Origin of the sequence: Cytobacillus eiseniae (assembly GCF_017874625.1) — a bacterium.
Classification (GTDB): Bacteria; Bacillota; Bacilli; order Bacillales; family Cytobacillaceae; genus Cytobacillus; species Cytobacillus eiseniae.
This window is the reverse complement of sequence record NZ_JAGIKZ010000022.1, coordinates 1-57,671: the sequence shown is the minus strand read 5'-3', so window position 1 is coordinate 57,671 and position 57,671 is coordinate 1. Positions and strand designations below refer to the sequence as shown.

Genomic DNA, 57,671 nt, shown 5'->3' with positions numbered 1-57,671 from the left:
GTCCTCAATCAGCCGCATAGAAGCCTGAACGAATAAAAATCCAAATCAAAGTATCATCAATCAGCCGGATACAATCCCGAACAAATAGAAATCCAAGTCAAAGTGTCTCCCATCAGCCGCAAAGAAACCCCGGTACTACAGCTTTTAAGTCCTCCTTCTAATAACAATAATACGCGCCAACAAAATCAGGTTCCTTTCGTTTCTCGAATTGATTTGTAAGCGCTTATAAGTACAGGTACAAAAATTAGTTATTTTTCACTATTAACAGTCTATATGTTTTGATATTTATCACTTTAATAACCAAAAGGTAATTTAAAAATAAATAATTTTTAGAAAAATGTTAATTTTATGTGGATTTTTGAATTTTTATGATTTATAATCATTTTTAAATAATTTTAATCATTTTGTAATCTAAAAGTGAATTTTTGATTAACAAATGAAAATAAGGGGGGTAAAAAGATGGTTGCGATGATTATTCAAAGGTTTATTCAATTAATATTCCTATTATTTGGGATTTCCTTTCTAGTATTTTCATCTATGTATATTGCACCAGGAGATCCTGCTTCAATGATTGGAGGTCCGACAGCTACAGAATCGGATATCGAAGCAATTAGAGAAAATTTAGGATTAAATGATTCATTCATCACGCAGTATGTAAGGTATATGGGCAGTGTTGTTCAAGGGGATTTAGGATATTCCTATCAAACTCGTCAACCAGTCTCTGAAGCAATTGCAATTCGCTTCCCCAATACGCTGAAACTAGCAGTAGCAAGTATGATTATTGCAGTAATAATCGGAATCATTGCTGGGCTGATTTCAGCACTAAAACACAATAGCTGGCTGGATATGACCTCAACTACGTTTGCTTTAACAGGCATATCCATTCCTAACTTTTGGCTAGGTGCACTATTAATCTTAGTTTTTGCAGTGAATCTCCAATGGCTGCCAGTGAGTGGTTTGTCCTCTCCATGGTATACCGTAGAGGGCATGAAGGAATTAATTTTGCCAGCCATTACTTTAGGGACAGGGGCAGCAGCCATGATTGCAAGAATGACAAGATCCTCGATGCTTGAAGTAGTAAGGGCTGATTATGTTCGAACGGCAAGAGCAAAAGGAGTAAAGGAACGGAATGTAATTTGGATCCACACATTAAAGAATGCGATGATTCCGGTGTTAACGGTTATTGGATTAAATTTCGGTGCACTATTAGGCGGAACAATTATTACGGAAAAGGTGTTTGCAATAAATGGAGTGGGACGCTTAATGATTGATGCGATTGCTGCTCGAGATTTCCCGATGGTTCAAGGCTCTGTATTACTGGTTGCCACTTTATTCGTATTAGTCAACCTGATCGTGGACATTGTTTATACATATGTCGATCCAAGGATTAAATATCAATAATGAAAGGAGGCGAGGGACAATGGCGGAAATAGTACCTGCCCTAGGAACAGAAATAAAAAAGGTAAAGAAAAAGGAAAGCCCTTTTATCATAACGCTAAAAAGATTATTAAAAAATAAATTAGCAGTAATTGGATTGATTATAATCGTTGTCCAAATAGGAATGGCAATATGCGCCCCTTTAATTACCTCATATGACCCTGCTAAACAAAACTTAGTAGCAAGTGAACTGCCGGTATTTAGTGAGGAGCATTGGCTTGGAACAGATAACTATGGAAGAGATGTATGGAGTCGGATTGTGTATGGTGCACGTATTTCTCTTGTCGTAGGTCTAGTAGCAGTTAGTTTAGGCCTCATAGGTGGAGTCACGTTAGGCTTACTTGGAGGCTATTATAAAAAGCTCGATGGCATAATTATGCGTATTGTTGATTTATTATTCTCCTTTCCTGGCATTCTCCTAGCGATGTTAATCATTGCTATTTTAGGTACAAGTCTAGTAAATGTTGCGATTGCCATAAGCATATGGTCGATTCCGTCCTGTGCAAGGATTGTCAGAGGGTCGGTTCTTTCGATAAAAGAGAAAGAATACATCATGGCAATGAAATCACTTGGTGCTTCTGATTTAAGGATTATGGTCAAGCATATTTTGCCCAACTGTTTTGCACCAATCATTGTATTTGCAACGATGCGAATGGCAACAGCAATCCTTTCAACTGCTGCGTTAAGCTATTTAGGATTGGGCGCACAGCCGCCGACTCCTGAATGGGGAGCAATGATTTCACAAGGGCAAGCGTTCATGTGGAGTTCTCCTCATTTAACAATTGTTCCTGGTATTGCAATTATGCTTACAGTATTTGCCTTTAATGTAGTTGGAGATGGACTAAGAGATGCAATCGATCCAAATATGGATATTCAATAAAATGAAATAGGGGGAAATTAAAATGAAAAGAAATTGGGTAGTACTTATTACATTGCTTGCTGCAATCTTTCTTGCCGCATGTTCAAGCGGAGGAACATCCTCTGAACCAAACAATGAAAATAGCAATAAAGGAGCCTCAGGTGGAGAGGATGTATTAACATATGCTTCACTTTCTGATGCTGTAGGATTATCTCCTATTCTTACAAATGATGGGGCTTCAGCAAATATTACAGATCATGTGTATGAGAAGCTTTTTGAAAGAAATGGAGAAACGATGGAAATTGAACCACAATTGGCAGAATCATATGAGAATCCAGATGAAAATACATGGACGATTAAATTGAAGCAAGGGATTAAATTTCATGATGGCACACCATTCAATGCAGAAGCAGTAAAATATACGTTTGATAAACTGCGTGATCCAGCAACAGCTGCACCGCGTGCATCATTAATGGAGCCAGTTGATTCCATTACAGTGATTGATGAGTACACAGTTGAAATTAAAACAAAATATCCATATGGACCATTTCTAGCATCCCTATCACACTCAAATGCTGCAATTGTTAGTCCTGAAGCAGACCAAACACAAGACTTAATGAATAAACCAGTTGGTACAGGACCTTTTAAATTTGTGAGCTGGGTGCCTGGTGATCAAATTGTTTTAGAAGCAAACCCTGATTACCGAGACGGAGAGCCGGCATTAAAGAAAGTTATTTTCAAAGTTGTACCAGAAGTATCAACAGCGATTTCAATGCTACAGGCTGGGGAAGTTCAATTCATTGATAAGCTTCCAACTGAGCAGCTTAGCCGAATCGAAAGCATGAAAAATGTTGCTATTGAAAAAGTAGATGGAACGCCACAATACTTTTTATCTGTTAATCATTCAAAAGAAATCAGCAAAGATCCTGAATTTAGAAAAGCAATTGCTAGTGCAATTGATAGAGATGCCTTTATTTCCAAAATGAATGGATTGGCTGTTAGAAGCGACAGTGTAATCGGTCCGAAAGTATTTGGATACAAAGAATCTGCAGATAAAGCGGGCACGCCATATGATTTAGAGGCTGCAAAGGCATTGGTTGAGAAAAATGGCTATGGTCAGCAAACGCTGAAATTACTTGCTGCGAATAGAGGAACATTCATTCTAATGGCTGAAGTTGTTCAAGCACAATTAACAGAAGCAGGCTTTAATGTAGAAATTGAAACAATGGAATGGGCAGCCTATTTAGATACGACACTTGCGGGTGACTATGACCTTACTTTCTTGAGCTGGTCCAATCTAACAGGTGATGGATCAGAGCTGCTTTATCCTAACTTCCATAGTGATAATGTTGGATCATCGAATCGTTCACAATACAATAATCCTGAGTTTGATAAATTAGTAGAGGCTTCAAGAACAACGACGAATCAAGAAGAACGCTTAGAAATCTTGAATCAGGCCAATGAATTAATGCTGGAAGATGATGCAGTAGTGATCATGTACCATGATGTTGTAACAGCGGCCCTTGATGCTTCATTTACTGGCCTTAAATTAGAGCCAACAGGGAAATGGAATGTTTCAGAGGTAACAAGAAAGTAGGTGGAAATGATGGGAGAGACATTACTAGAGGTCAAAAATATTGTGACTGAATTTCGGACGGCAGACGGGCAGCTGCCTGCTGTCCGTGATGTCTCCTTTTCACTGAAAAAAGGAGAAACATTATGTATCGTTGGAGAATCGGGCTGTGGAAAAAGCATTACTTCTCTCTCGGTCATTGGCCTATTGCCTAGTAACGGGAAAATAACGAGTGGAGAAATTCTATATGAAGGAGCTCCCATTCATAATCTGCCAGCTGAAAAGATGCGGCAAATTCGTGGAAATAAAATTTCAATGATTTTTCAGGAGCCAATGACAGCCTTAAATCCAGTGTTAACGGTTGGCTTCCAACTTAGAGAGCCATTAATGCTGCATCATAAATTATCAAAGAGTGAAGCAAATAAACAAGGAATTGAACTTTTAAAGCAAGTAGGAATCCCCTATCCAGAAAAAAGGATGAATCAATATCCACATGAGCTAAGTGGCGGGATGAGGCAACGGGTGATGATTGCGATTGCTCTATCATGTAACCCTGGTTTGCTGATTGCAGATGAGCCTACGACGGCACTTGATGTAACCATTCAAGCGCAAATACTAGATTTAATGAATGATTTAAAGAGTAAGTTTAATATGGGTGTGATGATGATTACCCATGATATGGGTGTTGTTGCTGAAGTTGCTGATCGAGTAATGGTTATGTATGCAGGGAAAAAGGTCGAAGAAGGCAATGTGAATGAAATCTTCGATAATCCGAAGCATCCTTATACGAAAGGCTTGCTAAATTCGGTTCCGAATGTGGATGATCCTGACTTTGAATTAGAAGCAATCCCAGGCTCTTTGCCAAGCTTGCATGAACAGATTGATGGATGCAGATTTCATGCAAGATGTAAATTTGCAACAGATATTTGCAGAAGCAAGGAGCCGCCTTTATCAAAAATATCTGATACACATCATGTGAGTTGTTGGTTAGAAGAAGAGGAGGGGAAATTAGGATGATTGTCTCAAGTGAAAAAACTATTTCAAATGAGCTGAATAAACCAAAAGTCCTTCTCGAATTAAAAGGGATCAAAAAGTATTTTCCGATAAAAGGTGGCGTTTTAAAACGGAAACAAGGAGATGTAAAAGCAGTTGAGAATGTATCCTTGCAATTATATGAAGGAGAGAGTCTAGGTGTTGTCGGGGAATCAGGCTGTGGGAAATCAACATTGGGGAAAGCGATCTTAGGATTAGAAGAGTTAACAGAAGGACAGATTTATTTCCAAGATACAGAGATTCAGCATTTAAAAAGAAAAGAAAAAATAAAGTTTATTAAACAGATGCAAATGATTTTTCAAGACCCATATGCTTCATTGAATCCGAGGCAGCGTATTGGCCATGCACTTGAAGAGGTTTTTACGATGCATACGAATATGTCAGCGGGCGAGAAAAGGCAGGCTGTTATTGATTTATTAGAGGAAGTGGGCTTAAAAGAGGAGCATTTTGATCGATTTCCTCATGAATTTAGTGGGGGCCAGCGTCAACGTATCGGGATCGCACGTGCAATCGCCTTAAATCCTTCATTTATTATCTGTGATGAAGCTGTATCTGCACTAGATGTCTCTGTTCAGGCCCAAGTGTTGAAGCTTCTTAAAAAGTTACAGCAGAAATATCAATTATCCTATTTATTCATTTCTCATGATTTAGGTGTGGTGCGTTATTTTTGTGATCGTGTATTGGTCATGTATTTGGGCAATACAGTAGAGCTTGGAACGGTGAAAGAGCTATTTGATCGCCCATTGCATCCTTATACACAAGCCCTGTTATCAGCTATTCCTCGGCCGTCTGTTCATACAAAACATAAGCGAATTCGTCTACAGGGGGATCTGCCAAACCCTGCGAATCCACCGTCTGGTTGTCCATTTCATACGAGATGCCCAATTGCAGCGGATGTATGTAAGGGAGAAAAACCAGAATGGGTTGAGTATGAGCCGAATCATTTTGCCGCATGTCACTTTGCAGGGCAGCCTATTGCATAATATTGCACGAATCCTTCTACTGTGTAGGAGGTATCTTCATTTAACTAGAGACGACATAACTTTTCAGGAGGAGTAAAGATGGATTACTTGTTTCATCCCTTTCATTCAAAACGTCATACTGTATTTGCTAGGAAAGGCATGGTGGCAACCTCGCAGCCTTTAGCTGCCCAAGCGGGATTAGAGATTCTGCAAAAGGGTGGAAATGCGATTGATGCAGCGATTGCCACAGCGGCAGCTTTAACAGTTGTTGAACCAACTTCTAATGGAATTGGTGGGGATGCTTTTGCCATTGTATGGGTGAAAGATCAGTTACACGGATTAAACGCATCAGGGCCAGCCCCACAATCGATTTCTGTTGAAGCCGTTAAGAAATTAGGTCATTCAAAAATGCCTGTACATGGAGTGGTGCCTGTTACTGTACCCGGTGTGCCAGCAGGTTGGGCCGCACTATCAGAGAAATTTGGGCGTCTCTCTTTAGCAGAAACCTTAAAACCAGCGATTCGCTATGCGGAAGAAGGCTACCCGCTTACGCCAATCTTGGGGAAATATTGGAAATTTGCATATGAGAAATTTAAAACAAATTTTACGACAGAGGAATTTAATGCTTGGTTTGAAACGTTTGCACCTAATGGAAGGGCACCAGAAATTGGGGAAATGTGGAAATCGCCTGGTCATGCTTCTACCTTAAAGTCGATTGGGGAAACGAACGCGGAGTCCTTTTATAAGGGAGAATTAGCAGACAAGATCGATGATTTTATGAAAACACATCATGGCTTTCTATCAAAATCTGACTTAGAAAAATATGAGCCAAAATGGGTTCAGCCAATCTCTACTAATTATCGAGGGTATGATGTATGGGAAGTTCCACCAAATGGCCAAGGAATGATTGCATTAATGGCATTGAATATTTTTGAAAAAATGTCATCACCCTCTTGGCAAAATGTAGAAACACTTCATCAGCAAATAGAATCAATGAAACTGGCTTTTACAGATGGGCAGGCGTTTATTACTGAACCGGATGAAATGCCGATTTCTGCTGAGGAATTATTAGCAGATCCTTATGCATTAGAACGAAGCAAAGTGATCTCAGATGTGGCGTCAGATCCTTTGCCTTATGAGCTGCCAAAAGGAGGCACCGTCTATTTAGCAGCTGCAGATGATGAAGGAAATATGGTTTCTTATATCCAAAGCAATTATATGGGTTTTGGATCTGGGATTGTTATTCCTGGTACAGGAATTAGCTTACAAAATAGAGGGCATGATTTCTCATTGGATGAAACGCACCCGAATGTATTAAGGCCAGGGAAGAGAACGTATCATACGATTATTCCTGGGTTTATGACAAAGGATGGAAAGGCAGTAGGCCCATTTGGTGTGATGGGTGGCTATATGCAGCCTCAAGGGCATTTCCAAGTGGCAGTCAATACGATTGATTATTTATTAAATCCTCAAGCAGCACTTGATATGCCTAGATGGCAATGGATGAAAGGGAAATCAGTTCATGTGGAACCAGAGTTTCCTAATTATTTAGTTCAAGCACTTTCGCGGAAAGGTCATGACGTACATGTAACATCTGATGGGGGAAGCTTTGGACGTGGCCAAATCATTTGGAGGGACAATGAAAGTGGAGTATTAATGGGTGGAACAGAATCTCGTACGGATGGGGCAATAGCGGCTTGGTAAATGCATCATTAGCTAGAGAACAACCGATTCCATCTCCTACCCCCTCCCCAAGTCCACGTCCTGATCGGCGAACATATTTGAACATTATGCTCGCTTTCTTTCGGGTAGGAATACTAGGTTTCGGTGGAGGACCATCCTCCATTCCACTTGTTCATCAGGAGACAGTCAAGAAATACATGTGGATGAGTGAAGAAGAGTTCGGTGATACATTAGCTTTGGCGAATACAATGCCAGGACCGATCGCAACGAAAATGGCTGGATATATTGGCTATAGAGTGGGAGGATTGCTTGGTTGCCTCCTCGCTTTATTTTCAACGATCGCGCCAACCGCCTTACTAATGATCCTTTTGCTGCAATTATTACAAGTTTACAAGGATGTTCCTTGGGTTCAGCATATGTCTGCATCCGTTGTGCCTGTTGTAGCTGTGATGCTTGCAGTGTTAACTTGGGAATTTATTAAAAAAACAGGTGAAACACTTGGCTGGGTTAAAGGTTTATTGCTTATTTTAGGTTCTCTTGTTTTCATTGAAGTCTTAAAGATTCATCCAGCATTTCTCATTCTATTTTTAATTATTCTTGTTTTTGTTCCGTTCCGTAAAAAGGGGGAAGGCGTATGATCTATTGGCAAATCTTCTTAGCCTTTTTTATTCCAGGCATCCTTGGCTACGGAGGCGGACCAGCTTCTATTCCCTTGATTGAAAATGAAGTGGTGGATCGTTATGATTGGATGACTACTCAAGAATTCAGTGAAGTTCTAGCAGCAGGCAACTCACTGCCTGGTCCAATTGCAACGAAATTGGCCGCCTATATAGGGTACGCAGAGGGTGGCGTGCTTGGAAGTCTTATCGGCTTATTTGCAACAGTCGCCCCATCAATTATTCTGATGCTCGTATTAATGGCTGTCTTGCTAAAATATAAAGATAAACCACAGGTGAAAAATATTTCCATCGTTGTACGACCAGTTATCGCCGTATTGCTAGGAGTCATGACTTTTCAGTTTACTCAAGATTCAATGATGAATCTGAATGTAATCTATTCGATTTTGCTGATTATAGGAAGCTTTCTTTTATTGGAAAAATTCAAAGTGCATCCAGCTTTAGTCATTGTATGTGCATTAGCTATCGGTGCAGTCACAGGCATATATGGCATTGGGGTGCATTAATCAGTGAGGGAGATCCAATTGATTTTGTTCGCGAAGGTGGAGCAAAATTAATGGATCTCCCTTTTTTATTTTGACTTTTTTTAAAGGCTCTTTTCTAAAAGATTGTTGTTTTTAAAACAATTGTTAGAATGAATGGTTTACCAAATAGGTCGGTTGATTGGAGCGGAAGGTGCGAGATCCTCGAAAATGCTGTCGCATTTTCTTCGTGCGGTGTGGATTTTAAGGAGCCAACTCAATATCCTGCTTAGATGCGTAGGACAGCTGAGACTTATGCAGGAGCGATTGCTCGAAGGAGGCTCAAGCGGACTACCCCGCGGAAAGGGAGCACACGTGCGTGGAAATCAACCTTTATCAAAATGATGTGTGAAATAGCAATGTTAGCATAAACAGCCTTTATTATTAAGTTCAGTAGACAAAATTCCCCAGGAAATAAGGTGTTTCACGTGAAACAGACAGCATTTGTCGAAAGATGAAGGAACGGAAATAAGAGGGGATGATCGATAAATAAAAAGTGTTCATGTATAATAAATGTTGATTAATTAAAGGAATGGGTAAAATGACTAAAAAAAGAATTGATTGTTTCAAATGTAAGTTCTTCTACGTCACTTGGGATCAGCAATTTCCAAAAGGCTGCAAAGCATTTCAGTTTAAAACAGCCAATTTGCCATCATTAGATGTAAGAAGAGCATCTGGTCAGCCTTGCCTGCGCTTTCAAAAGAAAGTGGATCGATAATTTTCCATTCGGAGGGGAGTAAGTTGAACATTTCCATCCAGCATTTACTTAGTAAAATAGAGAAGGAATTACATGAGGCTAGGTCGAGTGAAAGCATTGCAAGGATGAGGGAAAGAGTCCATGCAATGAAATCCATTTGTGAGCTGATTCTTGAAGAGCCAATAAAGGAAAGCTCCATTTCAAAGATTCCTCAGACGATTGAACCGATTCAGCCGACTATGATACAGCAGTCAAAAAGAATAGAAATGGAAGACGATGCAAACGGGGACTCCTTGTTTGACTTTTAAAAGATGGAGAGGAGCGGAAAGATGAAGCTATTTATTATAATCGGTGCTGTTAATGCCTTTTTAGCGGTGGCGCTTGGGGCGTTTGGAGCACATGGCTTGGAAAAAATGGTCGAGCCTAAGTATTTAGAAACATGGAAAACAGGTGTAACCTATCAAATGTTTCATGCGACTGGAATACTAGTGATTGGTGTTTTACTTGGCAAATTGCCTGCGACTGCTTTATTATCTTGGTCAGGTTGGGCAATGTTAATTGGTATTATTCTCTTTTCAGGCAGCCTGTATATTTTAACCTTAACAGGAGTGAGTGTTCTTGGTGCGATCACTCCACTTGGAGGCGTTAGTTTTTTAATTGGCTGGGTACTGTTAATCATTGCTGCAGTCAAGTATTTATAAGAGCAGAAAGGGCTTTGACTTATTTTAGTCAAAGCCCTTTCTGGCTGTATTAGCGAGGACTATAGGTTGAGAGTCCAGGTGAGCCGCCAAATGATGGATAATCATACTCAATTTCTTCATCAAATGTGACATAATCTAAATAAACCATCGGGATTAAGTATCGCTTTCCTGTTTGAGGATCACTAATGATTAGATGATCTCTTCCAGCAGCTTCAACAATGCCTTCAAATATTTGGGCATTCCATTTGCTATTATTCTCAAAAGTTGTGTATACCGTTGCTAGCTTTCCTCTGTTTAGCCGAAGAATGTTTTCGATATAAGACTGTTCAATTGGAAGCATCCCATGGGATTGAGTGGGGGTGACACCTCCTACTGACTGAGCGGTAACACCTGGCACTTGCTGATAGGCTGTTGGTGGGGCGCCATATACCCTTTGAGTCCCACTTGTTTGTGCTTGAAGTGGATACCCATAATAAGGGTATGCAGTGTATTGGTTGTAATTTTGACTCACACGTTTCCCTCCTAGAAAAATCAAAGTAATCAACACTTTTGTTCATAAGTGAATAGTAGATGAATGGACAAAGAGAAATAATCAATCCTCACTAATTCATTTGTATGTATAGGCCTGTTTTTTTATGCTTTTTTTATGAAAAAAAGCATATGCGAACACCCTATGATAGGTTTTGTAGGCAAGCGATATTATTAAAATTAAGGCTGTTTTCGCAAACATTGTTGCTTATTAAGATAAAGTTGGTAAAGGTTGATTTCTGCTCCAGGTTGCTCCCTTTCCGTGGGGTTGTCCGCTTGAGCCTCCTCGTCGCTCACGCTCCTGCGGGGTCTCAGCTGTCCAACGCATCCCACAGGACATTGAGTAGGCTTCTTAGAATTCACACCGCACGAAGGAAATGCGACAGCATTTTCGAGGATCTCGCACCTTCCGCTCCAATCAACCGACTTAATTGGTAAAACATTTGATTTAAAAACAACAATCTTTTAGAAAATAGCCAGTTAAAAACAAAAAACCACCTAGCAATCATCATTGCTAGGTGGCTAAATGTGAATCAATTAATTAACATGTAAAAGGTCGGCAACTTTGTCTTCTGCAAGGATGTTTCCAACGAAGAATGAACCAAATTCACCATAACGAGCACTCACTTCATCGAAGCGCATTTCATATACAAGCTTCTTGAATTGAAGGGCATCATCAGAGAATAATGTAACGCCCCATTCATAATCATCAAAGCCTACAGATCCAGTAATAATTTGTTTTACTTTGCCTGCGTATTGACGGCCGATCATTCCGTGGCTACGCATCATATTGCGGCGATCTTCCATTGGTAGCATGTACCAGTTGTCATCGCCCTGACGGCGCTTGTCCATTGGATAGAAACAAACATGCTTTGCTTTAGGAAGAATCGGATACAGACGAGCCAAAATCTCAGGGCTTTGATATGGATCTTGATCAGATGGCAAGTAATTGCTTAATTCAACAATTGACACATAAGAAGAGGTAGGTACTGTATATTCAGCTAATTTTGTCTTATTAAATTCATTTTCGATTTCATTTACTTCTTCTAAAGTCGGTCGTAGAATCATCATCATGAAATCAGCCTTTTGACCAACAATCGTGTAAAGTGCATGGCTTCCTTTTTTCTCGCTTTGAGTTGTATTCCACTTATCTAAAAGGGATAAAAACTCATGGGTAGCTGCTTGACGCTCATCACTCGATAACATTTTCCAAGATGTCCAATCGATGGCACGGAAGTCATGTAAACAATACCAGCCCTCAAGCGTTTTTGCTGCTTCACTCATTGCTATCACTCCTAATATGTATATGTGCGATGAATCACACCATAACTATATCATAGTTTCTCCAAATTATATGAGAATAAAACTCAGTAAAATTAAAGTATCTCGATTTATATGACAGATTTGTGGATATTTTGTAACAATGTGCAAATAGTAAAATAGGTTAGGTATGCTTTAGTTGATGAATAATTGAGAAATTGGTGAAAATAAAGATATCGGAATGATAGTGAAACAAACTTGATAATTTTGCTTGATTGCGTATCCTAAAGAAGGAAAAGAAAAGAGGAAGGCTACTATTGGCGGACGTATGGACGGGCGTGGCTCCGGGATGAAAACGAGTGAGCAGGCAAATCAAAGCTGATCTGTCTGCAATCCAATGGACGCTAGAAGCTGGACAATCCTCTGGCCCCGAAAAATGCTTTCTTATCTTATAAAGAAAGACTACTTATCTACCTACATATAAAAAATGAGGAGGACTATTAATGAGTGATTTATTTACGGTTTTAAAAGAAAATGTGACTGGAAAGAAACTGAAGATTGTTTTTCCTGAAGGAATGGATGAACGAATTTTGGCTGCAGCAGGAAGATTAGCTGCTGAACAATTACTTACCCCCATCTTAATTGGGAATGCTAAAGAAATTGAAGCAAAAGCGAATGAACTGAATATTGCATTGGAATCTGCGGAGATTTATGACCCAAATCAATTTGAGCAGATGGATGAATGTGTGACGGCATTTGTTGAAAGAAGAAAGGGCAAAGTGTCAGAAGAAGATGCGAGAAACATATTAAAGGATGAAAACTATTTTGGAACGATGCTTGTTTATATGAATAAAGCAGATGGACTTGTGAGTGGTGCGGCTCACTCTACGGCTGACACTGTCCGCCCGGCATTGCAAATCATTAAAACAAAGGAAGGGGTCAGCAAAACATCGGGTGTCTTTATTATGGTTCGCGAGGATGAAAAGTACATTTTTGCAGACTGCGCCATCAATATTTCACCTACTAGCCAGGACTTAGCTGAAATTGCGATTGAAAGTGCGAAAACAGCGGAAATGTTTGATGTCAAGCCGCGCGTAGCGATGCTCAGCTTTTCGACAAAAGGTTCGGCAGTATCTCCAGAAACAGAAAAGGTAGCAGAGGCAGTAAAGGAAGCGAAATTACGTGCACCTGAGTTGACCTTAGATGGAGAATTCCAATTTGATGCAGCCTTCGTCCCTTCTGTAGCAAAAAAGAAAGCTCCAGACTCAGAAATTCAGGGAGATGCGAATGTATTTATTTTCCCAAGTCTTGAAGCAGGAAATATCGGTTATAAAATCGCCCAGCGCCTTGGTAACTTTGAAGCGATTGGCCCGATTTTGCAAGGATTAAACCGACCGGTAAATGATTTATCACGTGGCTGCAATGAAGAGGATGTATATAAGCTCGCTTTAATTACAGCTGCACAGGCACTTAATCAATAGAGTAGATGGAGAGAGCTAGTCATCGGATCTAGCTCTTTTTTTCTATATTTCTTGTTGGTATAATTGGTTTTGGCGGATAAACGGTTAGTTTTGGCGAATATAAAGCAATGGACGGCCAATATAATTAACTTTTGGCGAATAAAAGGCAAAAGACGGCCAATAAAATCAAATGTTAGCGAATAAATACAAAAATGTTTCAATAAACATAGAGGAGTTCAATAAATGAAAGATTTATTACAGCAAGAACAATGGCGGGTAATTGATGAATCAGTGTTAGCCATCCATTTGCCTGCATTGCATTCCTTTGGGATGGATGATACGTTATGTGCTTCTGTAGGAGGCGGCATTGCTCCACCGACAGCAAGAGCATGGGTTCATGAAAAGACGATCGTTCTAGGGATTCAAGATACGAAATTGCCTTATTTGACGGAAGGAATTAATTTTCTAAAGAGTCAAGGCTATCATGTGATTGTGAGAAATTCAGGCGGATTGGCTGTTGTGCTTGATGAGGGTGTTCTCAATGTTTCACTTATTTTCCCTGAAAAGGAAAAGGGCATTGATATTAATCGTGGCTATGATGCGATGTGGATGCTAATAAAAGAAATGTTTTCAGATTTTAATATAGAAATAGAAGCAAAGGAAATTGTTGGCTCTTATTGCCCTGGAAGCTATGATTTAAGTATTGATGATAAAAAATTTGCAGGCATTTCGCAAAGACGGCTTCGGAATGGGGTGGCTGTGCAAATCTATTTATGTGTGAATGGCAGTGGGAGTAATCGAGCGGAGTTGATTGGACAATTCTACAATCGATCAAGGAATGGGGAAGAAACAAAATTCCAATATCCAGAAATAGATCCTGCTGTGATGGCCTCCTTATCCGATTTATTGCAGCAAAACTTGACAGTTCAAGATGTCATGTTTCGTTTTTTAACTGCTTTGAAAAATCGATGCAGACACCTTTATGCTGGTGTACTTCAAGAGGAAGAACAGCCATTATTTGATGCGTATTATGATCGTGTTGTTTTACGAAATGAGAAGGTGCTTGGGGATGCAAATGAATAAAAAGCCGTAACATAGCAGCTACGGCTTTTCTTAATCGAGGATGATTGCCTTTTCTCCTATTTCACTGCAGCCATCAAATTACTCGGCTACTTTTTCTAAATTGCCATTTCGATCCATTTTGAATTTAGTTGCAGGTCGTTCTTCCTCATCAAAGAGTACAAGTTTACGTGCTCGATTCATAATTTTCATTAATGTCTCGTAATCTTCCTGAATGGTAATGGTATTTTGTTCCAATTGTCCAATTTTACCCTCTAATTCCTCGTTACGGCTCTTAATCTGTGCGTTTTCACGTTTTAATCTTTCATTCTCATTTCTTAATATATCTAATTGAATACTCGAATGTTTTAAAGATTGTAAGTATGCCATGACACGATCGAGATTCATTTCTGAACTGATTGGCATGCTTGTTGTTTCTGTGTATGCTGGAGCTGGAATCGATTTGGTTTCCGTTATTTCTGCCGATAATTCCTCAGAGAATTCTTGAGAAAATTCCTCTTGTACAGAAACGGGCTCCTGTACTAAAATATCTGTAACTTCAAGCTCACTGATCTCTGGAACTGGTGGGGAATATAGCAGCTTTTTCTTGCCAGCCTGCTCCTTACCGAGTATGCGCTGTCTTTGTTTGCGCTGTTTCTTTGCTAGCTGAAGTGCCTTTTCATACTGATGCCTTACAACGGCATTCCAGCGAAACCCACAAGCAGCAGAAGTACGATCTAGCTTGTCTCCTACCTCTTCAAACGCATTTAATTGTGTGCTTCCTTCTCTAACATGTCTTAATACGGTTTCTGCTAGTAATAAATCATTTTCATCTGTCCATGCATCTTGTCGAACTTTCATATACTCAACTCCCTATTTTTTGTACTATTTTTAACACCTTACTGTAAGGATGGACAATTATAGGAAAATTTATACGAGTTGGATTAAAAGGATAGTAGATTTTAATATAAAGTGAGAATTTCCATTATTTACGGTTGCCTTCTTCTCGATAGAAAGGGAGGATGGACTTTTTCTTCCCTATCGATCTCAAGCTTTTTGTACAACTACTCGTATATTTGGGATAAATGTAAGAAATTTTCATAGGAATCATTGGGTTGAACGGCTTGCATTAGAAGGATATTAGCTGTAAAATACAGCAAGAGCCGACTGTATAGAAATAAATATCAGCGGTCAGACTTTAAGTAGATAGAGATTACCGAGTGAAAGGGTTGTAATTATATATGGCAAACGAATTTCGAGTTTGCGACGATTGTCTGGGTGTTAATTTAAAGACGTTAATCCCACGCTTAAAAGAAATAGATCCAGAGGCAACAATTGAAATTGGCTGTCACTCTTATTGTGGGCCAGGGAGAAAGAAAACATTCACATTTGTAAATAATCGTCCGCTAGCTGCTTTAACAGAAGATGAGCTAATAGAGAAAATTAATAAAAAGCTAAAAAAGTAAAATCACCTTTGAATCGTAGCCTTAGGTGATTTTTTATTGTTTTACGTCGATCGTATCATGTACGGCAGCAATATTGCCTTTCCTTTATCGGGAGGGAGACAACTAATATGTACGGTGATGATCTGAGAATCTCTAAGCTATTGTTCTTGTTCTTCAATGAAGGGCTGATTGTCGAATTTAGGTGAAACTAGGAAAATTTCCGTAGTGAATTGCTAATGGAATCAAGATATAATAAAGAGAAGTTGGAAAATCGGAGGGAAAAGATGACATATCCGATGGAGAAATTACGTGAAGAAAAGGTATTTAAAGACCCTGTGCATCGTTATGTCCATGTGAGGGATCGGGTCATTTGGGACTTAATTGGCACGAAAGAATTTCAACGACTTCGTAGAATAAAGCAGCTTGGAACGACCTATTTAACCTTTCATGGAGCCGAGCATAGCCGCTTTAACCATTCTTTAGGTGTGTATGAAATTGTGCGGCGAATTGCTGATGATGTATTTAAAGGAAGTCCTGAATGGAATGAAGAAGACCGTCTGCTCTCCTTATGTGCTGCACTCCTCCATGATTTAGGGCATGGCCCCTTTTCACATTCCTTTGAAAAAGTCTTTGATTTAGATCATGAATATTTTACAAGAGCGATTATTCTGGGAGAAACAGAGGTTAATAAAGTACTGTCAAAGGTAAGCAAGGATTTTCCGAAAAAAGTAGCGGAGGTCATTGCCAAAACTTCTAAAAATAAACTGGTTGTCAGTTTAATATCAAGTCAGATTGATGCTGATCGAATGGATTACCTTCAACGGGATGCGTATTTCACAGGGGTTAGCTATGGCCATTTTGATATGGAGCGAATTCTGCGTGTGATGCAGCCGACAGAAGATCAGGTTGTTTTTAAGCAAAGTGGGATGCATGCTGTTGAGGATTACATAATGAGCCGTTATCAAATGTATTGGCAAGTGTATTTTCATCCAGTGACTCGCAGTGCAGAAGTAATTCTAACAAAAATCCTCCATCGAGCAAAACAACTACATGAAACGAGCTATTCTTTTAAATCACAGCCTGTTCATTTTTATTCCATGTTCAATGGTGAAATGAAATTACAAGATTATATCAAGCTTGATGAAGCAGTTATTTTATATTATTTTCAAATGTGGCAAGAGGAGGAAGATTCCATTCTTCGTGACCTATGCTGCCGCTTTATGAATCGGAATCTCTATAAATATTCAGAGTTTGATCCAGCGAAGGAGTATAAGAAGCTAGCAGAGCTATCTATTTTATTTGAGAGAGCTGGCATTGATCCTGACTATTATCTAGTTGTCGATTCCTCATCAGATTTGCCCTATGATTTCTATCGTCCTGGGGAAGAGGAAGAAAGACTCCCTATCCAATTATTAATGAAAAAGGGCGATATCCGGGAACTCTCACGTGAATCAGAAATTGTTGACGCGATTTCTGGAAAAAGAAGAACCGATCATAAATTGTATTATCCAGCTGATTTCCTTTATGATGATTCGTCAGAGCCAGCAATTAAAAAAGAAATACGCAGGCTGCTAGATTTAGAATAAATAAATGTAGATATAGATACGGGATTAAACGGAGTAGGAGATGAAGAGCTTGTTAAAAGATCATGCCAAAATCATACATGCGATTGCTGCTTCTGAAGAAATTATCGGACGGAAAAAGCTGCAGAAGATGGTTTATATCGCGAAAAAAATGACCTTTCCCTTTCAAGAACGCTTCCAATTTCACTTTTATGGCCCCTATTCAGAGGAGCTGACATTAAGGGTTGAAGAGCTTTGTAATATGGGGTTTTTAGATGAATGGAAGGAAAAAAAGGGCGGGTATTATCAATATCGCTATACACTAACAGATAATGGCAAGGAGTTTTTAAGCCTAAATCCAGTATCCATGCCTAATATTCAAGAAATTATGTCGGATATGAACAATCAGAATGCGAGATTTCTTGAGCTTGTTTCTACGATTCTTTATTTTGATAATCTTCCGAAAGAAGAAGTGATCGAAAAAGTATTTACACTTAAAAGCAAGCAGCGTTACACAGAGGAAGAAATCGACCAAGCGTATCAATATATTGCCAATTTAAAAGAAAAAGCTGTTAAAACTGACTGTTGATTTTACAATGTTTGAAAAATAAGCGGAGAAATTCCGGCTAAATTGGAAAATACCTCTATTTCCTTAAAAATTAGCGGAGTTTTTCCGCTTATCTAATCCAAATGGATGGATTTTGTCTTAATTTAAAGCAGTTAACCGGAATTTCTCCGCTTATATTCTCTTTTTAAGCTTCCTTTTTTACATTAACCGGAATTATTCCGCTTATATTTTGCTTCTTCGTCTTTTTGGGCAGAAATCCTCCGTGTAGGAATTTTCATACATACACGAAAATTAGCAGAGCTAAAAGAAAAAGCCGAGCATTAATTGCTCGGCTGCTTTTCTTATAAGGATTATTGGTCACTCAGTCGTTTTCCACCAACTGCATAATGATTTTTTGTCATTTCTTCAATGAAGACAACGATGTTTTCCTTTGGTGCACCCGTTGTTTCATTGACTGCAGCTGTTACCTTCTCTACAAGTAATTGCTTTTGCTCTTCTGTACGTCCTTCAAGCATTTTTACAGTTACATATGGCATTAGAATTCGCCTCTCTCTTCCGTTTCATTTTGCTTGATTCCATTTCATTTGTAGTTTTTCATATTTTAATAAAAGATGCAAGTACACGTCATTTGCATCCTTTTTCACTTTATTCACAAAGTCGTGTATACTTTTGTATAATTCGAAAATAAATGTATAGAAGGATTCTTATGTAAGGTTTTAGGATCCGGACGGAAAAGGGGTTGGATGCTTGGAACAATTTTTGGCCTTTTCACTTAAGGAAATTCCATATGTGGCAATTACGCTGATGATTGCTTTTACCATTCATGAATTTGCCCATGCGTATGTAGCATATAAATTTGGTGATTCAACCGCACAAAAGCAAGGAAGATTGACGCTCAATCCAATTCATCATTTAGACCCTATCGGTACGATTCTCATTTTTATTGCTGGCTTTGGCTGGGCGCGGCCGGTACCAGTTAATCGCTATTTCTTTAAGAATCCAAGGCTAGCGGGGATTCTTGTTTCGATCGCAGGACCGATCAGCAATCTTTTGTTGGCGATACTAGGATTTATCATTTGGTATGCGATGCTCGGAATGGGCGTAGCTGAAGGACTGCCAATGTTTGTACCGGAATTTTTTAATATTTTTATTCCACTTAATCTTATGTTGTTTGTTTTCAATTTGCTTCCGTTTCCCCCATTGGATGGATTTCGGATTATTGAAGACCTCGTTCCAGCTCATGTGCGCCCTAAGCTCACTCAATTTGAAGCATATGGATCAGTGATTTTTTTAATCCTTGTGATTACACCACTTGATCAATATACAATCCAGCCCATCTTTCGTACGATTTTGCCTGTATTAACGGATGGACTTGGAGATTTCTTTTATCGATTGTTTATCTAAAATTAACTGGTTATAAGCTAGTAGATATTATTCATTTTGAACTCAGATTAGGAGGATTCCCATGGAAGAAAAAAAGAAGAAGGATATCGGCTTTAATATTATTAAGAATGATCCAACAGATGGGCATGGAGGATTTGGCTCTGGCTCATTAACGTTAGATCACGTATCTCCAGTCATTATTGATGTCGATGCTGGTGAGGCAACGATTGAAGTAGGAGCTATGCATGCACGCAGTCCAGTGGAAAAAGGGATCAAATTTTTAAAGAGCAAAGAAGAGGTGCCTAATGGGAAGCCTTATTGGCTCATTTGGGTGACAGTTGATCGAAAAGTAGAAGGTCCATACTATGCGGGTGTGACTGCTTGTGAAATGACGGTAGATAGAGAAATTCGCAGAGGGTATAAATTATTGCCAGAGCATGTGAACCGGTTGGATAAATCGATTAAGAAGCATATTATTGTCGATCATATGGATGATAAATCAAAAAAAATCCTCGCTGATTTCCTTAAGAATCATAATCTTGACATGTGGGAACATTCGGATAAGCAATTAAAAACAGATTTGCAAGCCGATTAATCATATTCGTATGATTTTTGTCGAAATTGTGACAGTTTACCGACTAAAATTTTTAACTACTTGCCCAAACTCTATAAAATAAAGTAAACTATTTAACAGTGTGAATACACTGTGTAAAACTAGGACACGAAAAACCTCGGGGAGGAGTTCCCGAGGTTTTTCACTTTCTAGGCAGTTTTTTTTCTAAGAACTTCGTGTCATTCTTCTTATTTGGAAATCCATTAAGACCAGTCGAATAACTTTTTGTACCATGGCTTTTTTGGAGCCCTTTCCGTTTTATCAGGGACCTTTTCATCATGTAATAAATGCTCTGTACAGTATTCTGTTGGTTCCGTTCCTGCTACAAAGTAGGTAAACCGTTTGACTGGACAGTTCTCAGTAGCGAGCTTTCCGTTTTCGGGATTGACATAAACACCAATCGTCCCTTTAGGTGCAAGAAAGCTCTTAGCTGGTGTCCCTTTTAATGTGTCCTCCATAAAGCGAACCCAAATATTTTTTGCATAGGCTTTATCTGCAGACAATGTAATCGTTTTTCCTTTATCGTATCCAGTCCAAACAGCGGAGACGAGTTGGGGAGAATAGCCAACCATCCAGCTATCCGTGTCTGTTGTGCCTGATTTTCCTGCGTAGGTACGTGTCATCTGATTGGCCACTGTACTTCCTGTCACACTCGTATAGCCATTTAACTTCGGATCAAACATTCCCGTCATCATTTGTGTCATTACATAGGCAAGCTCTGGCTTTAAGATAGGAATGGTCTCGTTTTTTTGTTCGTAAATAACATCCCCTTGATAATTCTCTACACGTGTAACCATGGTCGGGGTCACCTTTTTTCCGCCATTGGCAAGAATGCTATAGGCATTTGCCATTTCGATGACTCTCACACCAGAAGTGCCTAGAGCTAAGGAAGGGACATTCGTCATTTTTGAAGTGATGCCAAATTTCTTGGCTGTATTTACTAGTGTATCTTCCCCTAAAAATAAATGTGTTTTTACTGCAAAGATGTTATCTGATAAGGCAAGTGCCTGTGCCATCGTGATCTCTCCGTTGGCATATTGACTATTAAAGTTTTTCGGTGTATAGTCTGGGCGGTTTTCTTCAAAATGAAACGTTGTTTGCTCACTGCGCATCACAGTTGAAGGGGTAAAGCCCTTTTCTAATGCTGCATAATAGAGGAGGGGCTTCATCGTTGACCCTGGCTGACGTACCGCTTGAACCGCTCGATTGAATGGACTTTCTTCATAATTCTTCCCACCAACCATTGCCATTACATGTCCGTTTTTCGGATTCATTGCGACAAGCCCAACTTGAATATCTGATTCCTCAGAAATATATCGTTCAACCGTTTTTTCAGCAACTTCCTGCTGTTTTAAATCAATCGTCGTATAGACTCTCAATCCACCTAGTTCAATGACTCGGTCATCGATATTTAATTCGGTTTTCAATATATGGCGAACGGCATCCTGAAAATAAGGAGCAGACTTTGTACGAGTATGGAGATGCTTCCCATTGTATGTGAGCTCTTCATTATAGGCATCAGCCGCCTCTTTTTTATCAATAATCTTGCTCGTAGTCATTGTGTGTAAAATCAATTTTTGTCTTCTTTTCGCATTTTCCATTGACTTGAATGGTGAATAAATACTCGCTCCCTTAGGGATGCCTGCCAGCATTGCGGCTTCACTAAGTGTTAGCTCACCTGCATGCTTCCCGAAAAAGTATTGACTGGCTGCTTCCGCTCCGTAAGCACCATGTCCATAATAAATCGTATTTAAATAGCCTTCTAAAATCTCTTCCTTCGAATAATTCATTTCTAGACGAATCGTATAGAAAGCTTCTAATAATTTTCGTTTCCACGTTTTTTCATGTGCGAGGAATAAATTCCTGGCATATTGCTGACTGATCGTACTTGCACCTTGTACCTTTGCCATTGCTTTAATATCAGCAATCAATGCACCGACAATCCGCTTATAATCAAACCCGTGGTGGGAATAAAACTTTCGATCTTCAATGGCAATCGTAGCATCAATTAAATCAGGACTAATTTGATCAAGCTCAACCCAATACCGTTTTTGTCCATTATGGCTTTCGCCAATGACGGTCCCATCATTCGAGTAGAATAGGGTGGACTGGGGGACAGTAAGCGGGGGAGGCCCAAGAATTTTTGCATAGAGCAAAACCCCTGCACCAATAAGCACGGCTAGCCCGAACCCAATTAAGCCAATAATAATGAATGCCCGGAAATACTTGCCTGCCTTTCTAAATCGCTGATTTGTTACGATCTCCATCTATGTGTTCCCCCCTTTTTGGCAAAGCTTTAACTAATACTTGCCTAAAAAACGCTATTATCTAGTATTGAAAAAATAAAGAGATTTTAAACATTTTTATGAAACAGATGTAATTTTTTCTTGCTTTTTTGCTAGATTCATCTATACTTTTTCTCATGTTTGTAATTTTCAAGTTAGGGTACGATAAGAAAACATGAATAATAAGAGATGAGAGTTACTTTAAATAGATGTAATTTTTAAATATAGAAGGGATGAGCAATGATGGGATTATGGTTTACTGAGAAACAGACTGAAAACTTCGGAATTACAATGAAGGTAAAACGCACTTTACATACAGAGCAAACAGATTTTCAAATGCTAGAGATGGTTGAAACAGAAGAATGGGGCAATATGCTTTTACTTGATGGCATGGTTATGACTTCTGTGAAGGATGAATTTGTCTACCACGAAATGGTGGCACATGTTCCGTTATTTACGCACCCAAATCCTGAGAACGTTCTTGTTGTTGGAGGTGGAGATGGCGGTGTCATTCGTGAGGTTTTAAAACATCCAAGCGTGAAAAAAGCGACACTTGTTGATATTGATGGAAAAGTAATCGAGTACTCAAAAGAGTATTTGCCAGAGATTGCTGGCATGCTTGATGATCCACGTGTCGATGTACAAGTTGGAGACGGTTTCATGCATATTGCTGAAAGTGAAAATGAATACGATGTCATTCTAGTAGACTCGACCGAGCCAGTTGGCCCTGCTGTCAACCTGTTTACAAAAGGCTTTTATGCTGGAATTTCGAAAGCATTGAAGGAAGACGGCATTTTTGTTGCCCAATCAGATAACCCTTGGTTCAAAGCAGATTTAATTCGAAATGTCCAAAAAGACGTAAAGGAAATTTTCCCAATTACAAATCTTTATGTGGCCAATATTCCTACATACCCAAGCGGCTTATGGGCATTCACAATTGGATCAAAAAAGTATGACCCACTAGCAGTAACTGAAGAACGCTTCCATGAAATTGAAACGAAGTATTATACGAAAGAACTTCATAAAGCTGCATTTGTCTTGCCAAAATTTGTACAAGACCTGTTGAAATAAAGATTGCAAAAAAAGACCGGATTTCGCAAATAAACGTAGGCATTTGCAAAAAAAGCTCGAGTTTCGCAAATAAACATAGGAATTTGCAAAAGAAGTTCGATTTTCGTAAATAAACATAGGAATTCGCAAATAAAATTAGAATATCGCAAATAAACATAGGTATTTGCAAAAAAAGATTGAATATCGCAAATAAACGTAGGCATTTGCAAAAAAAGCTCGATTTTCGCAAATAAACGTAGGAGTTTGCAAAAAAGATTGAGTTTCGCAAATAAACATAGGAATTCGCAAATAAAATTAGAATATCGCAAATAAACATTGGCATTTGCAAAAAAAGATTGAATATCGTAAATAAACGTAGGCATTTGCAAAAAAAGCTCGATTTTCGCAAATAAACATAGGAATTTGCAAAAAAAGTCCGAATATCGCAAATAAATCTAGGATATCGCAAAAAACTCAAGTTAAATAGAAAAACCAGGAATGACCCGCCTGAAAATATACATGAACGAGGGATGACAGACATGCGTTTTGATGAAGCATACTCAGGGAATGTTTTTATAAAAAGCCATCCGAATTACGAAGAAAGTGAAGCTGTACTATATGGAATGCCAATGGATTGGACGGTTAGCTATCGCCCCGGTTCTCGTTTCGGACCTGCTCGTATTCGTGAAGTATCCATTGGTCTGGAAGAGTATAGTGCATATTTAGACCGGGAATTAGAAGAAGTGAAATATTTCGACGCAGGAGATATTCCGCTTCCTTTTGGGAATCCACAGAAAAGTCTTGATATTATTGAAGAATTTGTGGATCAGCTTTTAGCAGCGGATAAATTCCCATTAGGAATGGGCGGCGAGCATTTAGTCTCATGGCCAGTCATGAAGGCGATGTATAAAAAGTATCCAGATCTTGCAATTATTCATATGGATGCGCACACAGATTTGCGTGAGAATTACGAAGGGGAGCCATTATCTCACTCCACTCCGATCCGCAAAGTAGCAGAATTAATTGGTGCACAAAATGTCTATTCTTTCGGCATTCGTTCTGGCATGAAGGAAGAATTTCAATGGGCGAAAGAAGTAGGCATGCATATTTCAAAGTTTGAGGTACTTGAACCATTAAAAGAAGTATTGCCAAAGCTCGCAGGTCGCCCTGTCTATGTCACAATCGATATTGATGTCCTTGATCCTGCACATGCACCAGGGACAGGTACAGTCGATGCTGGCGGGATTACTTCTAAGGAACTTCTAGCTTCTATTCATGAAATCGCACGTTCAGAAATCAAAGTAGTAGGGGCAGACCTCGTAGAAGTAGCGCCAATCTATGACCCTTCTGAACAAACAGCCAATACTGCAAGCAAACTCATTCGCGAAATGATCCTTGGTTGGATAAAGTAAGAAAAGCGGAAGCGCCTTGGTCATCGCCGTACAAACTGGAAGGTCTTCGACTGAGATAAAGGAAACACGGTTTGCGTTAGCGAACCGATGTTGACTTATCGTAGGGAGGAGAACTGAAGTTTGGTAGGCGATAGGCGCTGTAGCTAGACAAAGAAAAGCGGAAGCGCCTTGGTCATTCAATGATTCAAAATCACCCTTTTGACTTTTCAAGAGAAACGGAGACCCGCTGTCTCCGTTTTTTCGATTTACAGCCATAGGCAAGCTAGCACCGATTATCGTTTTCCACTATAATGTAATGAAAAGGATGTGTGGTTTAGTAGTGGAGCAAGTGCCTGTGAAGATAAAGGTAAAAACAGATATTAGTAATGAAAGCGAAAAGGAAACTTTTGAGCTTACTGCTTTTGGACAATACTATAAAAAAGAAAATGCAGTTTATCTCCAATACAATGAGGAAATGGAAGAGGGCACGGTTAAGACAATTATAAAAGTGTCAGATCAAGATGGACTCATTTTACGCAGTGGAGCAGTAAAGATGAGACTGCCCTTTCAAATAAATAAAAGGCTTCGTGGAAGCTATCACACACCATATGGCGTGTTTGAAACGCACACGTTAACAAAAAGATTTGTCCATCTATTTGATGAACAAACTAACATGGGTTCAATCGATCTTTTATATGAATTAACGATGCAAGGTGCACATGCTGGTACATACCATTTATCGATTACGTTTAAGGAGGAGGAAGAATAATGAATAGTGTAGAACAAATGCAACTAAAACTAAAACAAGAAATTAAAGATGCTGTTCTAAAGGTGAATTTAGCTGCAGAAGAACAGATTCCTGCCGTTATTCTGGAAATACCAAAGGAAAAGGCGCATGGAGATTACTCAACAAATATGGCGATGCAGCTTGCTCGTGTGGCGAAGAAAGCACCAAGACAAATTGCAGAAGCATTACTAGAAAATATAGACACTTCCAAAGCATCAATTAAAAAAATCGAAATAGCAGGACCTGGATTTATTAATTTCCATATGGATAACAGCTATCTATCGAATTTGATTCCAACGATTCTTGAAGCAGGGGATCGCTACGGAGAAACGAATATTGGCGGCAACCAGAAAGTTCAAGTGGAGTTTGTGTCTGCTAATCCAACTGGTGACCTTCATCTTGGGCATGCTCGTGGCGCAGCAGTAGGAGATACGTTAAGCAACATCCTTGCGAAGGCAGGCTATGAGGTGTCCCGTGAATATTATATTAATGATGCGGGAAATCAGATTAATAATTTAGCTTTCTCAGTTGAAGCACGTTACTTCCAAGCACTAGGGCTGGAAAAGGAAATGCCGCAAGACGGCTACCATGGCGCAGATATTATTGGCATTGGAAAGAAACTTGCTGATGAATATGGAGATAAATATGTCCATATCGATGAACAGGAGCGTTTTGACTTTTTCCGTGAATATGGATTAAAGGTAGAAATGGCGAAGCTGAAAACAGATTTAGAAGAATTCCGTGTGCCATTCGATGTTTGGTACTCAGAAACCTCTCTTTATAAAAATGGAAAAATTGATACGGCATTAGCTACTTTAAAGGAGAATGGCCATATCTATGAAGAAGAAGGCGCAACATGGTTCCGTTCAACAACCTTTGGAGATGATAAAGACCGTGTTTTAATTAAAAATGACGGATCTTACACATATTTAACACCAGATATTGCTTACCATAAAGATAAGCTTGAGCGTGGATTTGAGCAGTTGATTAATATTTGGGGCGCAGACCATCACGGCTACATCCCTCGTATGAAAGCAGCAATCCAAGCACTCGGCTATAACCGGGAAGCATTAGAAGTAGAAATCATTCAGCTCGTTCACTTGTATAAAAATGGCGAGAAAATGAAAATGAGCAAACGTACAGGAAAAGCAGTGACCATGCGTGATCTTGTGGAAGAAGTTGGTCTTGATGCCACACGTTATTTCTTCGCAATGCGAAGTGCAGACACTCATATGGATTTTGATTTAGATTTAGCTGTTTCCCAATCAAATGAAAATCCAGTCTATTATGCGCAATATGCACATGCGCGTATTTCAAGCATTTTACGTCAAGGAGAAGAACAGGGGTTAACGGTTGACAGCAATGCTGATTTCACACTCATTTCTTCTGAAAAGGAAATGGATGTCCTTAAGAAATTAGGTGAATTCCCACAAGCAGTCGGTGAAGCAGCCACGAAGCGATTGCCACACAGAATCACGAATTATATTTTTGAATTGGCATCAACGTTCCATAGCTTCTACAATGCGGAGAAAGTATTAGACGCAGAGCAACCTGAACGAACAAAAGCACGTCTTGCGCTAATCAAATCCGTTCAGATTTCTTTAAAAAATGCACTAGCATTGATTGGGGTTTCTGCACCAGAAAAAATGTAAATACAATGGGCTATCCCAAAAGTCATTTAGAAACGAATTCATGGGACAGTAAATAGGTTCAATAATGTATAAAAACATTCAAAATCACAAATAAAGCAAACAAAGAACGCATGGATCCATGCGTTTCTTTTTTACACTTTTTTGCGGACATTGAGTCCGTTATTAACATAAATTATGCTATTTTGGTGAGTTTGCGGACACTGAGTCCGTTATTTGCTAATAAATAGGGGGAAATAACATACTTTCAGACAAATAACGGAACGTATGTCCAATAATAATGTGAAAGTACAATGATTGTTGCAAATAGCGGAACATATGTCCTTTTCATTATAATAACGGTACAAACCACCTAGCAATCCATTCTTTCACCGTTCGCTGTGGATCAGGTTTATTTAATGCTTCTAATGTTAAAGGCATGGAGTTTTGAAGATCAAGTTGAATGACATCTAGGACCTCTTTTATAAAAGAGTGATCAAAAATATAACAGTTCATCTCATAATTGATAAATAAACTTCGTCGATCAAAATTAGCTGTACCAATATCACAAATCTCATCGTCAATAATCATTGTTTTCGCATGATAAAAACCATTCAGAAACTCATACACATGGGCGCCGTTTTTGAGCAGCTTTCGTAAATATGGATAAGAAGCCTCCTTTACAAGAAGATGATCTGTTATCTTTGGAACAAGAATAGTCAGAGTGACCCCTCTGTTCATAGCCTTGCTTAAGTCATTTACTAATTGGGGGCTTGGGATAAAATAGGGTGTGCCAATAAAGATGCTTGACTTTGCCTGATGGATGAGTGCTGAAAAGGTTTCTTCTAAATAGGCTCCTTTAGAAGGAACGAGTTTATGCTGTACTTTTCCTTTGGCTAGCAATGGGAAATAGTCCATATTCGCTAATAAATCGTTGCCAAGTTCATACGCCCAGTCTGAGAGAAATTCCCTCTGAAGATCGGCAACTCCCTCACCCGTAATTTTTAAATGGTAATCACGCCATGGGTTTAGTTTTTTATCTTGATTCACATACTCTTTTCCGATATTGAATCCGCCTACATATCCTACTTTTCCATCAATGACTGTTACTTTTCGGTGATTTCTTGCTTGCAGTGAATAAAAGAGAAAAGGCAGCTTTATTTTATTAGAAAAGGAGAATTCGATTCCGTGACTTTTCAACTCATTCCTTAATTTTTTCTTAATAGGAAAGCTCCCCATCCGATCAAGGAGAAGGCGGACTTCGATGCCTTCTACTGCCTTTGCTTTTAAGATGGAGAAAAACTTTTGACTAATCTTATCATCTTTTACGATATAAAATTGAATATGAATATGGTGCTTGGCCTTTTGTAACTCTGAGAAATACTCTTCAAATAATTCAGGACCCTTCGTAAACATGTCCATATGACTCTCTCGTAATGGGGAGTTTAGAGGCTTTAAGCCCTTTATTTGTCTTTTCCGACCAAAGGAAAAATCAAAGGAGAGCCACAAAATGAGTAAGAGGAAAATCAGTGCGAGTACAATAAATATCTTCATTGCTATCTTCTCCCCAAAGTGGTTTCCGATTATTATCTCCTTTAAGCGGCATTCTATAATAATTTCAGAAGAAAAATAAAAAACAGGTTGACTGAATGCTCATTCATTATATAATAGAAACAAGTGATAATATCTGAAAATTTGTTTCTGTTAAAAATTTTCGACTAGTAGATATTTTAGCAATACAGTGAAAGGAGCATGAACAATATGAATGGTTTATTGTGGATTAATTTAATCGCATTTCTCCTTGTAACCGCTTACGCTATTAGTTTATTCGTATATGTGGTAAAGACACGAATAGAGTATATGAAGCTCGGGAAAAAGGTTGAGTTCGATAATAACGTAAAGGAACGTTTGAACAAAATTTGGGTCAATGTATTTGGACAGAAAAAACTAATGAAGGATAAGAAAAGCGGGGCCATCCACGTGATGTTCTTCTATGGCTTTATTCTCGTTCAGTTTGGGGCCATTGACTTTATTATAAAAGGAATTAAGCCAGGTGCTCATTTGCCGCTAGGGCCATTGTATCCTGCCTTTACATTTTTCCAGGAGATCGTTACTTTAACGATATTAGTAGCCGTTATTTGGGCGTTTTATCGTCGTTATATTGAAAAGCTTGTCCGACTAAAAAGAGGGTTTAAGTCAGGGCTTGTTCTTATTTTTATCGGTGGATTAATGGTATCAGTTCTTGTAGGAAATGGAATGAGCATGATCTGGCATGGACATGAAGGAGTTTGGACAGAGCCTGTAGCCTCCTTAATTGCAGGAGCCTTCTCTTGGATGAATGTGACAGCTTCTGTCGTTGTATTCTACATTTCTTGGTGGATTCATTTGCTATTCCTGCTCGCATTCCTTGTATACATTCCACAGGGCAAGCATGCACATTTAATTGCAGGACCTGCTAATGTGTATTTAAATCGACTGGAGAACCCAGGGAAATTAACGAAAATTGACTTTGAAGATGAATCACAGGAATCATTTGGTGTAGGGAAAATTGAAGATTTCACACAGCTCCAAATGGTTGATCTATATGCATGTGTAGAGTGTGGACGCTGTACAAATATGTGCCCAGCAACAGGCACAGGCAAAATGCTCTCGCCAATGGACTTAATCTTAAAGCTGCGTGATCATTTAACAAACCACGGGGCGGCTGTTACGTCTAAAAAACCTTGGGTGCCGACGTTTGCCTTCGCAAATACACAAGGGAACCAGCTTGCTTTAGCTGCATCAGGCAAAGGAGCTCAAGAAGCAGCTGCAGGGCTAGCTTACAGCCCAAGCCTAATCGGTGATGTAATTACGGAAGAAGAAATCTGGGCATGTACAACTTGCCGAAACTGTGAAGATCAATGTCCGGTTATGAATGAGCATGTCGATAAAATAATTGACCTCCGCCGTTATCTTGTCCTAACAGAAGGGAAATTGGATGCTGATGCACAACGTGCGATGACAAATATCGAACGTCAAGGCAATCCATGGGGACTGAACCGGAAGGAAAAGGAAAACTGGAGAGAAGCGCGTGAGGATGTTTATATCCCGACAGTGAAGGAATTGAAAAAATCTGGCGAAGAATTTGAATATCTTTTCTGGGTTGGTGCGATGGGATCGTTTGATAACCGCAGCCAAAAGATTGCGCTATCCTTCGCAAAATTAATGAATGAAGCTGGCGTGAAGTTCGCTATTTTAGGAAATAAAGAAAAGAACTCTGGAGATACGCCAAGACGTCTTGGAAATGAATTCTTATTCCAGGAGCTTGCAACGAAAAATATTGAAGAATTCGAGAAAAATGAAGTGAAGAAGATCGTGACAATCGATCCGCACGCCTACAATATTTTCAAAAATGAATACCCTGATTTCGGATTAGATGTAGAGGTTTACCACCATACCGAAATTCTATATGACCTTGTAAATGAAGGAAGATTGAAGCCGCTGTATGCAGTGAATGAAACAATCACCTTCCATGATTCCTGTTACTTAGGACGTTACAATGACGTGTATGATCCGCCACGAGAAATTCTGAAAGCCATTCCTGGTGTGAAGCTTGTGGAAATGGAACGAAGCCATGAAAAGGCGATGTGCTGTGGAGCAGGTGGAGGATTAATGTGGATGGAGGAAGAAACAGGCCACCGAATTAATGTCTCTCGTACAGAACAAGCATTGGCTGTGAATCCGGGGATTATTAGTTCTGGCTGTCCATATTGCTTAACGATGCTTTCGGACGGAACAAAAGCGAAGGAAGTAGAAGAAAAGGTTGGCACATACGATGTAGCTGAAATCCTTGAAAAGTCAGTAATCGGTGAGAAGGAAACATTAGCTTCCTAATAAGGAAAAATCAATGAGTAGAAATTGAAGCATAATGAAATTCATAATAAACAATTTTATGAATTTTGTATAAAATGTTTCAATTTCTACTATTTTTAAAGTAATATAGAATAAAGCGCTTTCAATTTTTTTTAAATCTTCTTCGAGCGAGCGTTCAGTCAACAAATCCACTAGTAAACAATCACCTACGAACAACTACAAGAACATGAATACCATTAATTTTGACTCTGTTATTATTCACTGTTGCTTTTTTTCATATGTGTATAAGCATTTATAGGCGGAGAATTTCCTCCTAATAGATAAAGAGAATGCTGATGAAGCAGAAATAAGCGAAGATATTCCGGTTCACTGCTCTAAATTTGAAAAGACTCAAAGATTTGAATCATATAAGCGGAAAAACTCCCCTTATTAGTAAGAAAAAATGGGTATTTTTCAATTTAGTCGGAATTTCACCGTTTATTTTTCAAACAGAGTAAAAATCAATATTTAGTTATAACAGAGCTTTATTTTTAAATACAAACAAATAGATGTAAGGAGCGATTTATGATGGGGAAAACCGTTATTCTAGCTGGTGCACGAACACCGTTTGGTAAATTTGCAGGTGGCTTAAGTAGCTTTTCGGCATCAGATCTTGGCGGCTTTGCGGTGAAGGAAGCACTAAACCGTGCAGGAGTGAAGCCTGAAGAGGTAGGAGAAGTCATTTTAGGTACAGTACTCCAAGGAGGACAAGGGCAGCTTCCATCGCGTCAGGCAGCAAGAAAGGCTGGATTGCCGTGGGAAGTAAAGACGGAAACCGTGAACAAAGTATGTGCTTCTGGCATGCGCAGTGTCACGCTTGGTGATCAGATTATTCGTTTAGGCGATGAAGAGGTCATTGTCGCTGGCGGAATGGAATCAATGAGCAATGCCCCGTATTTTTTACCGAAGGCACGCTGGGGATTACGAATGGGAGATGCAGCGGTTAAAGACATGATGACACATGACGGGCTGAGCTGCAGCTTTACAGGTGTTCACATGGGGACTTATGGAAATGAAGCAGCTGAAGAGCTAGCAATTAGCCGTGAGGAACAAGATCGCTGGGCACTTAGGAGCCATGAGCGGTCCATTGCAGCAATGGAATTAGGGAAATTTGCAGAGGAAATTATCCCTGTTGCGGTACCACAAAGAAAAGGCGAGCCGATCATTGTTTCTGAGGATGAGTCTCCAAGAAAGGATACATCTATTGAAAAATTAGCGAAGCTTGGATCAGCTTTCGGTCAAGGCGGGACGATTACTGCAGGGAATGCACCAGGCGTCAATGATGGGGCAGCGGCACTTGTACTAATGAGTGAGGAGCGGGCAGCCCGTGAAGGCAGAGAGCCGCAAGCCTACATTTTAGGTCATGCAGCGATTGGTGTGGAAGCAAAGGATTTCCCAAAAACACCAGGGCTTGTTATTAATGAGCTCCTTAAAAAGACAGGGAAGTCAGTTGATGAGATTGACTTATTCGAAATTAATGAAGCCTTCGCCGCTGTGGCTCTAACAAGCGGCAAGATTGCTCACTTAGATGAAGAGAAAGTAAATGTGAATGGCGGAGCGGTTGCGCTTGGCCATCCAATCGGTGCAAGTGGGGCACGGATTATTTTGACATTAATGCATGAATTAAAGCGTCTAGGTGGTGGGGTCGGCATTGCGGCTATCTGCAGCGGTGGCGGTCAAGGCGATGCGATTATGATTGAAGTACCAAAATAAAAAAGCTTTAAATTGGGGGAAGAACAATGAATGTAAAAAAAATAATGGTGATCGGTGCAGGGCAAATGGGCGCTGGTATTGCTCAAGTATGTGCACAAGCAGGATACAGTGTCGTATTAAATGATCTTAAGCAAGAGTTCGTCGATCGCGGACTTGCAGTAATTAATAAAAACCTTAGTCGTCAAGTAGAAAAAGCAAGACTCACACAGCAACAAATGGATGAATTCATAAATAATCTTATCCCTTCTACGAATATAACAGATGCGACGGAGGTAGATTTAGTGATCGAGGCAGCTGTTGAAAACATGGAAATCAAAACGAAGATTTTCAAACAGTTAGATGAAATCGTGCCAGATCATGTCATTCTTGCAAGTAATACATCTTCTTTGCCGATTACTGAAATTGCAGCAGCAACAAATCGTCCGGAGAAAGTGATCGGAATGCATTTCATGAATCCGGTACCTGTTATGAAGCTTGTTGAAATTATCCGTGGACTCGCAACAGCTGATGAAGTGTATCAAACGATTGAGGATATTACGAAAACATTAAATAAGATTCCAGTTGAAGTGAATGACTTCCCTGGATTTGTTTCGAACAGAATTCTTATGCCAATGATCAATGAGGCCATCTTCACTTTGTATGAAGGCGTGGCAACGAAAGAAGCGATTGATGAAGTGATGAAGCTCGGGATGAATCATCCAATGGGGCCATTAACACTCGCTGATTTCATCGGCCTTGATACTTGCTTATACATTATGGAAACACTCCATGAAGGATTTGGCGATGATAAATATCGCCCATGTCCGCTTCTAAGAAAATATGTAAAAGCAGGCTGGTTAGGAAAGAAAACGGGCAGAGGCTTTTACGTATACGAATAAAGGCAGTTGAAGAATGGTTTGTTAACTGTTGATTTTCATGTATGTGGAGTAATAAGCGGAATTTCTCCGCTTATTACATAAAATGATCCTGAAAAAGCAGAAATAAGCGGAGAAACTCCGCTTATCTGCTCTAAATTAGACAAAATTCATCGATTTTGATCAAATAGGCGGAAAAACTCCCCTTATTTTTAAGGAAATAGTGGTATTTCCCAATTTAACCGGAATTTCTCCGCTTATTTTTCAAACAGAGTAAAAATCAACATTTGGGTGAGTTAGAGAAGGATCGATCTCCATCGCCCATCAAGCGGAATTCAAGCTTATCTTAATCATACGAAAACAGCTTTTCTTAAAAACACCAAAGAATCGATCTGGAGGGGAAACAGATGAACTTACGATTTACAGAAGAACAAGAGATGATGAGAAAAATGGTGCGTGATTTTGCCCAAACCGAAATTGCACCATTCGTTGAACAAATGGAGCAGGGGGAGTTTCCGCGGGAAGTTTTACGGAAAATGGGTGAACTTGGTTTAATGGGAATCCCAGTTCCAGAGCAATATGGCGGGTCAGAAATGGACTTTACCTCTTACATCATTGCAATTAATGAATTATCAAAGGTGAGTGCAACCATCGGTGTAATCCTGTCTGTTCATACGTCGGTTGGAACCAATCCAATTTTATATTTTGGAACAGAAGAACAGAAGCAAAAATACGTACCTAAGCTTGCAGCAGGTGAATACCTCGGTGCGTTCTGCTTAACTGAACCGAGTGCAGGGTCTGATGCAGGGAGCCTAAAATCGAAAGCGCGTAAAGAAGGCGACCACTATATTATCAATGGCTCAAAAGTATTTATTACAAATGGCGGAGAGGCAGATGTCTACATTGTTTTTGCTTCAACAAATCCGGAACTTGGCAGCAAAGGGATCTCTGCCTTTATCGTTGAGAAGGATACGCCTGGCCTTGTTATCGGGAAAGATGAGCATAAAATGGGGCTGCACGGATCAAGAACAGTCCAATTAAGCTTTGAAGATATGCGTGTTCCGTCTGAAAACCTGCTTGGGGAAGAGGGGCAAGGCTTCAAAATTGCTATGGCTAACCTTGATGTTGGCCGCATTGGCATTGCAGCCCAAGCACTAGGTATTGCAGAGGCCGCACTGGAGGCGTCAACAGAATATGCAAAGGAGCGCATTCAATTCGGCAAACCGATTGCAGCCCAGCAGGGGATCGGATTTAAACTAGCTGATATGGGAACAGCCATTGAGGCGTCAAAACTATTAATCTATCGTGCGGCAGACCTCCGCCAAAGAGGAATAAAATGCGGGAAGGAAGCATCCATGGCCAAGCTATTTGCCTCAAGAACCGCTGTAGATGTCACAACAGAGGCGATCCAAGTATTCGGAGGCTACGGCTACACAGAGGATTATCCAGTTGAACGCTATTTCCGCGATGCGAAAATTACTGAGATCTATGAAGGAACAAGCGAAATTCAGCGAATCGTGATTAGCAAGCAGCTTTAATAAAGATATTAAAAGGTCATTGTAATTAAGAAAAATGATTTACCAAAAAGGTTGGTTGATTGGAGCGGAAGGTGCGAGACTCCTCGAAAATGCTGTCGCATTTCCTTCGTGCGGTGTTTATTCTAGAAGCCTATTCAAGTCCTGCGGGATGCGTTGGACAGGTGAGACCCCGCAAGAGCGTAAGCGATGAGGAGGCTCAGCGCCAACCCCGCGGAAAGGAAGCACACGTGTGCGGAAATCAACCTTTACCAATTTGGTGTTAATTTACTTTAACGTTTACGCAAGCAGCTTTAATCAATAAAAAAGGGGGACTACAAATGAATTTTCAATTAACCGAAGAGCATGAAATGATTAGAAAAATGGTGCGTGATTTTGCCAAGAACGAAGTCGCACCAACGGCAGCTGAGCGTGATGAGGAAGAACGTTTTGATCGTGAAATTTTCAATAAAATGGCGGAGCTTGGCTTAACGGGTATTCCATGGCCTGAAGAGTACGGCGGCATCGGCAGTGACTATTTAGCCTACTGCATTGCTGTTGAGGAGCTTTCAAGAGTATGTGCTTCCACAGGTGTGACATTGTCTGCCCATACTTCACTTGCAGGCTGGCCAATCTTCAAGTTTGGCAGCGAGGAGCAAAAGCAAAAATACTTAAAGCCGATGGCCTTAGGAGAAAAAATTGGTGGATACGGATTAACGGAGCCTGGTAGCGGATCTGATGCAGGTGGGATGAAAACAACTGCTCGCCTTGAGGGTGACCACTATATATTAAACGGTTCGAAAATTTTCATTACGAATGGCGGAATTGCCGATATTTATGTAGTTTTTGCATTAACAGACCCATCTTCAAAGCATAAAGGGACGACAGCCTTTATTATTGAATCTGATTTTGAAGGCTTCTCTGTTGGCAAAAAGGAGAAAAAACTAGGCATTCGATCATCACCAACAACAGAAATTATTTTTGATAACTGCAAAGTCCCAGTTGAAAATGTGCTAGGTGAAGTCGGAGAAGGCTTTAAGGTTGCGATGATGACACTTGATGGCGGCCGCAACGGGATCGCTGCACAAGCGGTTGGAATTGCACAAGGGGCATTAGATGCGTCAATCGATTACGCGAAAGAGCGTGTGCAATTCGGCAAACCAATCGCCGCACAGCAAGGCATTGGCTTTAAGCTTGCTGATATGGCAACAAGCATTGAAGCTTCAAGACTACTAACCTATCAGGCTGCATGGCTAGAATCAGAGGGTCTTCCATATGGGAAGGAATCGGCTATGTCTAAGCTGCTTGCAGGGGATACAGCAATGAAGGTAACGATAGATGCTGTTCAAATTTTCGGTGGCTATGGGTATACGAAAGATTATCCAGTTGAGCGCTATATGCGTGACGCGAAAATTACACAAATTTATGAAGGCACCCAGGAAATTCAACGTCTTGTTATTTCGCGCATGCTGACAAAATAATGAATCCGAATAAGGGAAGTCGGCATTTCCGCCGATTTTCTTTTCTCTATTTCGAAGGCGGTATGAACAATGAAAAAACGTGAAGTACAGGCATCTGTTAAAGATGAACGACTGGTGAAAAAAAGGCGCGATCAGATGATCAAAGGGGCGGTCACCCTGTTTATTCAAAAAGGATTTCACCGCACAACAACAAGAGAGATTGCAAAGGCTTCAGGCTTTAGCATTGGAACATTGTATGAATACATCCGGACAAAGGAAGATGTCCTATACCTTGTTTGTGACAGCATCTATGACCAAGTAAGTGAACGCCTGCAAAAGGGACTCGATACGAACAGATGCACACTTGAAAGCTTGAAGCATGGCATTGCTGATTATTTCCGGGTTGTCAATGAGATGCAGGATGAAGTGCTTGTCATGTACCAGGAAGTGAAATCCCTTTCAAAGGATGCATTGCCGTACGTATTGAAAAAGGAAATTGAAATGGTTGCAATGTTTGAACAGGTCATTAATGGGTGTATCGAAAACGGGGAACTTGATTTGACAGAAGACCAAGTGAAAATGATTGCCCATAATATTTTCGTCCAAGGGCAAATGTGGGCTTTCCGCCGCTGGTCTTTAAAAAAAATCTATACGATCGAAGATTATATTAAACTGCAAACTGATTTGCTTTTTCAAGGATTAACGCCTACACGAAAAAATGGTCAATAAGGGAATGTATGAAGGAGGAGTAAAATGAGTAATCCAGAAGTTTATAAACCGAAGAATCATATTCGTTTTGTCACAGCCTCAAGTCTTTTCGATGGGCATGATGCCTCCATTAATATTATGAGAAGAATCATTCAAGCAAGTGGGGCAGAAGTGATTCATCTCGGTCATAATCGCTCGGTAGAGGAAGTCGTGAATGCAGCGATTCAAGAGGATGTACAAGGGATTGCGATGTCTTCCTACCAAGGCGGGCATGTGGAATACTTCAAATATATGTATGACCTTCTAAAAGAAAGAGGGGCTTCCCATATCCGCATTTACGGCGGCGGCGGCGGGGTCATCATCCCGAAGGAAATTAAAGAGCTTCACGAGTATGGCATTGCGCGCATTTTTTCTCCTGAGGATGGACGCCAAAACGGGCTCCAAGGGATGATCAATCTAATGCTCGAGGAATGTGACTTTCCAACCTTTACTTCAGAGGCGACAGAACAAATCTCGAAGCTGCAAGACGGGCAAGTGAATGCGATTGCTAAGCTTATTACGCTTGCTGAACATCATGTAAGCATGGGGAAAGAAACAGCTGCTACACTTGATTCTATCATGGAAAAGGTGAAATCATTAGAGAAAGCCGTTCCTGTGCTTGGGATTACTGGTACAGGTGGGGCGGGGAAAAGCTCATTAACCGATGAATTAATTCGCCGATTTATTAATGAAATTCCCGAAAAAAGAGTAGCGATATTATCCGTTGATCCAACTAAACAAAAAACAGGCGGCGCCCTGCTTGGTGACCGAATTCGCATGAATGCCATTTTCAATCCACGTGTCTATATGCGCAGTCTAGCGACGAGAAAATCAAAAAGTGAGCTCTCGCTAGCGATTAAAGATGCAATTTCTGTTGTGAAAGCAGCTGGCTTTGATCTAATTGTCGTTGAAACGAGCGGGATTGGCCAAGGGGATGCTGAAATAACTGAAATTTGCGACGTTTCGATGTATGTAATGACAAGTGAATTTGGTGCGCCATCCCAGCTTGAAAAAATTGATATGATTGATTACGCCGATTTAATCGTTATCAATAAATTTGAACGAAAAGGCTCAGAGGATGCGAGACGACAAGTTCAGAAGCAATACCAAAGAAGCCGAATGTTATTTGAAAAAGAGTTCGATGAGATGCCTGTGTACGGAACGATTGCAAGCCAATTCAATGACCCAGGAACAAACGCTGTATTCGCGGCATTAATTGAAAAAATGAATGAAAAGTCGGGAACAGACTGGGAAACTTCTTTTTCAAAAAAGGCACTTGTTGAAAAGCAAAATGTCATTATCCCAAATGAGCAGCGTTATTATTTAAGAGAAGTGTCTGATGCTGTTCGTGGCTATCATAAGAAGGCAGAAGAACAAGCAGAGCTCGCAAGGAAAGTATTCCAGCTTGAAGGAGCGATTGCGGCTGTTCGTGAGCAGGAAGCGAATGAGGAAGTGCTTGCCTCGTTAGAAGCACTGAAAGCAAGTACGGAATCGAAGCTATCAACAGAAACGAAGAATATTCTCACTAGCTGGGATGATTTGAAGCAGAAGTATAGCGGGGAACAATTCGTTACGAGAATTCGGGATAAAGACATTGTGACGATCTTAAAGACGAAAAGCTTGTCTGGCTTGTCTATTCCGAAAGTGGCACTCCCGAAATATAAGGATTATGGAGAAATCATTCGCTGGGTCTATCGAGAGAATGTGCCAGGTTCATTCCCATATACTGCAGGAGTATTCCCGTTCAAGCGGGAGGGAGAAGATCCGAAGAGGCAATTTGCTGGTGAAGGTACGCCGGAAAGAACGAATCGTCGCTTCCACTATCTATCAAAGGATGATGCAGCGAAGCGTCTAAGTACGGCCTTTGATTCGGTGACACTTTACGGGGAAGATCCAGATTACCGTCCAGATATTTATGGGAAAGTGGGAGAGAGCGGTGTCAGCATTTGTACGCTAGATGATATGAAGAAGCTTTATGCTGGCTTTGATCTTTGCCATCCATCGACTTCTGTATCGATGACAATCAATGGGCCAGCACCGATTATTCTTGCGATGTTTATGAACACAGCGATTGAGCAGCAGATCGAAGCAAAGGAACAGGAGCTTGGGCGAATCCTAACAGAAGCGGAATTTGCTGAAGTACGTGCATTGACATTGCAAACGGTACGGGGAACGGTTCAAGCAGATATTTTAAAAGAAGACCAAGGTCAAAACACATGTATATTCTCTACGGAATTTGCGCTCCGAATGATGGGTGACATTCAGCAATATTTCATTGATCATAAAGTTCGCAATTACTATTCTGTGTCGATTTCTGGCTACCATATTGCTGAAGCTGGTGCCAATCCGATTTCACAGCTTGCCTTTACATTAGCGAATGGGTTTACGTATGTAGAATATTATTTAAGCAGAGGAATGGATATTAATGATTTTGCGCCGAATTTATCCTTTTTCTTCTCCAATGGCTTAGATCCAGAATATACGGTGCTTGGCCGTGTGGCACGCCGCATCTGGGCGACAGTCATGAGAAATAAGTATGGAGCAAATGAACGCAGTCAAAAGCTGAAATATCATATTCAAACATCTGGTCGTTCCCTTCATGCACAGGAAATTGATTTCAATGATATACGGACAACATTGCAAGCATTAATGGCACTTCAAGATAATTGTAATTCCCTGCATACGAATGCGTATGACGAAGCGATTACAACGCCGACTGAGGAATCAGTCAGACGTGCGATGGCCATTCAAATGATTATTACGAAAGAGCATGGGCTTACGAAAAATGAGAATCCACTGCAAGGCGCCTTTATTATTGACGAGTTAACAGATCTTGTCGAGGAGCAAGTGCTGCAGGAATTCGAGAGAATCGATGATCGCGGTGGCGTACTAGGCGCAATGGAAACGCAGTATCAGCGTGGAAAAATCCAAGATGAATCGATGTACTATGAAATGAAAAAGCATACAGGTGAGCTCCCAATCATTGGTGTGAACACGTATTTGAATCCAAATCCTCCATCAGAAGAGGAAATGGACAATATGGAGCTTGCTCGTGCAACAACTGAAGAAAAAGAAACACAAATTCATAATCTGCGCAGTTTCCAAGAACGGAACAAGGACAAAATGGAAGAGGCACTTATCCGTTTAAAACAAACAGCAGTTAGCGGCGGCAATATTTTTGCGGCATTGATGGACACAGTAAAAGTCGCAAGCCTTGGCCAAATAACGAAGGCGCTTTATGAGGTAGGCGGACAGTATAGGAGAAATATGTAATTACTCGCCTACTATTAGACAATAAAATGACACAGAAAAACGCAGAGGCTTAGCATCCTCTGCATTTTTTAATGTAATAATCAGTTCATCAACTAACACTTCTTTTGTTGAAGTGCTAAAGAAAAACCCACTTACTTGTGATAAGTTTACTGGCATGCATCAAAACGAGGTTCTCTTGGGAAATCCCACTTTCTTTTAAATAAGATGTCTTGCTCTTACTTGAGTAACTGGCAAAAGTATAATAAGCGGAATATTTCCGGTTAAATGCAAAACGAAGCTCATTTAGAGGGAAATAAGCGGAAATTTTCCGCTTATGTCATGAAAAACCTCTCATTTTTGGACTTTTTGAGACAATAGACGGATTTTTTCCGGTTATTTAAGCTGTTTTTATTCATAATTATGAAATAGGCGGAATACTTCCGTCTATATAAAAGGAGATCTGTTCATTGCCTATCAAATCGGCCAGAGTAACCTTTTATTTTATTGAAAGGTTCAGCAAGCTCACGCCATTTGCATTTTTCTTACTATTTTTCGCAACTTGTTTATCCTTTTTTCTGCTGATTCCGATATAATCGAATTATTAATAAATGATTGTACTTCACAGTTTTGAGAGCAGGGTGTGTAATTAGTGAAACGGATACTGATTTTTGTGGGAATGATCGTAGTTATGATTGGTACTTTCTATTTATATCAGAAGCAATTAGGAGCGATCCCATTTTTATTATTATCTATCTATTTTTTTATCTTAGCTTACAAACAGCTCTCGAAAAGTGCCGATGAAAGGATCGAAGAAGAAAAAGAGGATAAAAACAGTAGATATCCCTAGCATAAACAGAAATAATTTGTTTATAATGTAGAATGTGCCTTAAGCATGCTAAAATTTGTTATTTTTGCCTATAAAGGAAATTAATGAAGGTGTTACATAGAGAAAGGAAGTGCGAATGTTGAGTTTATCAGAATTCTCAAAAGAACAATTACAAGAAATGTCATTAATTGAAATCGCATATGAAATCTTAAAAAGTAGAAAAGCAGCCATGCCTTTTAAGGAGATTATCGATGAATTATCAAATCTTCTTGAGCTATCAGATGAACAAGTGAAAACGAAAATTGCTCAATTTTATACTGATTTAAATATTGATGGCCGTTTCCTAGGATTAGGGGACAATACATGGGGACTTCGAGTTTGGTATCCGATTGATCAAGTAGAAGAAGAAGTTGTCACAGACATTAAGCCGAAGAAGAAAAAGGCGAAAAAGGCTGCAGATGATGATGATCTAGATCTTGACTACGATGATTTAGATGAAGAAGAGATAGACTATGATGATATCGATGATTTAGATGATGAAGAGCTATTGGATGAAGACGATGATGACTTGCTTGATGATGAAGATGAGGAAATAGATGATGATCTTCTCGAGAAGGATGATGACTTCGAACTTGAAGATGAAGATAAAGAGCTTGATGAAGATGAGCTGGATGAGGAAGAAGACGACGATTTATAATCTTGACTTTTTATCATTAGGCTTGTAGAATCATTTTTGGGCTCCTTTAAAAAGGACGATTAAATATACAATATAGCGCTCCCTTACTTTTTATAAGTAAGCGGGAGCGCTTTTTATTTTTTTGCTACCCCCTAAATTGGGTAAGCTGTTTTCAGACATGAATTTTATGTCTTTAAATAATGGCGAATTTGTACAAACTGTTACTTAAGGGGGAATTATGATGACGAAGTATATTTTTGTGACAGGTGGCGTAGTGTCGTCACTAGGAAAGGGTATTGTAGCTGCATCACTTGGACGCCTTCTCAAAAACAGAGGATTGAGTGTAACGATTCAAAAGTTTGATCCTTACATAAATGTGGATCCAGGGACAATGAGCCCATACCAGCATGGAGAAGTTTTCGTTACAGATGATGGTGCAGAAACTGATTTAGACTTAGGTCACTACGAGCGTTTTGTTGATATTAATGTAACAAAGTACAGCAGTGTGACAACAGGGAAAATCTATTCAACCGTGCTTCGTAAAGAGCGCCGCGGGGACTATAATGGTGGAACGGTACAGGTGATTCCACATATTACGAATGAAATTAAAGAACGAGTATTTCGTGCAGGTCATGAAACAAACTCAGATGTAGTAATTACAGAAATTGGCGGAACAGTTGGTGACATTGAATCACTACCGTTTCTAGAAGCGATTCGTCAGATTAAAAGTGATATCGGCCGTGACAATGTAATGTATATTCATTGTACGCTCGTGCCTTTTATTAAAGCAGCAGGCGAAATGAAAACAAAGCCGACTCAGCATAGTGTAAAAGAGCTTAGAAGCTTAGGAATTCAGCCGAATGTTATTGTTGTTCGTACAGAAATGCCAATTTCTCAAGATATGAAGGATAAGCTTGCTTTATTCTGTGATATTGATAAGGATGCGGTAATCGAATGCCGTGATGCGGATACTCTATATTCCATTCCGTTAGCTCTTCAGGATCAAAATCTTGACCAACTTGTTTGCGACCATCTGAAGCTAGGATGCGGTGAAGCAGACATGACAGAATGGAAGAAGTTAGTTGAGAAAGTGACCCATTTATCAAAGACAACAAAAATCGCGCTTGTCGGTAAATATGTAGAGCTGCAGGATGCATATATTTCAGTTGTCGAAGCATTGAAGCATGCCGGGTATGCACATGAATCCGATATTGAAGTGAATTGGATTAATGCAGAAGAAGTGACAAAAGAAAACGTAGCGGATCTATTAAAGGAGAATGATGGGATTCTTGTTCCTGGAGGATTTGGTGATCGTGGAATTGAAGGAAAAATCCTTGCGATTCAATATGCTCGTGAACAGAAGAAACCATTTCTTGGCATTTGCTTAGGCATGCAATTGGCAACGATTGAATTTGCTAGAAATGTGCTGAATCTGAATGAGGCACACTCAGCTGAAATCGATCCAACAACGGCACATCCAATTATTGACCTTCTGCCAGAACAGAAGGATGTGGAGGATCTTGGTGGGACGCTACGACTTGGCCTACAAGCTTGTAAGCTAATCGATAATACAAATGCTTACGAAGCATACCAAGATGAAGTCGTTTATGAACGCCATCGTCATCGTTATGAGTTCAATAATCATTACCGTCAAGAGATGGAAGAGAAAGGCTTTGTCTTCTCTGGTACAAGCCCTGATGGCCGACTTGTTGAGATCATTGAAATAAAAGATCACCCATGGTTTGTCGCATCACAATTCCATCCAGAATTTATTTCAAGACCGAATCGCCCACAACCGCTCTTCCGTGAATTTGTCGGTGCATCATTGAAATATAGCGAGAAGTAAAATAGATTGAAAGCCCACTAAGATCGAAAGGAGATCTTGTGGGCTTTTTTTGAAAAGTAATGTGAAAAAGAGGTTAAACAAAGTGGCTGAAAAATAAGAACAGCAAAAATTCGATAGAACATACCAATTTGTTTTACATAAATATACGGAGGTAATTTCTACCTTTTACAGGAGAAAGCTGATAAATCAACGAAATTAATGTGTGAAATAGAAAAACAGTCATGCAAGTCTCCAAAAATGATGGATAAAATAAAAAAGTGAAGATAACTTAATCAAACAGTCGATCGAATAAATAAAAAAGCATATCACATGAAAAAATCGTGATATGCTCTTTCTTTATTCATAATCAGCAAGCATTTCATCAATCGTAAATCGGATGCCATAATAAACAAATAATGCCGCCATTAATGCCGGGTAACCGAAGCGATTGCCTAATTCGTCTGGCAGAAGGCCCTTTGTTAGCGATAAATCAATGTGGATATCGGCTATTTTTTCTAGGCTCTCCCCTTCATTAGCGGAAACTGTAGAAATACCAGCAAAAGGAATCCCTTTTTCAAAGAGGAATTTCCCCAATTCTACAGCGTCTGCATCTGTTGAATACCTAGAAACAATTAAGAAGCGATCAGCCTCGGTAATGTTCTCTAGGCTATGCTCTGCATCCCATCTTTCGCATTTCTTTAGAGGTTCCTGGCTTGCTGTTGCTTCATAGGCAACCCCGTTCATTTCATTTGTAGCAAATATGTATAATTTCCCGCTTCCAATGATTGCTTGGGCCAATAGCCTCGCTGTATCTTCCATGGCAAATTCATCTTTTTCGTGCAATTTTTTAAATAAACCAGATAACTGGGTAGAAAACATTTTAAGCATGAACTCTCTCCTTTAATTACTTTTTTCACATAGACTATTATAGAGAAAGAAGTGAAAAAGGTAAAATTCCGTCAGAGATTACAATAACAGGCAGGAAATGCCAGATATAGGGTAGAACTATATGGAGGGGAGCGAGAATTATTTTCAGTGAATCGTCTAGGAGAAAGTAAGATTGATTAACTTGAAGGAAAGAGGTGGCTGAATGAAGGAGAAAGTATTAGTCGTTGATGATCAATTTGGTATTCGTATTTTACTGAATGAAGTATTACAAAAAGAAGGCTACGAGACATACCAGGCTGCTAACGGAGTCCAGGCACTTGATATTGTCACAAAAAATTCACCTGATTTAGTTTTGCTTGATATGAAAATCCCAGGTATGGATGGGATTGAAATATTAAAGCGAATGAAAGTCATCAATAAAGATATCCGTGTAATTATTATGACTGCTTATGGAGAATTAGATATGATTCAAGAGGCAAAGGACCTTGGGGCACTGACCCATTTTGCTAAGCCATTTGACATTGATGATATTCGGGCAGCAGTAAAGAAGTACATACATATATCCAATCCATTGTAAGAAGCCGCTTTTTTAGGCTTCTTTTTTATAGTCATATATCAGGAATTTATATAATTGCATGTTGTTTATAAAAATGTGAAAAGTTTGATTTACGTCCAGCTCCACAAGGAATACTTTGGCAGCATATTCATCGCACGAGTATAAGTGTACTTCTTATAGGAGGAGCGCCTATCGCCTATCAAACTTCAGTACTGCTCCTCAACGATTGCGTCAAGCACGGTATCGCTATCGCTCACCGTGTTTCCTGTATTGAGAGGGGGAGACCTTCCAGTTTGTACGGCGAATCCGCTTTTGTTAAATGAAAAATAAATGAGGATTAATAGCAATTTTTTTCTTGTTTTGGTATGATACAAATGAATTAAATTCGGTTAGCAGATTCGAAAGTTCACGGATGAAACGGTACATATTCGCATGTGTAAAGGGAAAACTCTAAGTAGAAATCCGTGTAAAAAATTGTTCACATAATGAGGGAGGAAAAGAGATGCCTTTAGTTTCAATGACTGATATGCTTAACAAAGGGAAAGCCGAGGGCTATGCAGTAGGTCAATTTAACTTAAATAATCTTGAGTTTACTCAAGCCATTTTATTAGCTGCAGAGGAAGAGAAATCCCCTGTTATTCTTGGTGTATCTGAAGGAGCTGCCCGGTATATGGGTGGATTCAAAACAGTTGTCAAGATGGTAGAAGGGTTACTTGAGGATTATAAAATCACTGTTCCTGTTGCGATTCATCTAGATCATGGATCAAGTTATGAAAAATGTAAAGAAGCGATTGATGCAGGCTTCACATCTGTCATGATCGATGCTTCTCACCATCCATTTGAAGAAAATATTGCAACGACCTCAAAGGTTGTAGAATATGCACATGCAAAAGGTGTGTCTGTTGAAGCAGAGCTAGGAACTGTTGGCGGACAAGAAGATGATGTTGTAGCTGATGGCGTCATCTATGCAGATGCACAAGAGTGCGATGAGCTAGTGAAACGCACAAAGATTGATTGCTTAGCACCAGCATTAGGCTCTGTACATGGTCCGTACAAAGGAGAACCAAATCTTGGTTTCACAGAGATGGAAGAGATCGGAAATCTAACAGGTGTCCCTCTGGTTCTACATGGCGGAACTGGCATTCCAACAAAAGATATCCAAAGAGCTGTTTCGTTAGGTACAGCAAAAATAAATGTAAATACAGAAAATCAAATTGCCTCTGCAAAAACGGTTCGTGAAGTATTAGCGGCAAATCCAGACGTATATGATCCACGCAAATACTTAGGGCCAGCACGTGAGACAATTAAGGAAACAGTCATCGGAAAAATGCGTGAATTTGGTTCATCTGGTAAAGCTTAATTTAGTAAAATCAGGGGCATTCTCATCTGCCATAAACCAATTAAGCGACTGATCCATCATTCTGTTTTAATCCGCGATAAATGTAAAAAGCCGCCTTCTATATTAAGAGGCGGTTTCCATTTGTGATTTAAAAAAGCTTAGGAGGAATTCAAATGAAATTTTTTATTGATACAGCAAATATGGACGAAATTAAAGAAGCCTTTTCATTAGGTGTCGTAGCAGGTGTAACAACAAACCCATCATTAGTGGCAAAAGAAAAAAATGTTTCCTTTACGGACCGTCTTCGTGAAATTACCGAGCTTGTGCCTGGATCAGTTAGTGCAGAAGTGATTGCACTTGATGCAGAAGGAATGATTAAAGAAGGAAAGGAATTGGCAGCAATCGCACCGAATATTACGATTAAAGTGCCAATGACTCCAGAAGGCTTAAAAGCTGTTCATGTCTTTTCAAAAGAAGGAATTAAAACAAATGTAACACTTGTTTTCAGTGCAAACCAAGCATTGCTAGCTGCAAGAGCTGGAGCATCCTATGTATCTCCTTTCTTAGGCAGACTCGATGATATCGGTCATAATGGCTTAGATTTAATTTCAACGATCGCTGAAATTTTTGCTATTCACGACATCCCAACAGAAATCATCGCTGCTTCAATCAGACATCCACAGCACGTTACAGATGCTGCATTAAGAGGCGCACATATCGCAACCGTTCCTTATAAGGTGATCCAACAATTATTCAATCATCCCCTAACAGATAAAGGAATTGAAGCCTTCCTTGCAGACTGGAATTCTCGTTCATAAGATCAATTGCGGATGGCCTAAGGTCTCGCGTACAAACTGGAAGGGCTGCTCCTCTCGATAAAGGAAACACGGTTTGCGTGAGCGATACCGTGCTTGACGCAATCGTTGCGGAGCAGTACTGATGGTTGATAGGCGATAGGCGCTCCTCCTATAAGAAGTACACTTATACTCGTGCGATGAATACGCTGCCGAAGTGTTACTTGTGGAGCTTGACGTAGTACTATCTATTCACATTTTATACACAATATGCGATTTTATACTATCTTAAAGCAGATCAATTGCGGATGGCCTAAGGCTTGCCTCGTGCAGTGTTTAGGCCGGAAACGTATTCCTTGTGGATATTGGATGTAAAACAAACAATCCACATTTTTATCCACAACGTACGGTATGCAATTTCATAGGATCTGTTAGTATTCACTATTATTTTGAGAATCATAGACGGGGGATTTTCGCCCAATATGTAAAGCTGAAGAAGCAGAAAAATAAGCGGAAAAACTCCGGTTAATGTAAAAAAGGAAGCTTAAAAAGAGAATATAAGCGGAAAAATTCCGGTTAACTGCTCTAAATAAGGCAAAATCCATTGATTTGAATCAGATAAGCGGAATTTCTCCCCTTATTTTTAAGGAAATAGACGTATTTCCCGATTTAAGCGGAGTTTCTCCGTTTATTTTTCAAAATCAACAGAGCCATTTCATAAAAAAGTAAAAAAGACCACTAGACTGTTTATTCCAATCGATTAAAGGGTAAATTGTTAATGAAAATATCTAATTTCGAGCGTTCTTCGTTCCTTTAGGTAATCTGGCTTAATTTCAACTTTTTCGCATAACAATACATGAGAATTATATTTTCGTGTAAACTAAATGATGTAGATATTGTCGGATGACCGTGAAGAAAATGATGCATCCTTTAGTATTGTTACATAAACAGGACAAGCTTATGCAGATTTTGTAAATTAGAGTAAATCTTGAACGTATAAGAATTCATCACGGCTTAGAAGGGAGTTAATAATGGAAAAGCTTATGATTGCAGGCGGTTATCCTTTGAAGGGAACTGTTCGAATTAGCGGAGCAAAGAATAGTGCAGTCGCATTAATCCCAGCTACCATACTGGCTGATTCGCCTGTCACAATTGAAGGACTGCCAAATATTTCGGATGTTCATATTTTAAAAGGACTGCTTGAAGAAATTGGGGGAACTGTTCAGCTGAATGAGAATGATATGACAGTGGATCCATCTTCTATGATTTCCATGCCCTTGCCGAATGGAAAAGTAAAAAAACTTCGTGCATCCTACTATTTAATGGGTGCGATGCTTGGGCGCTTTAAAAAGGCGGTCATTGGGCTGCCAGGTGGCTGTCACCTTGGTCCAAGACCAATTGATCAACATATTAAAGGCTTCGAAGCGCTTGGTGCCAATGTAACGAACGAGCAGGGAGCGATTTATTTACGTGCAGACGAGCTTCGTGGTGCTAGAATTTATCTAGATGTTGTAAGTGTAGGGGCAACGATTAATATTATGCTTGCTGCAGTAAGGGCTAAGGGACGAACGATCATTGAAAATGCGGCAAAAGAGCCAGAGATTATTGATGTAGCAACTTTATTAACAAATATGGGAGCTAAAATTAAAGGTGCAGGTACAGATGTCATTCGGATTGATGGGGTGGATCAGCTTCATGGCTGTCAACATACCATTATTCCTGATCGCATTGAGGCAGGCACGTATTTAATTCTCGGCGCCGCAGCAGGAGAAGGCGTCTTAATCGATAATGTCATCCCACAACATATGGAATCACTCATTGCTAAGCTAAGGGAAATGGGCGTTCAAATTGAAGCAAGCGATGATCAAGTATTTGTTGGACCAGCAAAAGAGATGAAAGCAGTGGATATTAAAACACTAGTCTACCCTGGGTTTCCGACTGATCTTCAGCAGCCGTTCACTTCATTATTAACTGGTGCGATCGGGACAAGCATGGTAACCGATACGATCTATAGTGCCCGTTTTAAGCATATCGATGAATTAAGAAGAATGAATGCAAATATTAAAGTCGAAGGCCGCTCAGCGATTATCCACGGCCCAGTCAAGCTGCAAGGTGCAAAAGTAAAAGCAAGTGATCTACGGGCAGGTGCTGCACTAGTCATCGCAGGCTTAATGGCTGAAGGGGTAACAGAAATCACTGGTGTCGATCATATTGATCGAGGTTATAGTCATTTAGTTGAAAAATTAAATGGGCTTGGTGCGACCATTTGGCGTGAAAACCTTTCAAAAGAAGAACAAGAACAGTTCAAAAATGCATAATTAAAGGCTCTTTTCTAAAAGATTGTTGTTTTTAAATCAATTGTTAGAATGAATGCTTTACCAAATAGGTCGGTTGATTGGAGCGGAAGGTGCGAGACTCCTGCGGGATGCGTAGGACAGCTGAGACCCCACAGGAGCATAAGCGACGAGGAGGCTCAAGCGGACTACCCCGCGGAAAGGGAGCAACCTGGAGTGGAAATCAACCTTTACCAAAATTATGTGAAAAATAGCAACAATGTTTACGAAAACAGCCTAATTAAAACAGCTAGTAATAGAAAAATCCGATAAGGAAATATAGGCAATGAGGTTGAGGGGGATAATAGAATGGAACGAAGCTTATCAATGGAGCTAGTCCGTGTAACAGAAGGTGCAGCATTAGCATCTGCTCGCTGGATGGGACGAGGAAAAAAGGACGAAGCGGATGATGCAGCAACTTCTGCAATGAGAGATGTGTTTGATACCGTTCCGATGAAAGGAACAGTTGTAATCGGTGAAGGAGAAATGGACGAAGCACCGATGCTTTACATAGGAGAAAAGCTTGGAACTGGCTATGGCCCGCGAGTGGATGTAGCTGTCGATCCTGTTGAAGGCACAAACATCGTAGCGAGTGGGGGTTGGAATGCCCTAGCTGTCCTCGCTATTGCAGACCACGGAAATCTATTGCATGCACCAGATATGTATATGGATAAAATTGCCGTAGGTCCAGAGGCTGTTGGACAAATCGACATTAATGCTTCTGTCCTAGACAACTTAAAAGCAGTTGCAAAAGCGAAAAATAAAGATATTTCTGATGTCGTAGCAACCGTCTTAGATCGTCCGCGTCATGAACATATTATTAACCAATTGCGTGAAGCTGGTGCTAGAATTAAATTGATTAATGATGGCGATGTAGCGGGTGCATTCAATACTGCATTTGATCATACAGGCGTTGATATTTTATTTGGACAAGGTGGCGCACCTGAAGGGGTCCTTGCTGCAGTAGCACTTAAATGCCTTGGTGGGGAAATCCAAGGAAAGTTACTTCCTCAAAATGATGCCGAATTAGAGCGTTGCATAAAGATGGGATTAGACGTGAATAAAGTGCTTCTGATGGATGACCTAGTAAAAGGCGATGATGCGATTTTTGCTGCTACAGGCATTACAGATGGCGAGCTGTTAAAAGGCGTTCAATTTAAAGGCTCCTACGGCTCTACACATTCAGTCGTTATGCGCGCAAAATCAGGGACTGTCCGTTTTATCGAAGGCCGTCACAGCTTGATGAAAAAGCCAAATCTTGTGATTCGTTAAGTAGAAGAGAAAAAGGTCTGGTGAATAGCCAGACCTATTATCCTACCCTCCTTCCAATTATCACTTATTTCCTAGTTCTTTATAGTAAAAAAGTAGCTCCTTTCCCTCTTTGTAAGGAAAATGTAGTTGTTAAACAGCTAATAAAGGAGTAAAATAAGAGTTGTTTTTCAAATAGTAGAGGAAACCTCAATTAAAGACCATTCAACATCGTTTATAATAGAAAATATCGTTCCATTTGGAGCGATTCCTCGGTATCCTTATTTACTTTTTACAGATTTTTATTACCTCAATACATTATAAATCCTATTTCTTTCCATCGTTATTTACTTGTTCATGGAAAAAGAGATTGAAAATTCAAAAGTGTGGTGTCTATATGGGATTAAATATTTCAAGTTTAGATAATATGAAGCTAAAGGAGCTTTATGAGCTTGCTCGTGAATATAAAGTTTCTTATTATAGCAAATTAACAAAAAAGGAATTAATTTTTGCGATTTTAAAGGCAAGGGCTGAAAAAGAAGGCTACTTCTTTATGGAAGGTGTCCTTGAGATTATTCAGTCTGAAGGCTTTGGTTTTTTACGTCCGATTAATTATTCGCCAAGCTCTGAAGATATCTATATATCTGCCTCGCAAATTCGCCGTTTTGACTTAAGAAACGGGGATAAAGTTTCTGGAAAGGTCCGCCCGCCAAAGGAAAATGAACGGTATTTCGGCCTTTTGCAAGTAGAAGCAGTGAATGGGGATGACCCAGAATCAGCGAAGGAACGTGTCCATTTCCCTGGATTAACGCCATTATATCCAGATTGCCAAATGATGCTTGAAACAACGCCAAAGCATCTTTCAACACGAATCATGGATGTTCTCGCACCTGTTGGGTTTGGTCAGCGTGGGTTAATCGTAGCTCCTCCAAAGGCAGGAAAAACGATGCTATTAAAGGAAATTGCTAATAGCATTACAACAAATCATCCAGAGGTAGAGCTAATTGTTCTCTTAATTGATGAACGCCCAGAGGAAGTGACAGATATTGAACGTTCGGTTGCAGGAGATGTAGTCAGTTCAACATTTGATGAAGTGCCTGAAAACCATATAAAAGTAGCAGAACTAGTTCTTGAACGTGCAATGCGTCTTGTTGAGCATAAGCGTGATGTTGTCATTCTAATGGATAGCATTACGAGATTAGCAAGAGCGTATAACCTTGTCATTCCACCAAGTGGACGAACATTGTCTGGAGGAATTGATCCAGCAGCATTCCACCGTCCAAAACGATTCTTCGGTGCTGCCCGTAATATCGAAGAGGGCGGAAGTTTAACAATTCTCGCAACTGCGTTAGTTGATACAGGCTCACGTATGGATGATGTGATTTATGAGGAATTCAAAGGAACAGGGAATATGGAGCTTCACCTTGACCGTTCACTTGCAGAACGACGTATTTTCCCTGCCATTGATATTCGCCGTTCAGGTACACGTAAAGAAGAACTTCTTATCCAGAAGGATCATCTAGACAAGCTATGGGCGATCCGCAAAGCAATGACGGACTCACCTGATTTCGTTGAAAAGTTCTTGCGTAAATTGAAACAAACAAAATCCAATGAGGAGTTCTTCGCTAACCTTTCGGAAGAAATGAAAACGAAGAGATCTCACTAATCGTTTAAGAACATAGGCCTTCTATGGCAGGATTTAAAGGTTTTGTTAGATTGTGGGTGTGTGTAAACCAATTTTTCCCTATCGTGCAAAATCGACAAATCAAATATTGCAAATTAAGTTTGGCCTTGTTATAATAATTCCAGTGTGTTTTTGATTATACGGCATTTACTGAAATGCTCGCACTATATACTCTGTTTCGGTATGATTCAGGGCGGAAGGAGATGAAAAGAATGAAAACAGGAATTCATCCAAATTATAATAAAGCAATGGTGAAATGTGCTTGCGGAAATGAGTTTGAAACAGGATCTGTTCAAAAAGAAATCCGCGTTGAAACTTGTTCTGAATGTCATCCATTCTATACGGGACGTCAAAAATTCGCTGAAGCTGGCGGACGTGTTGACCGTTTCAATAAAAAATACGGCATTAAAGAACAACAATAACAACAAACAAAACAGGCAAGTTTTCTTTCTTGCCTGTTTTTTATTGCCTTATAAGCCAATTTAGACTTGTAAGGGATACTTAGAAGAAGCAATTAGAAGTAATTTGCCCTGTAGCAAGGAGGAGAGGTGAATTCATGTATGTGATGCAGCATCATGGGTGGGTAGAGGTCATTTGTGGAAGTATGTTCTCTGGCAAATCAGAAGAACTGATCCGGCGCGTGCGCAGAGCTCAATTTGCTAAACAGCAAATCGCCGTGTTCAAACCGCAATTAGATAATCGTTATAGTAAAGAAGAGGTTGTTTCCCATAACGGAACGGCCGTTACCGCTTTACCTATTGCCCATTCTACTGATATTTTTAAACATATTAATGCTGAAATCGATGTCATTGCCATTGACGAAGTTCAGTTTTTCGATTCGGAAGTTGTAAAGGTGATTCAGCATCTTGCGAATAGCGGTCATCGCGTGATCGCAGCTGGCCTTGATCAAGATTTTCGTGGAGAACCATTTGCTCAAATGCCTGCACTAATGGCGATTGCCGAATTGGTCACAAAGCTTCAAGCTGTGTGTGCTGTTTGTGGATCACCAGCTAGCCGTACACAGCGTTTGATTAATGGCAAGCCAGCTTCCTATGATGATCCTGTTATTTTAGTGGGTGCCTCTGAAGCGTACGAGCCTCGTTGTCGCCATCATCATGAAGTGCCGAAAGCTCCTGGAATCATCGATGGAAAGCAAACATCTAACTCAATATCATCATAAATGTATCTTCTGTCTGAATTTGTTTCAGGCAGTTTTTTTGTCTAAAATGGCTATTGAAATAAAACCAAAATGCGATATATTAATTATATGTAAAATTTACATAATATTTTTACTAATCGAGGTGAGGCTTTTTGCGTCCAATTATTTTAGGCTTTTTTGCTGCTTTCTTTTTTGCATTTACGTTTGTTTTAAACCGATCCATGGAGCTTTCAGGAGGCAGTTGGATTTGGAGTGCTTCCTTACGATACATCTTTATGGTTCCCTTTTTACTTGTTCTTGTTATCGGAAGACGCAATCTGAAGCCTCTTTTACAAGAAATGAAGAGAAAGCCAGGTCGATGGCTTATATGGAGCTTTGTTGGATTCGGATTATTCTATGCACCGATAAGCTTTGCCGCCGCTTATGGGCCTGGATGGCTTGTTGCAAGTACATGGCAGATTACGCTTCTCTCAGGTGCGCTATTAAGTCCTTTATTTTTTGAAATGAAACAAACAGGGAATGGGCAAATGAAAGTAAGAGGAAAGATACCGTTCATTGGTTTGGCGATGTCCCTACTTATTCTTATTGGTGTTGGAATGATGCAAATGGAGCAAGCAGGAAATTTAACTAGAAAAGAATTAGCTTTAAGTATTTTGCCAGTAATCATTGCTTCTTTTGCCTATCCGCTTGGCAATCGGAAAATGATGGAGGTTTGCGGAAATCGGCTGGATGCCTACCAACGCGTCTTAGGGATGACTCTTGCTAGCCTTCCATTTTGGTTCCTTCTTTCAATCTATGGGGCAGCAACTGTTGGACCCCCAAGTGGCGGTCAATTATATCAGTCCCTTCTCGTTGCTCTTACATCAGGAGTCATAGCAACGGTTTTATTTTTTAAAGCAACCGATTTGGTCAAAGGGAATATGCAAAAATTGGCTGCTGTTGAGGCAACACAGTCCTTTGAAGTTTTATTTGCAGTTTCGGGCGAAATTCTCTTGCTGTCAGCACCATTGCCATCCTACTTATCATGGGTTGGAATGCTTTTCGTTGTCCTTGGCATGGTTCTCCATAGCTATGTGTCACAGAAGGAAGTCCCTATTAAACTACGTTTGCCAAAAGTTAAATCAGTTTAAGGATTGTCTAGGGGAAATGCGCTTGTTTAAAATTGACATTTTCAGAATAAACTGATATATTGGTTTTATGAAAACAATAAAAACGATTGATCGGCCAGCCTTAAGAGACCAAATATATGATTCACTAAAAAAAGCAATTATTACATTAGAGTTAGAACCTGGGCAACGTGTGAAAGATAAGGATCTAGCGGCTGAATTTGGTGTCAGTCGAACGCCTGTTAGGGAAGCGCTTAAAAGGCTTGAAGATGAGGGACTTATTGAGTCGCTTCCAGGCTCCCAAACTTGCGTCACAGAAATTCATTTAGAGGAGGCGAAAAATGCCTTTACGGTTATCGCTGCTTTACATCGTTTAGCAGCACGACTGGCTGTTCCTTTCATTTCTGAAGAAAATATTAAACAGATGGAGGAAAGCAATTCTAATTTGCAAAAAGCTTTAGATACGAAGGATGTCATTTGTGCAGTAGAAGCTGATGATCACTTTCATTCCATTATTTTAAAAGCTTCGCGAAATGAAGAAATTGAGCTAGCACTAGATCGAGTCATATCAAAGGTTCGTAGATTGGAATTTTCGAAATTTAGCTCTGTTGATGGGCGGAAATCACTAGAACAACATAAGAATATTATCGCTGCTTTTAAAGCTAATGACCTAAATCTAGCTAGCTCCCTTGTAGAGGAAAATTGGCTTAGTTTAGGGAGGATTCTTATTGCTGATGGGGACTGATCACATTATTATCTACAGATAAACATCTAAAAGGGGACTTTGCTTATTTACGACGTGAAAATAAGCGAGTCTCCTTTTATCATTTATTTGAAAATAAATAATAATCTGATAAAATCATTGACCTGTAAAGTTAAATGCGATATATTGGTTTTGGATAGAAAACCTATAGCGTCTTCATGGAAAAATTTCCTTTTAGATTGCTTCCTCCAACCTAGATTGAAATGAGGCTCTGTCAAGATACAGCTTTGAGAAACATGAATGGAACGAAAAGTTGATTGTCCTATAGTCCAATGGTCAAGATGTTGTGCTTTTTTTTAAAAGATCACGAATTAGGAGGAATGGAAATGAATTCGACATCAACAACGACGACTAGAAATTTTGAAGTTCATGATTCAAAGGTGTTAGATTGGGCAAAGGATATTATTGAGAGAAGTGCTTCATCAAGATTAATTCAGAAAGAAATTATAAATGCGGTCGATAGAAATGCGATTTGGCGAGGGGAGGAGTGCCTGAATTTATTGGCACCAGAAGCGCCAACTAGTCAGACGGTACGCCAATTGCTTGCATCTGAAGTAGGAACTCGGGCTGCGGAAGGACATATCGGTCCTACACAAAGATGGTTTTCAGGTACGAAGCATATTGATGAAATTGAATCTCTCTGTGTGGAATTATTAAAAAAGGTCTTTAAGAGTAATTATGCCGATCACCGCTTAGTTGCTAGTATGATAGGAAACATGACTGTATATGCGGCACTAACAAAACCAGGTGATAATATTTTAACGATTGCCCAGCCTTTTGGTGGACATTCTAGTAACCGCTATGATGGGCCTGCAGGAATTCGTGGACTGAATATTTACGACGTTCCAATGGATCCTGTTGACCTAGTCGTTAATATGGATGATTTTGTAAAAGTTGCTAGAGAAGTTAAGCCAAAATTAGTGACACTCGGTGCTTCGATGACACTTTTCCCATTCCCGCTAAAGGAAATGTCTGAAATTGTTAATGAGTGGGGTGGAAAGATATTCTTTGATGGCGCACATCAGCTTGGATTAATTGGAGGAGGCCAATTCCAAGATCCATTAAATGAAGGCGCCTGCATTATGACGGGGTCAGCAGGAAAGACTTTTAGTGGCCCGCAAAGTGGGATTATTGTTTGGAATGATCCAGAATTAACCGAGCCAATTAGCGATACGATTTTCCCTGCACTTGCAGCGACACATCAAGTAAACCGCGTGGCTGCACTAGCCGCTTCTGCTGCAGAATTTTTAGCATTCGGAGAAGAGTATATGGCACAAATCGTTGCCAATGCAAAGGCTTTAGCTAAAGCATTATATGAAAGAGGAATCACTGTCCTCGGCTCACATAAAGGCTTTACAGAAACACATCAAGTCATTCTCGATGTGAAGCAATTTGGTGGTGGGCTTGATGTAGCACATAAACTTGCAGAGGCCAATATTATTACGAATAAAAACCTCCTCCCAAGTGACAAACCAGAGGATTGGGATTACCCAAGCGGTTTACGTATAGGCACAATCGAAATTACACGCTTAGGCATGAAGGAAGCGGAAATGGATAGTATTGCAGAATACATTGTCAGTGTCCTCGAAGGAAGAGATACGACAGAATCCATTCGAAAACAAGTCATCAACATGCGCTCAGCATACAAAAAACTGCATTATTGCTTTGATTAATAAACGAATAGCGAACCTCCTGATGTATATCGTCAGGAGGTTTTTTAATGGGGAAAGTATAATTGCGAATAACTCAATTTAATTGTGGAATCTCACTAGTCTTGCAAAAGACTTACAAAAAAATGGGGATTAATAGTATGTATTATTTTACAGGCATAAAAAAATCTCCTATTGTATTAATATAGACG

At 39.8% G+C, this 57,671-nt stretch carries 50 protein-coding genes; 43 read left to right on the top strand and 7 right to left on the bottom strand.

Features of this window, described 5'->3' with window-relative positions:
* Nucleotides 1–459 precede the first annotated feature (459 nt).
* From nikB to J2Z40_RS15270, 11 genes are all read left to right on the top strand, one after another.
* Nucleotides 460–1,401, top strand: a complete 942-nt coding sequence (nikB, locus tag J2Z40_RS15320) for a nickel ABC transporter permease (protein WP_066398423.1) — start codon at nucleotides 460–462, stop codon at nucleotides 1,399–1,401.
* Nucleotides 1,402–1,420: 19 nt separating this feature from the next.
* Nucleotides 1,421–2,317 carry an ABC transporter permease gene (locus J2Z40_RS15315; protein ID WP_066398421.1) on the top strand — a complete coding sequence of 299 codons (897 nt, stop codon included), beginning with the start codon at nucleotides 1,421–1,423 and terminating at the stop codon, nucleotides 2,315–2,317.
* Between the two features lie 22 nt (nucleotides 2,318–2,339).
* Complete coding sequence (locus J2Z40_RS15310; protein WP_066398419.1) at nucleotides 2,340–3,893, top strand: glutathione ABC transporter substrate-binding protein; 1,554 nt, start codon at nucleotides 2,340–2,342, stop codon at nucleotides 3,891–3,893.
* 9 nt (nucleotides 3,894–3,902) lie between these two features.
* Nucleotides 3,903–4,886, top strand: a complete 984-nt coding sequence (locus tag J2Z40_RS15305; protein ID WP_066398417.1) for an ABC transporter ATP-binding protein — start codon at nucleotides 3,903–3,905, stop codon at nucleotides 4,884–4,886.
* Nucleotides 4,883–5,905 (top strand): ABC transporter ATP-binding protein, encoded by a 1,023-nt coding sequence (locus J2Z40_RS15300; RefSeq protein WP_066398408.1) that lies wholly within the window; start codon nucleotides 4,883–4,885, stop codon nucleotides 5,903–5,905. The genes J2Z40_RS15305 and J2Z40_RS15300 overlap by 4 nt, the downstream gene beginning before the upstream one ends.
* Nucleotides 5,906–5,983: 78 nt before the next feature.
* On the top strand, nucleotides 5,984–7,588 hold the full coding sequence (locus J2Z40_RS15295; protein WP_066398404.1) for a gamma-glutamyltransferase family protein: 1,605 nt from the start codon (nucleotides 5,984–5,986) through the stop codon (nucleotides 7,586–7,588).
* An 86-nt stretch (nucleotides 7,589–7,674) separates the two neighbouring features.
* Nucleotides 7,675–8,205: a chromate transporter gene (locus tag J2Z40_RS15290; protein WP_066399617.1), complete on the top strand. Its 531-nt coding sequence runs from the start codon at nucleotides 7,675–7,677 to the stop codon at nucleotides 8,203–8,205.
* A complete protein-coding gene (locus tag J2Z40_RS15285) occupies nucleotides 8,202–8,750 on the top strand; it encodes a chromate transporter (protein ID WP_066398401.1) in 549 nt (182 codons plus the stop codon). The genes J2Z40_RS15290 and J2Z40_RS15285 overlap by 4 nt, the downstream gene beginning before the upstream one ends.
* Nucleotides 8,751–9,306: 556 nt before the next feature.
* The gene (locus J2Z40_RS15280; protein WP_066398399.1) at nucleotides 9,307–9,483 is read left to right on the top strand and encodes a uracil-DNA glycosylase; all 177 of its coding nucleotides are present in this window, start codon (nucleotides 9,307–9,309) and stop codon (nucleotides 9,481–9,483) included.
* 23 nt (nucleotides 9,484–9,506) lie between these two features.
* Complete coding sequence (locus tag J2Z40_RS15275; RefSeq protein ID WP_066398397.1) at nucleotides 9,507–9,770, top strand: YwdI family protein; 264 nt, start codon at nucleotides 9,507–9,509, stop codon at nucleotides 9,768–9,770.
* Nucleotides 9,771–9,791: 21 nt separating this feature from the next.
* Complete coding sequence (locus J2Z40_RS15270; protein WP_066398396.1) at nucleotides 9,792–10,163, top strand: DUF423 domain-containing protein; 372 nt, start codon at nucleotides 9,792–9,794, stop codon at nucleotides 10,161–10,163.
* A 49-nt stretch (nucleotides 10,164–10,212) separates the two neighbouring features.
* Here the strand turns inward: J2Z40_RS15270 and gerQ are convergent, their stop codons facing one another.
* Together gerQ and hemQ are read right to left on the bottom strand one after the other, a co-directional pair.
* Nucleotides 10,213–10,674 (bottom strand): spore coat protein GerQ, encoded by a 462-nt coding sequence (gene gerQ, locus J2Z40_RS19870; protein ID WP_066398393.1) that lies wholly within the window; start codon nucleotides 10,672–10,674, stop codon nucleotides 10,213–10,215.
* Nucleotides 10,675–11,228: 554 nt separating this feature from the next.
* Nucleotides 11,229–11,975 (bottom strand): hydrogen peroxide-dependent heme synthase, encoded by a 747-nt coding sequence (gene hemQ, locus J2Z40_RS15260; RefSeq protein WP_066398391.1) that lies wholly within the window; start codon nucleotides 11,973–11,975, stop codon nucleotides 11,229–11,231.
* Nucleotides 11,976–12,454: 479 nt separating this feature from the next.
* Between hemQ and pta the strand changes: the two genes are divergently transcribed.
* Together pta and lipL are read left to right on the top strand one after the other, a co-directional pair.
* Nucleotides 12,455–13,432: a phosphate acetyltransferase gene (pta, locus tag J2Z40_RS15255; RefSeq protein ID WP_066398389.1), complete on the top strand. Its 978-nt coding sequence runs from the start codon at nucleotides 12,455–12,457 to the stop codon at nucleotides 13,430–13,432.
* Nucleotides 13,433–13,654: 222 nt separating this feature from the next.
* Entirely contained in the window at nucleotides 13,655–14,494 is an 840-nt protein-coding gene (gene lipL / locus J2Z40_RS15250; RefSeq protein WP_066398385.1) for an octanoyl-[GcvH]:protein N-octanoyltransferase, read from the top strand.
* A 78-nt stretch (nucleotides 14,495–14,572) separates the two neighbouring features.
* Here the strand turns inward: lipL and J2Z40_RS15245 are convergent, their stop codons facing one another.
* Entirely contained in the window at nucleotides 14,573–15,331 is a 759-nt protein-coding gene (locus tag J2Z40_RS15245) for an RsfA family transcriptional regulator (RefSeq protein WP_066398382.1), read from the bottom strand.
* Nucleotides 15,332–15,711: 380 nt separating this feature from the next.
* Here J2Z40_RS15245 and J2Z40_RS15240 point away from each other — a divergent pair, with 380 nt between their 5' ends.
* The 3 genes from J2Z40_RS15240 (at nucleotide 15,712) to J2Z40_RS15230 (ending at nucleotide 18,066) form a co-directional block, all read left to right on the top strand.
* Nucleotides 15,712–15,936, top strand: a complete 225-nt coding sequence (locus tag J2Z40_RS15240; RefSeq protein WP_066398380.1) for a YuzB family protein — start codon at nucleotides 15,712–15,714, stop codon at nucleotides 15,934–15,936.
* A 263-nt stretch (nucleotides 15,937–16,199) separates the two neighbouring features.
* Nucleotides 16,200–17,501, top strand: a complete 1,302-nt coding sequence (locus J2Z40_RS15235; RefSeq protein ID WP_066398378.1) for an HD domain-containing protein — start codon at nucleotides 16,200–16,202, stop codon at nucleotides 17,499–17,501.
* A gap of 49 nt (nucleotides 17,502–17,550) precedes the next feature.
* The gene (locus J2Z40_RS15230; protein ID WP_066398376.1) at nucleotides 17,551–18,066 is read left to right on the top strand and encodes a YwgA family protein; all 516 of its coding nucleotides are present in this window, start codon (nucleotides 17,551–17,553) and stop codon (nucleotides 18,064–18,066) included.
* A gap of 329 nt (nucleotides 18,067–18,395) precedes the next feature.
* On the opposite strand, the gene J2Z40_RS15225 is transcribed toward J2Z40_RS15230, so the two are convergent.
* Nucleotides 18,396–18,581: a 2-hydroxymuconate tautomerase gene (locus J2Z40_RS15225; RefSeq protein ID WP_066398374.1), complete on the bottom strand. Its 186-nt coding sequence runs from the start codon at nucleotides 18,579–18,581 to the stop codon at nucleotides 18,396–18,398.
* 211 nt (nucleotides 18,582–18,792) lie between these two features.
* Between J2Z40_RS15225 and J2Z40_RS15220 the strand changes: the two genes are divergently transcribed.
* Nucleotides 18,793–19,449: a site-2 protease family protein gene (locus J2Z40_RS15220; protein WP_066398373.1), complete on the top strand. Its 657-nt coding sequence runs from the start codon at nucleotides 18,793–18,795 to the stop codon at nucleotides 19,447–19,449.
* Between the two features lie 61 nt (nucleotides 19,450–19,510).
* On the top strand, nucleotides 19,511–20,023 hold the full coding sequence (locus J2Z40_RS15215; protein WP_066398370.1) for a YwhD family protein: 513 nt from the start codon (nucleotides 19,511–19,513) through the stop codon (nucleotides 20,021–20,023).
* A 221-nt stretch (nucleotides 20,024–20,244) separates the two neighbouring features.
* Here the strand turns inward: J2Z40_RS15215 and J2Z40_RS15210 are convergent, their stop codons facing one another.
* Nucleotides 20,245–22,308: a transglycosylase domain-containing protein gene (locus tag J2Z40_RS15210; protein ID WP_066398358.1), complete on the bottom strand. Its 2,064-nt coding sequence runs from the start codon at nucleotides 22,306–22,308 to the stop codon at nucleotides 20,245–20,247.
* A 261-nt stretch (nucleotides 22,309–22,569) separates the two neighbouring features.
* Here J2Z40_RS15210 and speE point away from each other — a divergent pair, with 261 nt between their 5' ends.
* From speE to argS, 4 genes are all read left to right on the top strand, one after another.
* On the top strand, nucleotides 22,570–23,397 hold the full coding sequence (gene speE, locus J2Z40_RS15205) for a spermidine synthase (RefSeq protein WP_066399613.1): 828 nt from the start codon (nucleotides 22,570–22,572) through the stop codon (nucleotides 23,395–23,397).
* 518 nt (nucleotides 23,398–23,915) lie between these two features.
* Nucleotides 23,916–24,788 (top strand): agmatinase, encoded by an 873-nt coding sequence (gene speB / locus J2Z40_RS15200; protein WP_066398357.1) that lies wholly within the window; start codon nucleotides 23,916–23,918, stop codon nucleotides 24,786–24,788.
* 334 nt (nucleotides 24,789–25,122) lie between these two features.
* Nucleotides 25,123–25,536, top strand: coding sequence for a YwiB family protein (locus tag J2Z40_RS15195; protein WP_342590343.1), 414 nt, complete (start codon nucleotides 25,123–25,125; stop codon nucleotides 25,534–25,536).
* Nucleotides 25,536–27,206 (top strand): arginine--tRNA ligase, encoded by a 1,671-nt coding sequence (gene argS, locus J2Z40_RS15190; protein WP_066398351.1) that lies wholly within the window; start codon nucleotides 25,536–25,538, stop codon nucleotides 27,204–27,206. The genes J2Z40_RS15195 and argS overlap by 1 nt, the downstream gene beginning before the upstream one ends.
* Nucleotides 27,207–27,533: 327 nt before the next feature.
* Here argS and cls read toward each other — a convergent pair whose 3' ends face one another.
* Nucleotides 27,534–28,736 carry a cardiolipin synthase gene (gene cls / locus J2Z40_RS15185; protein ID WP_066398349.1) on the bottom strand — a complete coding sequence of 401 codons (1,203 nt, stop codon included), beginning with the start codon at nucleotides 28,734–28,736 and terminating at the stop codon, nucleotides 27,534–27,536.
* A 207-nt stretch (nucleotides 28,737–28,943) separates the two neighbouring features.
* Between cls and J2Z40_RS15180 the strand changes: the two genes are divergently transcribed.
* The 10 genes from J2Z40_RS15180 (at nucleotide 28,944) to J2Z40_RS15135 (ending at nucleotide 43,961) form a co-directional block, all read left to right on the top strand.
* Complete coding sequence (locus J2Z40_RS15180; RefSeq protein ID WP_066398343.1) at nucleotides 28,944–31,055, top strand: (Fe-S)-binding protein; 2,112 nt, start codon at nucleotides 28,944–28,946, stop codon at nucleotides 31,053–31,055.
* 546 nt (nucleotides 31,056–31,601) lie between these two features.
* Entirely contained in the window at nucleotides 31,602–32,786 is a 1,185-nt protein-coding gene (locus J2Z40_RS15175; RefSeq protein ID WP_066398338.1) for an acetyl-CoA C-acetyltransferase, read from the top strand.
* A gap of 26 nt (nucleotides 32,787–32,812) precedes the next feature.
* On the top strand, nucleotides 32,813–33,664 hold the full coding sequence (locus J2Z40_RS15170; RefSeq protein ID WP_066398335.1) for a 3-hydroxybutyryl-CoA dehydrogenase: 852 nt from the start codon (nucleotides 32,813–32,815) through the stop codon (nucleotides 33,662–33,664).
* A gap of 383 nt (nucleotides 33,665–34,047) precedes the next feature.
* Entirely contained in the window at nucleotides 34,048–35,178 is a 1,131-nt protein-coding gene (locus J2Z40_RS15165) for an acyl-CoA dehydrogenase (RefSeq protein ID WP_066398333.1), read from the top strand.
* A gap of 317 nt (nucleotides 35,179–35,495) precedes the next feature.
* Nucleotides 35,496–36,635, top strand: a complete 1,140-nt coding sequence (locus J2Z40_RS15160; RefSeq protein WP_066398331.1) for an acyl-CoA dehydrogenase — start codon at nucleotides 35,496–35,498, stop codon at nucleotides 36,633–36,635.
* A gap of 69 nt (nucleotides 36,636–36,704) precedes the next feature.
* Nucleotides 36,705–37,343, top strand: coding sequence for a TetR/AcrR family transcriptional regulator (locus J2Z40_RS15155; protein WP_066398330.1), 639 nt, complete (start codon nucleotides 36,705–36,707; stop codon nucleotides 37,341–37,343).
* Between the two features lie 24 nt (nucleotides 37,344–37,367).
* The gene (gene icmF / locus J2Z40_RS15150; RefSeq protein ID WP_066398323.1) at nucleotides 37,368–40,634 is read left to right on the top strand and encodes a fused isobutyryl-CoA mutase/GTPase IcmF; all 3,267 of its coding nucleotides are present in this window, start codon (nucleotides 37,368–37,370) and stop codon (nucleotides 40,632–40,634) included.
* Between the two features lie 628 nt (nucleotides 40,635–41,262).
* Nucleotides 41,263–41,460 carry a hypothetical protein gene (locus J2Z40_RS15145; RefSeq protein ID WP_066398319.1) on the top strand — a complete coding sequence of 66 codons (198 nt, stop codon included), beginning with the start codon at nucleotides 41,263–41,265 and terminating at the stop codon, nucleotides 41,458–41,460.
* A 118-nt stretch (nucleotides 41,461–41,578) separates the two neighbouring features.
* Nucleotides 41,579–42,136 carry a DNA-directed RNA polymerase subunit delta gene (gene rpoE / locus J2Z40_RS15140; protein WP_066399602.1) on the top strand — a complete coding sequence of 186 codons (558 nt, stop codon included), beginning with the start codon at nucleotides 41,579–41,581 and terminating at the stop codon, nucleotides 42,134–42,136.
* A 220-nt stretch (nucleotides 42,137–42,356) separates the two neighbouring features.
* A complete protein-coding gene (locus tag J2Z40_RS15135) occupies nucleotides 42,357–43,961 on the top strand; it encodes a CTP synthase (protein ID WP_066398316.1) in 1,605 nt (534 codons plus the stop codon).
* Between the two features lie 336 nt (nucleotides 43,962–44,297).
* Here the strand turns inward: J2Z40_RS15135 and J2Z40_RS15130 are convergent, their stop codons facing one another.
* On the bottom strand, nucleotides 44,298–44,828 hold the full coding sequence (locus J2Z40_RS15130) for a DUF2529 domain-containing protein (RefSeq protein WP_066398313.1): 531 nt from the start codon (nucleotides 44,826–44,828) through the stop codon (nucleotides 44,298–44,300).
* Between the two features lie 202 nt (nucleotides 44,829–45,030).
* Between J2Z40_RS15130 and J2Z40_RS15125 the strand changes: the two genes are divergently transcribed.
* The 11 genes from J2Z40_RS15125 to J2Z40_RS15075 all read left to right on the top strand — a co-directional run bounded on the left by J2Z40_RS15125 (nucleotide 45,031) and on the right by J2Z40_RS15075 (nucleotide 57,483).
* A complete protein-coding gene (locus J2Z40_RS15125; protein WP_066398311.1) occupies nucleotides 45,031–45,405 on the top strand; it encodes a response regulator in 375 nt (124 codons plus the stop codon).
* A gap of 481 nt (nucleotides 45,406–45,886) precedes the next feature.
* A complete protein-coding gene (locus J2Z40_RS15120) occupies nucleotides 45,887–46,744 on the top strand; it encodes a class II fructose-bisphosphate aldolase (RefSeq protein ID WP_066398310.1) in 858 nt (285 codons plus the stop codon).
* A gap of 152 nt (nucleotides 46,745–46,896) precedes the next feature.
* Nucleotides 46,897–47,541: a fructose-6-phosphate aldolase gene (fsa, locus tag J2Z40_RS15115; RefSeq protein ID WP_066398308.1), complete on the top strand. Its 645-nt coding sequence runs from the start codon at nucleotides 46,897–46,899 to the stop codon at nucleotides 47,539–47,541.
* Nucleotides 47,542–48,548: 1,007 nt separating this feature from the next.
* Nucleotides 48,549–49,835 (top strand): UDP-N-acetylglucosamine 1-carboxyvinyltransferase, encoded by a 1,287-nt coding sequence (locus J2Z40_RS15110; protein WP_066398307.1) that lies wholly within the window; start codon nucleotides 48,549–48,551, stop codon nucleotides 49,833–49,835.
* 324 nt (nucleotides 49,836–50,159) lie between these two features.
* Nucleotides 50,160–51,122, top strand: a complete 963-nt coding sequence (glpX, locus tag J2Z40_RS15105; protein ID WP_066398305.1) for a class II fructose-bisphosphatase — start codon at nucleotides 50,160–50,162, stop codon at nucleotides 51,120–51,122.
* Nucleotides 51,123–51,495: 373 nt separating this feature from the next.
* Nucleotides 51,496–52,764 carry a transcription termination factor Rho gene (rho, locus tag J2Z40_RS15100; RefSeq protein WP_066398303.1) on the top strand — a complete coding sequence of 423 codons (1,269 nt, stop codon included), beginning with the start codon at nucleotides 51,496–51,498 and terminating at the stop codon, nucleotides 52,762–52,764.
* Between the two features lie 230 nt (nucleotides 52,765–52,994).
* A complete protein-coding gene (gene rpmE, locus J2Z40_RS15095) occupies nucleotides 52,995–53,204 on the top strand; it encodes a 50S ribosomal protein L31 (protein WP_066398300.1) in 210 nt (69 codons plus the stop codon).
* A 134-nt stretch (nucleotides 53,205–53,338) separates the two neighbouring features.
* Complete coding sequence (locus J2Z40_RS15090) at nucleotides 53,339–53,962, top strand: thymidine kinase (RefSeq protein ID WP_066398297.1); 624 nt, start codon at nucleotides 53,339–53,341, stop codon at nucleotides 53,960–53,962.
* A gap of 131 nt (nucleotides 53,963–54,093) precedes the next feature.
* Complete coding sequence (locus tag J2Z40_RS15085; protein WP_066398294.1) at nucleotides 54,094–55,071, top strand: DMT family transporter; 978 nt, start codon at nucleotides 54,094–54,096, stop codon at nucleotides 55,069–55,071.
* Between the two features lie 67 nt (nucleotides 55,072–55,138).
* Nucleotides 55,139–55,792: a GntR family transcriptional regulator gene (locus J2Z40_RS15080; RefSeq protein WP_066398293.1), complete on the top strand. Its 654-nt coding sequence runs from the start codon at nucleotides 55,139–55,141 to the stop codon at nucleotides 55,790–55,792.
* Nucleotides 55,793–56,136: 344 nt separating this feature from the next.
* Nucleotides 56,137–57,483 (top strand): serine hydroxymethyltransferase, encoded by a 1,347-nt coding sequence (locus J2Z40_RS15075; RefSeq protein ID WP_066398291.1) that lies wholly within the window; start codon nucleotides 56,137–56,139, stop codon nucleotides 57,481–57,483.
* Nucleotides 57,484–57,671 lie beyond the last annotated feature (188 nt).

What these genes read in the sequence shown, in the direction of transcription:
- J2Z40_RS15245 (WP_066398382.1), bottom strand. Translation starts at nt 15,331, where the DNA reads ATGAAAGTTCGACAAGATGCATGGACAGATGAAAATGATTTATTACTA.
- J2Z40_RS15270 (WP_066398396.1), top strand. Translation starts at nt 9,792, where the DNA reads ATGAAGCTATTTATTATAATCGGTGCTGTTAATGCCTTTTTAGCGGTG.
- J2Z40_RS15080 (WP_066398293.1), top strand. Translation starts at nt 55,139, where the DNA reads ATGAAAACAATAAAAACGATTGATCGGCCAGCCTTAAGAGACCAAATA.
- J2Z40_RS15170 (WP_066398335.1), top strand. Translation starts at nt 32,813, where the DNA reads ATGAATGTAAAAAAAATAATGGTGATCGGTGCAGGGCAAATGGGCGCT.
- J2Z40_RS15315 (WP_066398421.1), top strand. Translation starts at nt 1,421, where the DNA reads ATGGCGGAAATAGTACCTGCCCTAGGAACAGAAATAAAAAAGGTAAAG.
- J2Z40_RS15300 (WP_066398408.1), top strand. Translation starts at nt 4,883, where the DNA reads ATGATTGTCTCAAGTGAAAAAACTATTTCAAATGAGCTGAATAAACCA.
- rho (WP_066398303.1), top strand. Translation starts at nt 51,496, where the DNA reads ATGGGATTAAATATTTCAAGTTTAGATAATATGAAGCTAAAGGAGCTT.
- J2Z40_RS15225 (WP_066398374.1), bottom strand. Translation starts at nt 18,581, where the DNA reads ATGCCATATGTAACTGTAAAAATGCTTGAAGGACGTACAGAAGAGCAA.
- J2Z40_RS15280 (WP_066398399.1), top strand. Translation starts at nt 9,307, where the DNA reads ATGACTAAAAAAAGAATTGATTGTTTCAAATGTAAGTTCTTCTACGTC.
- glpX (WP_066398305.1), top strand. Translation starts at nt 50,160, where the DNA reads ATGGAACGAAGCTTATCAATGGAGCTAGTCCGTGTAACAGAAGGTGCA.
- J2Z40_RS15125 (WP_066398311.1), top strand. Translation starts at nt 45,031, where the DNA reads ATGAAGGAGAAAGTATTAGTCGTTGATGATCAATTTGGTATTCGTATT.
- J2Z40_RS15160 (WP_066398331.1), top strand. Translation starts at nt 35,496, where the DNA reads ATGAATTTTCAATTAACCGAAGAGCATGAAATGATTAGAAAAATGGTG.
- J2Z40_RS15240 (WP_066398380.1), top strand. Translation starts at nt 15,712, where the DNA reads ATGGCAAACGAATTTCGAGTTTGCGACGATTGTCTGGGTGTTAATTTA.
- J2Z40_RS15295 (WP_066398404.1), top strand. Translation starts at nt 5,984, where the DNA reads ATGGATTACTTGTTTCATCCCTTTCATTCAAAACGTCATACTGTATTT.
- J2Z40_RS15285 (WP_066398401.1), top strand. Translation starts at nt 8,202, where the DNA reads ATGATCTATTGGCAAATCTTCTTAGCCTTTTTTATTCCAGGCATCCTT.
- J2Z40_RS15165 (WP_066398333.1), top strand. Translation starts at nt 34,048, where the DNA reads ATGAACTTACGATTTACAGAAGAACAAGAGATGATGAGAAAAATGGTG.
- J2Z40_RS15290 (WP_066399617.1), top strand. Translation starts at nt 7,675, where the DNA reads ATGCTCGCTTTCTTTCGGGTAGGAATACTAGGTTTCGGTGGAGGACCA.
- lipL (WP_066398385.1), top strand. Translation starts at nt 13,655, where the DNA reads ATGAAAGATTTATTACAGCAAGAACAATGGCGGGTAATTGATGAATCA.
- J2Z40_RS15120 (WP_066398310.1), top strand. Translation starts at nt 45,887, where the DNA reads ATGCCTTTAGTTTCAATGACTGATATGCTTAACAAAGGGAAAGCCGAG.
- J2Z40_RS15215 (WP_066398370.1), top strand. Translation starts at nt 19,511, where the DNA reads ATGGAAGAAAAAAAGAAGAAGGATATCGGCTTTAATATTATTAAGAAT.
- icmF (WP_066398323.1), top strand. Translation starts at nt 37,368, where the DNA reads ATGAGTAATCCAGAAGTTTATAAACCGAAGAATCATATTCGTTTTGTC.
- J2Z40_RS15235 (WP_066398378.1), top strand. Translation starts at nt 16,200, where the DNA reads ATGACATATCCGATGGAGAAATTACGTGAAGAAAAGGTATTTAAAGAC.
- fsa (WP_066398308.1), top strand. Translation starts at nt 46,897, where the DNA reads ATGAAATTTTTTATTGATACAGCAAATATGGACGAAATTAAAGAAGCC.
- speE (WP_066399613.1), top strand. Translation starts at nt 22,570, where the DNA reads ATGGGATTATGGTTTACTGAGAAACAGACTGAAAACTTCGGAATTACA.
- J2Z40_RS15130 (WP_066398313.1), bottom strand. Translation starts at nt 44,828, where the DNA reads ATGCTTAAAATGTTTTCTACCCAGTTATCTGGTTTATTTAAAAAATTG.
- J2Z40_RS15135 (WP_066398316.1), top strand. Translation starts at nt 42,357, where the DNA reads ATGACGAAGTATATTTTTGTGACAGGTGGCGTAGTGTCGTCACTAGGA.
- argS (WP_066398351.1), top strand. Translation starts at nt 25,536, where the DNA reads ATGAATAGTGTAGAACAAATGCAACTAAAACTAAAACAAGAAATTAAA.
- J2Z40_RS15180 (WP_066398343.1), top strand. Translation starts at nt 28,944, where the DNA reads ATGAATGGTTTATTGTGGATTAATTTAATCGCATTTCTCCTTGTAACC.
- nikB (WP_066398423.1), top strand. Translation starts at nt 460, where the DNA reads ATGGTTGCGATGATTATTCAAAGGTTTATTCAATTAATATTCCTATTA.
- cls (WP_066398349.1), bottom strand. Translation starts at nt 28,736, where the DNA reads ATGAAGATATTTATTGTACTCGCACTGATTTTCCTCTTACTCATTTTG.
- J2Z40_RS15090 (WP_066398297.1), top strand. Translation starts at nt 53,339, where the DNA reads ATGTATGTGATGCAGCATCATGGGTGGGTAGAGGTCATTTGTGGAAGT.
- J2Z40_RS15305 (WP_066398417.1), top strand. Translation starts at nt 3,903, where the DNA reads ATGGGAGAGACATTACTAGAGGTCAAAAATATTGTGACTGAATTTCGG.
- J2Z40_RS15155 (WP_066398330.1), top strand. Translation starts at nt 36,705, where the DNA reads ATGAAAAAACGTGAAGTACAGGCATCTGTTAAAGATGAACGACTGGTG.
- J2Z40_RS15110 (WP_066398307.1), top strand. Translation starts at nt 48,549, where the DNA reads ATGGAAAAGCTTATGATTGCAGGCGGTTATCCTTTGAAGGGAACTGTT.
- hemQ (WP_066398391.1), bottom strand. Translation starts at nt 11,975, where the DNA reads ATGAGTGAAGCAGCAAAAACGCTTGAGGGCTGGTATTGTTTACATGAC.
- J2Z40_RS15075 (WP_066398291.1), top strand. Translation starts at nt 56,137, where the DNA reads ATGAATTCGACATCAACAACGACGACTAGAAATTTTGAAGTTCATGAT.
- rpmE (WP_066398300.1), top strand. Translation starts at nt 52,995, where the DNA reads ATGAAAACAGGAATTCATCCAAATTATAATAAAGCAATGGTGAAATGT.
- J2Z40_RS15210 (WP_066398358.1), bottom strand. Translation starts at nt 22,308, where the DNA reads ATGGAGATCGTAACAAATCAGCGATTTAGAAAGGCAGGCAAGTATTTC.
- J2Z40_RS15310 (WP_066398419.1), top strand. Translation starts at nt 2,340, where the DNA reads ATGAAAAGAAATTGGGTAGTACTTATTACATTGCTTGCTGCAATCTTT.
- J2Z40_RS15175 (WP_066398338.1), top strand. Translation starts at nt 31,602, where the DNA reads ATGGGGAAAACCGTTATTCTAGCTGGTGCACGAACACCGTTTGGTAAA.
- pta (WP_066398389.1), top strand. Translation starts at nt 12,455, where the DNA reads ATGAGTGATTTATTTACGGTTTTAAAAGAAAATGTGACTGGAAAGAAA.
- speB (WP_066398357.1), top strand. Translation starts at nt 23,916, where the DNA reads ATGCGTTTTGATGAAGCATACTCAGGGAATGTTTTTATAAAAAGCCAT.